This window comes from Weissella paramesenteroides, assembly GCF_036327715.1.
GTDB lineage: Bacteria > Bacillota > Bacilli > Lactobacillales > Lactobacillaceae > Weissella > Weissella paramesenteroides.
In genome coordinates, this window is the sequence record NZ_CP130559.1 from 1,612,707 (window position 1) to 1,668,929 (window position 56,223).

The window sequence follows — 56,223 nt, forward strand, 5'->3', positions numbered from 1 at the left end:
CGCTATGCTTCCCAGGCGCTTCGTGTACTAGCCGTTGCTGGACGTCAACTTGACGATGCCGATGATTTTAAAACTGCCGAGCAAAACATGACTTTTATTGGCTTATCTGCCATGTTTGATCCGCCAAGGAATCAAGTTATCGAAGCGATTGCTGACTGTCATCGTGCTCACATTAAGGTCATTATGATTACTGGGGATAATGGCATCACTGCTGAATCAATTGCTCGTAAAATTGGGATTGTGTCGCATAATGACCAGATGCGCGTTGTAACAGGTAGTGAGTTAACCACCCTATCCGATGAAGCATTGAAAGATGCCTTAAAAGGGGATGTCCTATTTGCTCGCATGGCTTCGGAACAAAAATATCGTATCATTGCTTGTTTACAAGATATGGGACATGTTGTTGCTGTAACTGGTGATGGTGTCAATGATGCACCTGCACTAAAACGTGCTGATATTGGTATCGCGATGGGAAGATCTGGAACAGATGTTGCTAAAGAAGCTGCTGACGTCATCCTAACAGATGATAATTTTGCTTCAATCGTTGCTGCAATTAAAGCTGGGCGTGGTGTGTATAGTAATATTCGCAAGTTTTTACTGTATATCTTAAGCTCAAATGTACCAGAGGCATTTCCATCGATTCTATTTCTATTAAGTGGTGGTAAAATTCCACTTGCATTAACCGTGATGCAAATTTTGTTAATTGATTTAGGAACCGATATGATCCCCGCGTTAGGCTTGGGTCGTGAACCAACAGAACCAACAGCTATGTCGCAACCACCAAGAAAAAAGACTGAACATCTAATCACCAAAAATACGATTCTAAAAGCTTTTGCTTGGTACGGTGCTTTAAGTTCAATTCTGTCCGCCAGTGCATTCTTTTTCAGTAATTACTTAAATGGGCATAGTTTAAATGCTTTAGCCGCTACTGGTTTCGATTATCACCAAGCAACGACCTTAACATTAGGAACCATTATCTTCTGTCAGATGGCGGTCGTACTAAATTGTCGTTATGACTTGAACTCGCTATTTTATCCGCACCATAACTTCTGGTCAAATGGACTAGTCTATGCGGGTATAATCTTTGAAGCATTACTATTTATTGCTGTATGCTATGTACCACTGCTACAATCTGTTTTCGGAACCACACCACTAATCCTACGTGATTGGCTCTATTTGATTCTATTACCGGTACCATTAATCTTATTAAACGAGTTACGAAAGTATTTCCTACGTAAAAAGCAAATTGCTTAAAACAAAAGATCGTAGCCAATTTAAAAATCATCAATCTACCACTTTTAACTAGTAGATTGATGATTTTTTAACGTGTTCCGTGCATTATCCTATAACCAATCTTGATGCAAATTAAAATAACTACCTCGAATGGTACCCGCAAGCTTTGAACGTTGGTGAGCAAATTTAAACTTGCCTTGCAGTTCATCAGGAACTTCCATACCCTCGCACAATTTAATACCTACAGCTCGCTTTGGTTTCTCAACATTCTTCTCGTACAAAACGTTAATAATCATACCATTATCAAAAATAAAATCCGGCCAATAAAGTTTGTCATCTTCATAGATAGCCACTTCAATAACTTTGGCTTGAAACACGATTTCTCGTTCATCCAGTAAAATTTTATTGAGCCAAGCAATTTCTTTTTGCATTTCAGAAGCTGGATAAGTTGTATAGATAAACTTGTATTTATTCCAAAAATAACGCGCCTCATTTGCGCGTAAACCGGCTAATTCTTTGGCGAGAGGCAGACCCTCTAACCCAACTGTCTCGACATTTTTGAAGTCAACTTCATAACTCATGACATGTCCTCTTTTCACTTTAATCATCCATGTATCATGCATTACATTATATGCTGTATCCAAATAACTGTATATAAAAAAGTGCACAAAAAAACCTCACACGTTACAGGTGCGACATAAATGCCTTTCAACCTAGACTTGGCCATTGCCATCATCTTAGCAGTTTATACCTTATAACATGAGAGATCTCATTGTGTTTATTAATTAACCAATGAAATTAGTCAACCAATTCCAAGATAACCATTGGAGCAGCGTCTCCACGACGTTGAGTAGTCTTCAAAATGCGAGTGTAACCACCGGCACGACCCTCAAAGCGAGGTGCAACATCGTTAAATAAGTGTTGCAAAGCTGTTTCAACTTGAACTTTGTTATCATCAGTTGTCTTTACGTCTGCAATGACGTTACGCAAGAAAGCAGCTGCCTTACGGCGTGATGATAAATCACCATGCTTACCCAACGTAATCATCTTGTCAGCAGTACGACGAACTTCCTTAGCACGAGCTTCAGTCGTTGTGATACGACCATTGATCAATAGATCAGTAGTCAAATCACGTAACAAAGCCTTACGTTGTGCACTGGCACGTCCCAACTTACGGTATCCCATGAGTGTGTCCTCCTTTTCTTGGTATTCTATCGTTTAATCTAATCTTCCTTGCGGAACCCTAAACCGAGCAGTTTAAGCTTGTCCTGGATTTCGTCAAGTGATTTCCGACCGAGGTTACGAACAGACATCATTTGCGTCTCCGTACGCTCAGTTAACTCTTGTACAGAGTTAATCCCGGCCCTTTTGAGACAATTATAAGAACGAACAGACAAATCCAATTCTTCAATTGGTGTATCTGCATGTTTCGTTGTTGGTTCTTCTTCCTTGTCTGCCATCACTTGTGCAGTAATTGCACGTTCAGACATATCAATAAAAGCGTTCAAATGATCAGACATAATACGAGCAGCCAATGAAACAGCTTCAGTAGCTGTTAATGAGCCGTCAGTCCAAACATCCAAAGTCAACTTATCAAAGTCATCACGTTGACCAACACGAGTGTTTTCAACTTGATAGTTTACGCGTTCGATTGGGGTAAAGATTGAATCAATTGCTAGAACGCCAATAGGCATTTCATCATGCAATTCCTTATTCTGGTCCCCTGAAACATAACCACGACCACGAACTGCAGTCAAAGTCATGTGCAAGGTAGCCCCAGCCGCAACAGTAGCAATGTGAAGATCTCCATTTAAGATCTCGACATCACTATCACCAGCTATGTCACCGGCCGTCACATCAGCGGGACCGGTTACGTTAACTTCGAGTTTTTTTTCATCATCACTGTCGATGCGCATTGAAACCTTTTTAAGGTTTAAAATGATTTGCGTAACGTCTTCAACGACACCTTCGACCGTTGAAAACTCATGCAAAACGCCATCAATCTGTACTGAATTGATTGCCGCACCAGGCAATGAAGACAACAATACACGGCGTAGTGAGTTACCCAAAGTAGTTCCGTAACCACGTTCAAGCGGCTCAACCACAAACTTACCGTAATTGCTATCCTCTTCAACCAGCATAATCTTAGGATTTTCGAATTCAAGCATACTGTTTGTTACCCCTTTCAAAGCATGTTGTGCACTATTTGCAACCGGCAATTAGACACGACGACGCTTTGGTGGACGTGAACCGTTGTGAGGTACTGGAGTAACATCCTTAATTGATGAAACATCCAAACCTGCAGCGGCTAACGAACGGATAGCAGCCTCACGACCTGAACCAGGTCCCTTAACAGTTACCTCAACAGTCTTCATGCCATTTTCCATTGCACTCTTAGCAGCAGCTTCAGCAGCCATTTGAGCAGCAAATGGTGTTGACTTACGGCTACCCTTGAAACCAAGTGCTCCAGCTGATGACCAAGCAACAGCGTTACCTTGAACGTCGGTGATCATTACGATCGTGTTGTTAAATGTTGCGTGGATATGTGCTACACCAGACTCAATATTCTTACGAACACGACGCTTACGATTATTACGACCTGCCATAATCAAGTTATCTCCTTTCCAATTAGTTTAAAATTACTTCTTCTTACCAGCAATTGAAACAGCTGGGCCCTTACGCGTACGAGCATTGTTTTTCGTGTGTTGTCCACGAACTGGCAATCCCTTACGGTGACGGATACCACGGTATGAGTTAATTTCTTGCAAAGCCTTAATGCTCATTGAAACTTCACGACGCAAGTCACCTTCTACCTTAATACCATCAACGACGGCACGGATAGCGTCTTCTTGGTCTGGAGTTAAGTCACGAACACGGACATCTTCAGAAACCTTTGCTTCTGCCAAAACTTTTTGTGCAGTAGAATTACCGATTCCATATACATATGTTAATGCGATCACGATACGCTTATCGCGAGGCAAATCAACACCAGCAATACGAGCCATTACGATTACCTCCTTTTTCTATATAATAAATAAATTTTTAAACGTCAGTAAGAATTACTTACCTTGACGTTGCTTGTGCTTTGGGTTTGCAGAGCAAATCACCATTACACGACCATTACGCTTGACAACCTTGCAGCTGTCGCACATACGCTTAACTGATGGACGAACCTTCATGATATTTACCTCCTTGAATTTTTTGTACGATTTGCTTACTTGAACCGGTATGTAATACGGCCCTTCGTCAAATCATATGGCGACATCTCAACTGTTACACGATCACCAGGTAAAATACGAATGAAATTCTTCCGAATCTTACCAGAAACGTGTGCTAAGATGTCTGCGCCGTTTTCCAGTTCAACGGTAAACATGGCATTAGGCAAAGTTTCCTTTACCACACCAGAAATTTCAATAACATCACTGGCCACGTTGCTGCCTCCTTAGTTGTGACATTGGAGAACGTAACAAGTTATTATAACACAATAGATTTACCTTGAACAGTAAAATATGCGCTATAATTAGTCGTTCTTCAAACTATCAAGTAACTTCTTTACATCTGCGAACACGACATCCAGCTCACGTGCACCATCAATCTTGTGTAGAATACTTTTTTCAGCATAATACTCAGCGATTGGCTCAGTAAGCTTTCCATTAACGTCTAAGCGATTCTTGATCACTTCAGGCGTGTCATCTGCACGTCCACGGGCCATCATACGATCAACTAGCACTTCAGTATCAGCAGTAAAGTAAAGAACAGCGTCTAGTGAACGACCTTCCTTACTTAACATATCTTCCAATGCATGTGCTTGCTCCAAGTTACGAGGGAATCCATCTAAGATAAATCCTGGTTTCGTATCTTCTTCAGCTAAGCGTTCTGCAACAATACCATTGGTAACTTCGTCAGGGACTAGGTCACCAGCATCCATGAAAGACTTTGCCTTCAAACCAAGCTCAGTTTCGTTGGCCATTGCCGCACGGAACATATCACCCGTACTGATGTGTGGCAAGTTGTACTTCTCTACGATTTTTGCAGCCTGGGTACCTTTACCAACACCTGGCAAACCCAACAACATGATGTTCAAACTCATTTTGCTACGACTCCTTCTCGAATAAATCCAACATACTGCCGCTTCATCATCAATCCTTCAAGTTGGCGAATCAGGTCAATTGCCACACCAATGACAATCAAGATTGACGTTCCTGACATAGCAAGGTTACTATCCAACCCAAAGACATGTGTCGCTAGGATTGGTGCTAAAGCGACGAATCCTAGGAACAGAGCGCCGACTACTGACAAACGCATCAGCAGACCTGACATCCACTTTTCAGTGGATGGACCAGGCCAGACGCCCACAATATAACTACCTTGCTTCTGTAAGTTTTCCTGAACCTTTTCAGGGTTAACCTGAACAAAGGCGTAGAAAAACGTAAACAAGACAATTAATAGTGTGTATACAATACCACCTTGCATCGTTTGAATTGAAAGGTATTGCATAACTGTATTATACCAACCTGCGTCCGCAAACTTGCTGGCAAAAGCCTGCAAAATTGTTTGTGGTGTCACCAATAGTGATGACGCAAAGATAACTGGAATCACACCTGCAATATTAATACGTAATGGTAGGTAAGACGAACTTCCTGATCCTACTGAACGACGTGTATATTGCATTGGAACCTTTCGAATTGCTTGGTTAAACCAAGTAACGAAAGCAATGACTACCAAAAAGATAATCATGATACCTACGAAGAATGCCCACCCACGCGCTGGGTCGCCACCTTGTAGAATGTGTTCCTTGAATAATCGGTAAATACCTGCTGGCAAACGCGCAATTATACCAGCAAAAATCAACATTGAAACACCTTGTCCAAGACCACGTTCAGTAATCATTTCACCTAACCAGACTGATAACATTGTACCAGCCGTTAAGATAAATCCGATTAATAAGTAAGTCTCGGTATTTGGTGTTTTCACCAAGTTAACTTGGCTCAGTTGATTAAATCCAGCCGTTATACCAATTGATTGGACAAACGCTAGGACAATGGTCAACCACCGGGTCACTTGGTTCAACTTACGTCGTCCAACTTCCCCTTGTTTCGACCATTCAACAAATCGTGGCACAATATCCATTTGTAGGAGCTGTACCACGATTTGTGCAGTAACGTATGGTGAAACTCCCATTGCAAATAATGAGTAATTTGTCAGTCCACCACCGCTAAACATATTCAAAATGCTGCCGAGCCCAGAATTTGCTACCTCTGTCAGTGCTGCCGTGTTAATTCCCGGCACAGTAATGTAGGCACCTAATCGGTAAACAATTAGAATCCATAAAGTGAAAAATAATTTCTTGCGAATATCTTTTTCTTTTAATGAATTGAGCACGGTTTTCAGCATTAGATCACCTCAGCTTTACCACCAGCAGCTTCGATCGCTGCGGTTGCTGCTGCTGAGAACTTGTTAGCCTTAACAGTCAATGACTTTTCTAATTGACCATTAGCCAAGATCTTAACGCCGTTCAACTCGTTCTTAACAATACCAGCTTCAACCAACAAGGCTGGTGAAACTTCAGTACCGTTATCGAAGCGGTTCAACACATCAAGGTTGACGACAGCATACTCCTTACGGTTAATGTTCGTGAAACCACGCTTTGGCATACGACGGAACAATGGCATTTGTCCACCTTCGAATCCTAGACGTGTCTTACCACGAGCCTTTTGACCTTTTTGACCACGTCCTGCAGTCTTACCATTACCTGATGACTCACCACGTCCAACACGGTTGCGGACGTTACGTGAACCTTCAGCTACTTGGAGTTCATTTAGCTTCATTAGGGTTTTACCTCCTTCAATGCAATCTAATTATTAAGCTCTTACTTAACTACTTCAACAGTAACCAAGTGAGCAATCTTGAACACTGCACCACGCGTTGCTGCGTTGTCAGGCAATACAACTGATGATTGCACCTTGTTCAATCCAAGGGCCTTCACAATTGCACGTTGCTTTGGCAAACGGTGGGCAGCACTCTTTACAAGAGTAATTTTAACTTGTTCAGCCATGTTCTGCCTCCTTAATCTGCCAAGTGCTCTAATGAGACCTGACGCAATTCAGCAACTTCTTCAGCGTTCTTCAATGAGTTGATTGCATCGAAAGTTGCGCGTACAACGTTAATTGGCGTAGCTGATCCCAATGACTTTGCAGTCACGTCGGCAACTCCTGCCAATTCCAAAACGGCACGAGCAGCACCACCAGCTGCTACTCCAGATCCTTCAACGGCGGGCTTCAATAAGATGCGACCACCTGCGTAGACACCCAATGTAGAGTGAGGAAGGGTTGTACCAACAGTAGGTACACTAATAATGTTACGCTTTGCATCTTCAGCAGCCTTACGGATTGCCTCAGGAACTTCTTGCGCCTTACCAGTACCAAAACCAACATGTCCGTCACGGTCACCAACTACTACCAAAGCAGCGAAACGCAAACGGCGTCCACCTTTAACAACCTTGGTAACACGGTTGATGGCTACAACGTTTTCTTCAAGCTCACCGAGCTTATTTGCATCGATAAATGCCATGTTTTCTTTCCTCCTTCCCTTAGAACTTCAAACCAGCTTCGCGAGCTGCTTCAGCCAAAGCTTGTACACGACCATGGTACAAGTAACCACCACGGTCAAATACTACAACTTCAACATTAGCTGCTTTCGCGCGCTCTGCGATCAAAGCACCAACTTTAGCTGCCTGTTCTGTCTTTGGAGCAGTCTCAATTGACTTATCCAATGTTGAGGCACTAGCAAGCGTCACACCCGCTACGTCATCAATTAATTGCGCGTAGATGTTCTTGTTAGAACGGTAAACGTTCAAGCGTGGGCGCTCAGCAGTACCAGAAATCTTGCCACGAACGCGAGTGTGTCGGTGTTGACGCACTTTGTTCTTGTCTGACTTCGTAATCATGTTCGTAACCTCTTTTTTTATTATTCGAAAGATATACTCATAAGTAAATCGTAACGTTGCTTACGATTTTAAGCACAAAGCTTAAGCTTACTTACCAGTCTTACCTTCCTTACGTGCAACGTATTCACCTTCGTAACGAATACCCTTACCTTTGTATGGTTCAGGTGCGCGTACGGCGCGGATTTCAGCAGCGAAATCACCAACAAATTGCTTGCTGATTCCTTCAACTGTAATCGTTGTTGAGTCAGGAACTTCAACAGTTAATCCTTCACGAGCTTCAAATTCTACTGGGTGTGAGTAACCAACATTCAAAACAAGCTTGTCGCCTTGCTTTGAAGCACGGTATCCAACACCGACTAGCTTCAAGGTCTTCTTGAAACCATTTGAAACACCCTCGACCATGTTATTAACAATGGCACGAGTAGTTCCGTGAAGTGCCTTCATGCGTCCATCATCTGATGGGCGAGTGAATGAAACCTCAGTTCCATCAACAGTCAAATTGATTTCGTGAGCAACCGAACGTGATAACTCACCTTTAGGTCCCTTAACAGTAACAACATCACCTTCGCGTGCTACTTCGACACCAGCAGGCAATGTTATGGCCTTATTACCAATACGACTCATTGGTTGACACCTCCTTGTTTAAATTTTATTTTTACCAGACGTAAGCCAATACCTCGCCACCAATTTTCTTGGCGCGAGCTTCTTTATCGGTGATAACACCTTCAGAAGTTGAGATGATTGCAATTCCCAAGCCGTTCAATACCTTAGGTACATCATCTGACTTAACGTATGTACGCAAACCAGGCTTTGAAATACGCTTCAAACCTGTGATTACGCGAGTCTTGTCAGCAGAGTACTTAAGGAAAACACGGATGACACCTTGCTTGTCATCTTCAATGTATTCAACGTCACGAACAAAGCCTTCACTCTTTAAGATCTCGGCGATGTCCTTCTTGATCTTTGATGCAGGTACTTCAACTGAGTCGTGGCGAACCATGTTCGCATTACGAATGCGAGTCAAGAAATCTGCAATTGGGTCAGTCATTGACATTGATATTTGCCTCCTATTATTAATTACTGTAAATCAGTATTGATTACTTTGAGAAAGGCATACCCATTTGAGTAAGCAATTCACGAGCTTCTTCGTCAGTGTTTGCAGTCGTTACAAGAACGATATCCAAACCACGAACGCGATTAACCTTATCATAATCGATTTCTGGGAAAATAAGTTGTTCACGTACTCCCAATGTGTAGTTTCCACGGCCATCAAAAGCCTTTGGTGAAACTCCACGGAAGTCACGAACACGTGGCAATGACACGTTGATCAACTTATCTAAGAAGTCGTACATACGCTCACCACGCAAAGTAACCTTTGTACCGATTGCCATACCCTCACGCAAACGGAAGCCAGCGATTGACTTCTTTGCACGAGTGATAACTGGCTTTTGACCAGCAATCAATTCCAATTCAGCAACAGCTTCATCCAAGTTCTTTGAGTTTGAAACAGCGTCACCAACACCCATGTTAAGCACGATCTTTTCGATCTTAGGTGCTTGCATGATTGATGAGTACTCAAACTTCTCAACCAATGAAGGTGTAACTTCATTGACGTACTTTTCTTTTAAGCGATTTGCCATGATAATGATTTCCTCCTTTCACCTAGAAAATTATGCCAAAGTCTTTCCAGACTTCTTAGCGAAACGTACCTTCTTACCATCTTCAACTTTGTAACCAACTTTTGTTGGTTCGTTAGTAGAAGGGTCAAGCAATTGTACGTTTGAAACGTGGATTGGAGCTTCAAGCTCAACAATTCCACCTTGTGGGTATTGGTTATTAGGCTTTTGGTGCTTCTTAACCATATTGACACCTTCAACAACGACACGGTCTTGTGATGAAATAGTCTTTACAACTACGCCTTCCTTACCCTTGTCCTTGCCGGCGATAACCTTAACCTTGTCACCAGTCTTCACAAACATGCGAGGCTTCCTCCTTGATTTAATGATGGTAATTACAATACTTCAGGTGCCAATGACACAATACGCATGTAATCATTGTCACGCAATTCACGCGCAACAGGTCCGAAGATACGAGTACCTACAGGACTCTTGTCATCCTTAACGATGACAGCAGCGTTTTCATCGAAACTGATGTATGAACCATCAGCACGGTGAGTACTAGCAGCAGTACGAACGATAACGGCTTTAACAACGTCACCCTTCTTAACATTTCCACCAGGAATAGCTTGCTTAACAGTTGCAACGATCATGTCACCGATTCCAGCGAACTTACGGCCAGATCCACCCAATACCTTGATAGTCAAGATTTCGCGTGCACCTGAGTTATCAGCAACCTTTAAACGACTTTCTTGTTGAATCACGATTTTGTCCTCCTTCCGTTATTGGTAAGATTCGAGATTAAACGATTAGATAATAACGGCCTTCTCGACGATTTCTACCAAACGGAAGCGCTTTGTAGCTGATGTTGGACGTGTCTCCATGATACGTACCAAATCACCTGTCTTAGCTTCGTTGTTCTCATCGTGAGCCTTAAACTTCTTCGTGTACTTAACACGCTTACCATAAACTGGGTGGTTCTTGTAAGTGTTAATGGCAACAGTAATTGTCTTATCCATCTTATCTGAAACCACGCGGCCTTGGTAAACCTTACGTGTGTTACGAGCTTCAGTCATAACGAACGGTCTCCTCTCTTAGTCTACTTGTTCAATTCTTGTTGACGAATGACCGTCTTGATACGGGCAATTTGCTTGCGTACTTCTGACAATCGAGCCGTGTTCTCAAGTTGACCTGTAGCTAATTGGAAACGCAAGTTGAATAACTCTTCCTTGTAGCTCTTTTCCTTGGCAACCAGCTCAGCTTGGCTGAGACCCTTGATTTCGTTTTGTTGATCCTTGATCTTCATTATTCACCCTCCACTTGACGAGCCAAGATCTTAGTCTTGACTGGCAACTTGTTAGATGCAAGACGCAAGGCTTCGCGGGCAACCTCTTCAGGAACACCGGCAACTTCAAATAATACCTTGCCGCGCTTTACAGGTGCTACCCAGCCTTCTGGGGTACCTTTTCCGTTACCCATACGAACACCAACACCCTTTGAAGTGTATGACAAGTGTGGAAAAATCTTAATCCATACTTTACCACCACGCTTCATGTAACGCGTCATAGCAATACGAGCAGCCTCGATTTGACGGTTTGTAATCCAGTGTGATTCAGTAGCTTGTAAACCGAAATCTCCGAAAGCTACTGTTTTACCACCTTTAGCCTCACCACGCATCTTACCGCGGTGTGGTCGACGGTACTTTACACGCTTTGGAACTAGCATGTTACTCGCCTCCTTGCTTCTTTACTGACTTTTTCTCTGGCAAGATATCACCACGGTAAATCCAAGTCTTAACTCCGATTTGACCGTAAGTAGTAGTTGCCTCATCCCATGAGTAGTCAATGTCTGCACGCAATGTGTGCAAAGGCACTGTACCCTCAGTATATTGCTCAACACGAGCCATATCTGCACCGTTCAAACGTCCAGAAACTTGCGTCTTGATACCTTTAGCACCAGCACGCATTGCACGTTGGATAGCACTACGCATTGCACGACGGAAAGCCACACGGCGAACCAAATCTGCTGCAATTTGTGAGCCTACCAAGTGGGCGTCCAAATCAGGCTTCTTGATCTCAATGATGTTGATGTGAACACGTTCACCCTTGGCAACAAGCTTTGCAAGCTCGTTACGCAATGCATCAACTTCAGATCCACCTTTACCAATAACCATACCTGGCTTAGCAGTGTGGATTGAGATATTTACACGGTTAGCAGTACGTTCAATTTCAACACGTGAAACTGATGCTTCAGCCAACTTAGCTTCGATGTACTCACGCAACTTTAAATCTTCGTGCAAAGTTGTTGCGAAGTCCTTCTTGTTTGCGTACCATTTTGCATCCCAGTCGCGGATGATGCCGACACGCATACCAGTTGGGTTAATTTTGTGACCCATGACTCAATCCTCCTTACTTTTCTTTTACCACAATAGTAATGTGGCTTGTACGCTTGTTGATTGGTGAAGCTGATCCTTTAGCACGTGGACGGAAACGCTTTAGCGTTGGTCCTTCGTTTGCAAAGGCTTCAGCAACTACCAAATCTTCGCGATCTAATGAGAAGTTGTTCTCAGCATTTGCTACTGCTGAGTTCAACACTTTATATACATCTTCTGAGCTGTGGTTTGGCAAGAATTGCAAAATTGCAAATGCCTCTGCCACAGACTTACCACGAACTTGGTCAAGCACTAGGCGGACCTTACGTGGAGCGACACGAACGATCTTGGCCGTGGCGCGTGCTGACGTGATTTGTTCAGCCATTGTATTGTCCTCCTAATTACTTACGCTTAGTTGCTTTGTCGTCTGCTGCGTGTCCGCGGAACGTACGCGTAGGAACGAACTCTCCAAGCTTGTGACCAACCATGTCTTCTTGTACCAAAACTGGCATGTGCTTACGACCATCGTAAACTGCAAAAGTCAATCCAATGAAGCTTGGGAAAATCGTTGAGCGACGTGACCATGTTTTGATGACGGTATGCTTGTCTGAAGCATTAGCTTCTTCGACCTTCTTCAACAAAGAAGCATCAGCAAATGGCCCCTTCTTTAGGCTACGACCCATTTTGAGGTCCTCCTCTCGTTTTTTAAAAACTTATAATAGCTGGATGCTATGTTTTACTTGTTCTTACGACCACGAACGATAAACTTCGTTGAACGAGCCTTAGCGTTACGTGTCTTCTTACCAGCTGTCTTCTTACCCCATGGTGACAATGGTGATGGACGTCCGATAGGAGCCTTTCCTTCACCACCTCCGTGAGGGTGATCGTTAGGGTTCATTACAGATCCACGAACGTGTGGACGTTGACCCTTCCAACGACGGCGACCAGCCTTACCCCAGTTGATCAATGAGTGTTGTTCGTTTCCAACAACTCCAACTGTGGCACGGTTAACTGCCAAGATCATACGAACTTCACCAGATTGTAGGCGAACTAGAACGTACTTTCCTTCTTTACCTAGCACTTGAGCTGAGGCTCCGGCTGAACGGACAAGTTGTCCACCATGACCAGGCTTTAGCTCAATGTTGTGAATTTGAGTTCCATCAGGAATCTTTGCCAATGGTAGGGCGTTACCTACCTTAATATCAGCATCTACTCCAGATTGAACTGTCATACCAACTTCCAAGCCCTTAGGTGCCAAGATATATGCCTTAGTACCATCAGTGTATTGTAGCAAAGCGATGTTTGCAGTACGGTTAGGATCGTATTCGATCGCAACAACCTTAGCTGGTACATCATCCTTGGTACGCTTGAAGTCGATAATACGGTATTGGCGCTTGTGTCCACCACCACGATGGCGTACAGTCATGTGACCGTATGAATTACGAGCACCAGTGTTTGACTTTGATTCCAACAAGCTCTTTTCAGGCGTCGTCTTAGTGATTTCAGAAAAATCTGAAGACGTCATGTTACGACGACCGTTAGAGGTTGGCTTGTACTTCTTGATAGCCACGCTAATTTCCTCCTAATTAGTTTTCGTTGAACAATTGAATGTCCTTTGAAGCTTCTGACAACGTAACCGTTGCCTTCTTACGCTTCTTAGTGTAACCAGCAAAGCGTCCTTGACGCTTTAACTTACCACGTACGTTAGCTGTGTTGATCTTTTCAACCTTAACGTCAAAAATTTCTTCAACAGCACGCTTAATTTGTGGCTTAGTGGCGCGAACATCAACTTCAAACGTGTAACGCTTTTCATCCAAAACGCTCATCGTTTGTTCAGTGATGACCGGGCGCAAAATGATATCGCGTGCGTCCATTATGCCAAAACCTCCTCAACTTGTGCCAAAGCTGATTGAACTACAACCAACTTATCGTTGTTGATTACGTCAAGCACGTTAACACCCTTAGCAGTCATAACAGTCACGTTTTCTAAGTTACGTGCTGCTAGTGCTGCATTAGCATTATCATCGTCCAAGACAACCAACGTCTTTTCATTTACGTTTAAGTTGTTCAAAACTGCCTTGAATTCCTTAGTCTTTGGTGCGTCGAATGACAATGCATCAACAACAACCAATGAAGAATCCAAAACCTTTTGTGACAACACTGACTTCAATGCCAAACGGTAAGCCTTCTTAGGCATCTTGTAGGCATATGAACGTGGTGTAGGTCCGAAGACAATTCCACCGCCACGCCATTGTGGTGAACGGATTGAACCTTGACGGGCACGACCCGTACCCTTTTGACGCCAAGGCTTCTTTCCACCACCAGAAACCGCTGAACGGTTCTTTACAGCATGTGTTCCTTGACGCATTGAAGCGCGTTGCATCAATACGGCATCCGTAATGACATTGTTGTTTGGCTCTACACCGAATACTGAATCGTTCAATTCAATATCTCCGGCATTTGAACCGTCTTGCTTAAACAAAGCAACCTTAGTCATGTTAATTTCCTCCCTTCGTCCTTATTACTTAGCTTTTTTTGAGTACTTAACAGTAACAAGTGACTTGTTGGCACCAGGAACATTACCCTTAACCAAGATCACGTTATTTTCTACATCAACGCGAACAACTTGCAAGTTTTGTACAGTACGCTTATGGTTACCCATGCGTCCAGGCAACTTCTTACCCTTGAAGACGCGGTTAATAATGGCACCCAATGAACCAGGACGACGGTGGTAACGAGAACCGTGAGCCATAGGTCCACGAGCTTGGCCATCCTTCTTGATGTTACCTTGGTAACCATGACCCTTCGTAATTCCAGTTACGTCAACAGCTTCACCAGCGGCGAAGATATCAACCTTAACTTCATCCCCAACATTGAATTCTCCCTCAGCATCGCGGATTTCACGAATGTAGCGCTTAGGGGTCGTGTTTGCTTTGGCAACGTGACCTTGCTCAGGTTTGTTGCTCAAAACTTGGCGCTTATCTTGGTAACCCAATTGAAGTGCGCTATAACCATCATTTTCCAAAGTCTTAACTTGAAGAACAACGTTTGGCGTAGCTTCAATAACTGTTACAGGGATAAGTTCACCAGTCTCAGTGAATACCTGAGTCATGCCGACTTTGCGGCCTAAGATACCCTTAGTAGTCATGACTATCTCCTTTTCAAATAGTAAATCTAATTTTTAGTTAGTTAAATGCATAACCAGGCAAGTTAATCATCTATATTTTAAGCTATAAGAATTACAACTTAATTTCGATATCAACACCACTTGGCAATTCCAACTTTGACAATGCATCGACTGTCTTAGCAGTTGGCTTCATGATGTCAATCAAACGCTTGTGAGTACGCAATTCGAATTGCTCACGTGCATCCTTGTGCTTGTGAGGTGAGCTCAAAACTGTGTAAATCGTACGTTCTGTTGGCAATGGAATAGGACCTGAAATTTCAGCACCTGTACGCTTTGCCGTTTCAACGATCTTTTCAGCTGATGAATCCAAGATCTTGTGCTCGTAAGCCTTTAAGCGGATACGAATCTTCTTATTTGCCATGATATAAATTCTCCCTTCGTCCATATTGGAATATGAAACTAACTCCGTGGAAACTACCGACACGCCCCACAAGGCTCCATGGCAATGGGCCTCGTGGCAATGCTGCCGGGTGTGTCGCAACCTCCCACATCATTGCTCGTCAATGGCACACTAATACGAGGACACATTTATGTTGTCCTTCATTTAGCGTACTTGATTATGATACAGCAGCCTTGCTTGATAATCAAGCATTTTATTTGTTTTTATCAAATAAATTTTCAAGCGCATTTTTTCGCATCACAACGTCATTTATCATACACAATTTAAAAACAAAATGCCAATATAAACCCTTGAGTTTGTTAATTATTTTTTACAGATTAAAATTCGTCTGTCGCTTCTCTTTTTTTCATATATAATAGAGATTAGTTTAAAAGACGTTATGTCAATTGATGTTATACAATATAGTAGATTTAAGGAATTCCAAATTAATGAAACAATCACTTACGCAAATCCACGCGATGTGGGAAAAATTTCCAACAGTGCAGCAGGAACTTCAAGATGTGCTATTCATTATCCAAAATTCATTACAGGCAAATGATAAAGAAGTTGAGCAAGCATTATTAGATATGTTCCGTGCTGGTGGCAAAATGTTACGTCCAGCATTCGCAATTATTATCGGGCAATTTTATCCGGGCAATACTTCAAATCTAAAACACATTGCTGCTGCGGTTGAAATGTTACATACCGCCACACTCATTCACGATGATATTATCGATGATTCACCAGAGCGACGTCATGCACCAAGTATTCAATCAAAATTCGGTAAGGACATTGCCGCATATGCTGGTGACTACCTTTTTGCTGCTACCTTCAAAACATTGGCTTACCACACTGATGATATGACACTAGTTCGTCAAGCAACAAAATTATTAGAAGATATTTTAACTGGCGAACTCACCCAACGTACCAATCATTATGATCGTCACATGACGTTAGCCGATTATAAGGAACAAATCGCCGGCAAGACAGCTGCTTTGTTTGTCCTCTCTGCCCAGTTAGGTGCCGCAAATGGTGATGCGCCTGAAGAGTTTGTCGATTTAGTTACTGAATTTGCTTTCAACGTGGGAATGGCTTTTCAGATACTAGATGATATCTTAGATTATCAATCAACAAAAACAGATTTAGGTAAACCAACGTTACAAGATGTTCGTGAGGGGGTTTATTCTGCCCCATTAATCATTGCCATGCAGGACAAAGCAGAAATCCAAAATCTTTTGGCAAAGAAAGATCGTATTAGCAATGATGAATCTATACAGCTGCGTGACTTAGTTATTGCCTCAGGCGCTGTTGATGAAGCAACTAGCTTAGCTAGTGAGTATACTGAAAAGGCATTAGACTACCTGTCACAGTTACCAGATGGTGAAGCAAAGGATACTTTGATTACCATCAGTGAAGCATTATTAGAACGTGCAAATTAAAGCGACTATTACTATAGTAGAAATTCATTATTTATAAAAACCGACGTTCAGTCAATTGGCTGAGCGTCGGTTTTTATATTTATTCATCTTCATATTCAAACTCAAGCGCCGGATCGGCATTCAATGCCCAGTCACCACGCATGCCATGACGATATGCGATATCAACGGCTGCCCCAATCATTGCTGCATTATCACCAGCTAATTTAATAGGTACCGGAATAAAAGCTATATCTGGTCGTGCTGCCATCATCTTTGTCAATTCATCACGTAATCCCTTGTTGGCAGCTACCCCACCGGCAACAATAAATGACTTTACTGGATAATTATCTAATGCCTGCGCTGTTTTACTTACCAAAACTTCAATAACGGCTTGTTGGAAGGAAGCAGCTAAATCATTATGATCAACCGTTTCACCACGTTGATCAGCATTATGCATTAGGTTAATAACCGCACTCTTTAATCCTGAGAAAGAAAAATCATAAGCACCATCATCAATCAGAGCCCGTGGTAACTTATAATTCGGCTGACCACGGTGAGCCATATCGTCTAAGGTTTTACCAGCAGGATACTTAAGCCCCATTGTCCGGCCAACTTTGTCATAACTTTCGCCAGCCGCATCATCACGTGTATCACCAATGACCACATAATCATACTCTTCGCGCATCAAGACCAATTCTGTATGACCACCAGATACCATTAACGCTAGTGCTGGGTACTGAATAGGTGAAACAAAATTAGCAGCGCTGATATGACCAGCCAGATGTAATACTGGGACTAGCGGTAATTGATGTGCCCAAGCAATCGTCTTTGCAGCAGTAACGCCAATTAATAAAGCACCAACTAAACCAGGACCCTGAGTAACACCAATCGCTGTCAAATCGCTGTAAGTCAAGTGTGCATCTTCAAGTGCAGCATCAGCTAGGATCGTGACTTGTTCGATATGATGGCGACTAGCGACTTCTGGCACGATACCACCAAATCTTTGGTGGCTCTTGATTTGAGTCGCTGTCTCCAAACTCACAATTTCATCACCATTTTTTACTATTGCTACACTGGTTTCATCAGCACTTGACTCAAATGCCATGATATAACGTGTTTCTGTCATGCTTTACTCCTTTACCTGTATTGGTAACTCTAACATCATTAAATCCGCATCCTCAACAGGGCGACTATAATACGCCTTACGCTTATGATAGGTTTTAAATCCTAAGCGTTGATACAAATGCTGAGCTGCCTGATTACTTGCCCGAACCTCTAACAATACTTTTGTACCATCACTAAATTCATCAAACCAAGCACGTAATAAAATTTCTCCAAGATGTTTACCTTGTTGCGTTTTTAAAATAGCAACATTACTAACATCTAAAGTATCATCCAAATAGGTTCCCCCGGCAAAACCAATTAACTGACTATGGTCAACGATTCCCACATAATGTGAGTATTCATTTTCTAAGTCTTGCTGAAAAGTTTTTAATTGCCATGGTGAGCCATTTGCGTAAGCATCATCAGCAATGCGATATAATTGTGCTGCAGTCATATCATGTTTATATAAGAAGTTCATTATCAATTTGATTTCCTAATATTTGTGCCATATCAAATGCATCCTCACCATTTTCACCATAGTAATGAACTTTTCGGCGGATAATTTGAAAGCCCAATCGTGCATATAGTTGCTGCGCGCGTTTATTAGACACACGTACTTCTAATGAAATGCGATGAAAATTAATTTGCTGTGCAATCGTCATCATATACATGACCAAGAAGGTGCCAACACCACGACTTTGCCAATGAGGTGCAACCATAATATTGGTAATATGAACTTCATGAATGCCTGGTCGAAAAGCTGCCCCAATTAATGCGACCATCGACCCCGTTTCAGGCTGACGAACAATCACGTACAATCGGTCACGCGTGCGTCGCAACTCTTCAGCAAAAGCTTCCATTGGCCACAAAACTTCTCCATCATATGCCGCCTTTTCAAGCGCAATAATATCTTCTAAATCTGAACGTTTGGCAGGCATCAAATCAAATTCAAAATCCTTGATGACAATTGTTTGGTGAAATTCACGCATTTCATCTGATACTGGTTTTTCCCACCAATGAGCCAATTGATTAAACTTTTTCCACATAGGCGTGACCACCTTGATCTTCTGGATGCGCCTTGGCCCAATCAGCCTCTGCTTGTGATAAACGATGATAATTGGGAACAAATTGATGAATATCATTCATATCAGTCAATGTCGTACTATCCGATGCAAGGTTCATCATATTAGCTGCATGCGGTAAATTATCTTGCGCAAAGGTTGCTGTTGGCAATAGCTCACGAAGTTGTTCTTCAAAACGTTGCCACTCACCAACAAAAATAATTGGTTGACTAAGTGTATCTAACGCAAGATGCAATTTATCAATATTCATATGCTGATCAGATTGACGGACAACCAGGTGCCCCGATTCCCACTGATATTGTGCAGCATAAATATTTTGATTGCGGGCATCCATAATTGGCACAATAATTGCATCAGTATCTGTCACATTCATGGCTAACAATGCCAAACTTGAAACACCCGTCAACGAAATGCCCAGCGTAAAAGCAAGTGTCTTTGCTGTCGTTACAGCAATTCGTAAACCAGTATATGAACCTGGACCCTGACTAACGATGACGCTATCCAAATCTTGTGGTGTCCAATTTGCTTGCTTAATCAACTCATCAATGAATGGTAATAGTTGTGTCGAGTGATTACGACGAACATTGGTTTCACGTTGATCAATCAAGTGATTATTTTCAAATAGTGCAACGCTCAAAGGTTGATTGCTTGTATCAAAAGCAATGGTTTTCATATCACTAGCTCCTTTATTTGTGAAATACTAATACTTATTTTACCGCAATTTTAACAGAACAAAAATGTTTTAAATACGATTATCGAACTAATTATGTACTTTACTCTGGCGCTGCGAAACATATAACCAGATTCCCAATATAATTGTCAGACAAATTAAGCCAAAATCAAGCATCTGTCTAATCCAGATTAAACTGATGCATTGAATCACAATAATTACTGGTAACAAATAGATCGCATAGTTAGGAACTTGCCATGCTGATGAATCAAACACATACGCTAGTAATCTGTCATGATATAAAGGATCAGATGAGTGTTCTTGCTTGTACGCTTTATATCTTCGATATATTGATCGTCCAATAAATGACAAATCAATTATAATCATCAATGGCAAAAAGCAAATAAAAATCAAGAAAAATCCAATATTGAGGCTTTTCTCTGCCTGACTAAGCGCAAGCAAATACACAAAACTGACACAAAGTGTATAGATATATATTAATCTTGTCCGTTGTGTTGTTAAATACTCTAGCATACCCCTCCCTTTCTTAAATAAAAAAGACCAATGCTGCCTTCGTCCTTGATTAACCAGTCAAGGTACTTAACACATTGATCTAATTTTCTACTACTTACCGATCACCATAGCCATTAGGATGCTTTTGATGCCAGTTCCAAGCTGTACTAATAATTTCTTTCACATCGTCATACTTTGGTGTCCAACCAAGGATTTCACGCGCTTTGTCTGATGAGGCAACCAATGAATCAGGATCACCTGCACGACGAGGACCTATTTCAGCAGGAATAGGTTGGCCGGTTGCTTCACGAGCAGCTTCAACCATTTGCTTAACTGAGAAGCCATTAGCAGATCCCAAATTAAACTGGTTTGATTCATTACCCTTAGCTAGGTAATCCAAAGCTAATACGTGGGCATCTGCCAAATCCATTACGTGGACATAATCGCGGACGTTAAATCCATCTGGTGTATTATAATCATCCCCAAACATCATGATCTTCTCACGTTGACCCAAAGCAGTCTGCAAGATAATTGGTACCAAGTGTGTTTCAGTTGGATGATCTTCACCGATTGAACCATCCGCCTTTGCACCCGCCACATTAAAGTAACGCAATGCGACCCACTTTAGTCCATATGCTTGGTCAGCCCACTTCATGATGTGTTCCATTTGTAGCTTTGATTCACCGTATGGGTTAATTGGGTTTTGTGGTGTCGTTTCCTTGATAGGATTTTCTTTAGCCACACCATACGTTGCTGCCGTTGATGAAAAGACAATTTGCTTCACGTCAAAGTCTAACATCACTTCTAGCAAATTAATCATACCGTAGACATTGTTATCAAAGTACTTCAATGGCTTTTCAACAGATTCAGGTACGATTGAAGATGCCGCAAAGTGGACAACTTGCTCAATATTTTCCTTTTCAAACACTTCAGACAATGCTGCCTTATCACGAATATCAACTTCGTAGAATGGTACCCCCTCAGGTACTGAAGCACGGTGTCCCGTTAACAAATTATCAACAACCACAACATCACGATGATCAGCTAGTAATGTCGCAACCATATGAGAACCAATGTAGCCAGCTCCCCCTAATACTAATACAGACATATCAACTCTCCTTATTGTCTTAGTTACCTTTAGTTTAGCTTAATTACTTGCTGTCGTCCACTCAATTGTGGCTTCAGCAGAAAGCACATCCCCGAACCAAATGCGATGCTTTGTGACATTATCAACAAGTTGGACTTCTGATTTAATTTTATTGCCATACAAAACTTCGTGCTCATATTTAATGTTCATAGCTGTTGGTTCATGACTTGTCAAAAATTCAATAGGTAGCACGTCACTCATCCATTCAGCATATTTAGAATTATTCACGTGATGATTAGAATCAATATCCAAATAACGGACAAAATAATCCTGTGCAAAATCGGCCTCACGGGTTTCATCAAATGGCGTGACTTCAGGAGCACGTGGTATTTTACGAACATGCTCTGGTTGATAAGCTTCAGCCATATCTTTTGGAATTCGAGCTAACTTCCGCTTATTCATATCAATCATTGAGAATAGGCCATCCATAACAACAAGATCATTACCAGCTGCATCGATTAATCGATACTCACGCTTAGCAAAAAATGGATTAAATTGCTTGGCCTTTGTGGATAAAGTAATGGTTTCACCGTCTTTTGGTCGGCGATTAATCGTTACAAGTTGTTGTAATACAACCCATCCCAGCCCTTTTGCATGGGTATATTCCGGGCCAATATTTAAGTCAATTGCTTGTTGTGTTGAACTTAAAATCGCCAAATTATAAATCATTGGTAGACTCAATTTACCGGTGACATCTGCTTCATAGTAGACCACATCATGTGGCATACGAAATTCTACAGCCATTATTTATTTTCTCCTTGATATTTTAAATAAAGTGTTTGGCGATCAAGTGACCGTTGTTTAGCGATTTGCTTAATAGCCGCCGTTGGTTTTAAACCATTCTCTACTAATTCTTTTACTGCATCAACGGCAGATAACTCTGCTAACGGATCTGCATCTGATGTTTCAATGACTTGGTCATTTCCTGAAACAATCACTACAAATTCACCTCGCACCTCATTGCTAGTTGCCCAAGCAACAAGTTCAGCAATGGTACCACGCAAAAATTCTTCATAACGTTTTGTCAATTCACGAGCCAATACTACCTGACGTTCAGCACCAAATACCTTTTCAACCGATTGCAAAGTCTTTGCCAGTCGGTGTGGTGCCTCATAAAAAATCATCGTTTCTTGATGAGTTTTAAGCAGGTCAAGTTCATGTAGTTGTTCTTTAGGTTTACGTGGTAAAAAGCCATAGAACATAAACGGTTGCGGTGCCAAACCAGACGCAATCAAAGCTGTAATACCGGCACTAGCCCCAGGGATTGGCACAACTGGCACATCAGCTAAAATAGCTGCTTTAACCAACTCATGACCAGGGTCTGAAATTGATGGCATACCTGCATCAGAAACCTGGGCAATACTATCGCCTGCTTGAAGTCGCGCAACTAATTCCGGAATACGGGTTTCCTTATTATGTTCGTGAAAAGAAATCTGCTTTGTTGTAATCTCAAACTGATTCAATAATTGTTGTGTGTGCCTAGTGTCTTCGGCAGCAATCACATCAACATCTTGCATGACTTGAATTGAACGGTTTGTCATATCACCAAGATTTCCAATTGGGGTTGGCACTAAATATAGGGTGCCAGTAGTGTGTGTGCCAAAACTTTTCTGTTGTTTCATGATAAACCTGCTAACTTAAATTGAATTTCTAGTATAGTTGCTTCCAATGTTGTTTGAAAATTAATATTTTTTTCTAGTCGCTGTGGTGCCAATAACACAATATTAATTACAGCTAACAGTGTTTTTGTTTCAAAATGTTGCACTTCATGCGACCAGTCATTTGCAAAATGACTGTTTTGCACACCAGTTTTTAATAATAAAATATCGCGCCAAGCCTGCGCTAACATCATTAATAATGTCTTTCCATGCGCAATATCTAGTGCTAAGGGAACATATAGCGTTTGAGCTAACGTAAAGGCTTGATCAGAATTCTTTAAGATAGCCGATACTAACGAACTGGTTGCCTGTGTTGCTTGCCTAAACCAATCATCGGTCAGCCATTCTTCAGCAACAACTTTGCTGTCGGTTAATGACTGTACCAATGACACTTCATCAGCATGATATCCTAGCGATAATAATTCTTCCTCAAATTGTTCATTTCCCACTGCCGCAAAAGCAATGACTTGTGTTCGAGAAATAATCGTTGGCAAAATTTGGGCACGATTTTCAGCAATTAAAATTGCTGTTTGCCCTGGTGCTGGTTCTTCAATAAATTTCAACAATCCATTGGCAGCACTAGTCGTCATCGTATCAGCACCAGCGACAATGAAGATTTTTTGGTGTCCTTCAACGGCAGTTTTTGTAAATTCTTCTTTCAAAAAACGCACTTGATCGACTTTAATGCTTTTACCATCTGGATGCACTTCAATGACATCAGGATGTTCATGTTGCACGATTCGTTGGCATTGATCACAAGTACCATCAGGCTGTCCATCAGCTGTGACATGTTGACACATCAAACGCATAGCTAACCAATCTGCAACTAGTTCTTGACCACGACCAGCTGGTCCGGTAAACAAAAAAGCGTGAGCAAGTTGTTGACTTGCTAACGCCTTTTGTAGTTGCGCAATCAATTGAGGCTGTAGCGCCATGACGCGCGCAATTAGTTCTTTGGCGTTCATGAGCACCTCTTAGAAACGATGGAATTGTTCAACATCTTGAACGAATACAGTCGCACCACCAACTTGCACTTCCATTGGCGTGGCAGCTGTTGATTCCATTGATACATCAAGACTAACCGCTGGTGTCATAAATTGCTTACGCGTATGTGATGTATCATGAATCAAATCCAATACCTCTTGTACACGATCATCTTCAATACCGATCATAAAAGTTGTGTTTCCAGAACGAAGGAAGCCACCAGATGTTGCTAACCGAGTTGCTCGAACATTCGCCTTAACAAACTTACCACCTAATTTATTAGCATCCTTATCTTGTACAATTGCGATAATCATTTTCATAATGTGGAAACCTCCTAGTCGTGTATACCAAGTATTGGCATCAATGCTGTCCATGTATCTGTTATAACATCAGCCAAGTCCTGCTCGGCATTAATAATTAGAAAACGTTCTGGATATTGCGTCGCAAGCTGGTGATAGGCATCAGTAACTCGTTGATGAAATGATAGCTTTTCAACATCCAAACGATTAATTTCATCTTGTCGATTTTCCTGAATTCGCTGTAACCCAACCTCAGGACGAATATCTAAGTAAATCGTTGCTGTTGGCATAATGCCCTTTGTTGCAAACTGATTAATCTCTGTTACTGCCTCAATACCTAAGCGACGACCCCCACCTTGATAAGCGATGGAGCTATCTACATATCGATCACTCACAACAACCTTATCAGCTGCTAATGCTGGCAACACAGTATCGACTAAATGTTGACGCCGTGATGCCGCATATAGCAAGGCTTCAGTCCAAGCATCCATACTGGGTAAATTAGGATCTAAAACCAAGTCACGAATTGCTTCAGCAACTTGGCTATCTTTGCCTCCTGGTTCTCTTGTTAATACCAACTTGTCACCTAGTAACGGGGCTAGTCGTTCAACGATTGCTCGTAAGACAGATGTCTTTCCCGCGCCATCAGGACCCTCGAATGTGATAAATGTCCCTGACATGTATTCACCGCTTTCTAATCATTCTATATTTTTTATTATACCAAAAAGAAGCCGATACAAAATAGTTTCGACCTCTTATTTAATAAATTACCAATAAAATGATAATTTTATATAACTTTTGCTATCATTCATATTACTCTGGATGAACAAATGCAGTTGACCAATGTCCCCGCATTCCCCGTTGTCGGGCAGCCCGTAATAGAAAGAAGTATTTTTGCTTTGCTCTGGCTGTCTCGGCCTTGATCATCCGTGGCGCAATATCACTTTCAAACATAGCTGTCTCAGATTTACGCGCTTTTTCGTAATCATATTTTGCATGTTCGATTGCTTTTGATAATTGCTTATCATATGCTTGTTTATCAAACTTTGGACGTTTACTATGTAATTTAAATCTCACAGTTGCGTCCTCCCCTCGACTGCCTTAATTAACGTAATCTGATCAGCATAATCAATATCACTACCAACTGATAATCCAGTTGCTAATCTTGAAACCTTTAACCCCGCTGGCTTTAACAAACGTGATAGGTACATTGCTGTCGCCTCTCCCTCAGCATTTGCATTGGTGGCAACAATAACTTCTTGAATCGTTTCATCTTTTTGCAGACGATTGACCAATGACTCAATATTAATATCATCAGGACCCTTACCCTCTAGTGGTGAGAGAACACCATGTAAAACATGATACAAACCACGATACTCACCTGTATTCTCAATGGCCATCAAGTCCTTCACTTCAGCAACAACCAGCACTTGGCTCTGATCACGATTCTTATCCGAACAAATCACACAAGGATCCGTTTCCGTTAAATTACCACATATTGAACAAAACTGTAGATCACGCTTGGCCGAAATTAATGATTGTGCAAAACTAGTAACCTCTTCTTCAGGCATATCGATTGTATAAAACGCTAACCGCGTTGCAGTCTTTATGCCAATACCTGGTAATTTTGTATAACTATCAATTAATTTTGCAATTGGCTCTGGATACTGCATGCATCTGCCTTCTTTCTACAACTTTTTTAGAACATACCCTTTGGCGCAAACTGTCCTAAGCGCTTTTGTTGATCCTGCTCAATTTGCTTTAAAGCATCATTGACGGCAACAATAACCATATCTGATAGACCATCCACATCTTCGGGATCAACAATTTCTTCATTAATTTGTAAATCTTTCAATTCACGATCACCATTGAAGGTTGCCAATACAACATCAGATGGTGCGTGACCAATATAATCTGTCTTTGCAATTGCAGCCTGTTCATCTGCCATTTGCTGTTGCATCTTCTTTGCTTGCTTCATCATTTGTTGCATATTTTGTCCACCGAACATTTATCATTTCCTCATTTCATATTTTTAATCATCAATTTCTTCAACAAGTGCCGCATCAAAAATTGTTTTTGCTTCTGTTACTAAATTATCTTCCGCCGGTTCGTCAGTTTCTTCAACATCAGGATTTACCGGTGGAGTCTGCTGTTTGTGTTTTGGCAATTGCGCCACAAATTTTGCACGTAATTGTGGCCAACTCTCTGTTGTAATAAAGATTAATTGACGTTCATTTTGTGCTTGTGTTAACTCACGAATTTGTGTCACCATCGTCTGTAACAAATCCGCCTTGTGCATGGCATTAACACGAATCACATCAAAATCGAATGCGACAACTAATCCATTGCTTGATGCTGCAATTGGCCGTGAGACATTCAACATCGCCTGCTCAGGCACTGGCAACATATTGATCATGTCACCCCATATCGATGTAATGCGGTCTAAATCACCACGAGTTGCTTCCGATAGCACCCCAAATACAGCTGCTTGGTCATCACTAACGTGTGGCGCAACACGCGATCTTTGACCAGTCATCGCAGTTGGTTCTGGTGATGGCTTTGGTTGATCTTCGACAGTAGTTTTTGACTGCTCTGGTGCTGGTGTCGACTTGACAATAACCGGTTGTACAGATGGCTGAACCGGTTGGGACACTGGTGTTACGTGTGCAACTTCCGCTGAAGACACAGACGGCGAACCACCTTGACTTGTGGGTTGACTAAGTTTAACGGTCAACACTTCAAGGTAAATAGCTGGACGATTCGTGAAACGTAATTGTTGTTGCGTTTCATTCAATGTGTCAATCATGTTATACCAGACATTTGCTGATTGATCCTTTGCTAATTGCGTAAATGTCTCATCAGGGACCAGCGTCACCAACTCTGGTGCTTCGGTATACAATAATAAGTCACGTGCGTAACTGATTAAGTCTTCAACAAAGCGATTGGCATCTTTTCCTTCGTCCAAAACTTCAGATAATTTTGCCAATCCCTGCTTCGTATCCTGACTAACAACTGCTTCAACATAGTTGCCCAGCAATGTTTGCGTCACAGAACCTGTCACTAACAATGCATTATCCAACGTCACATGTCCATCACCAAATGATAGTGCCTGATCTAGAATGCTTAATGCATCACGCATTCCCCCATCAGCCGCATTGGCAATAACCTTCAACGCCGCCTCATCATACGTGTTACCACGTTGATCCAATATATAGACCATGCGTTCATATGCTGATTGCGCATTGATGCGCTTAAAATCAAAACGTTGCGTACGTGAAATGATCGTTGCTGGGATTTTTTGTGGCTCAGTGGTTGCCAAAATAAAGATAACATTTGCTGGTGGTTCTTCTAAGGTTTTGAGTAACGCATTGAAGGCCCCCGTCGATAACATATGAACCTCGTCAATAATATACACTTTATATTTTGCACGAGTTGGCGCATAAGTCACATCTTCACGAATTTCACGAATTTCATCGACCCCATTATTCGATGCCGCATCCAGCTCGATAATGTCACCGAGTGTGCCATCATCAGCTGCTTGACAAATCTCACAAGTACCATCTGGCTCACCATCTACTGGATGGAGACAGTTAATGGCTTTCGCAAAAATTTTGGCAGCGGAAGTCTTTCCAGTTCCCCTGGGTCCATTAAACAAATACGCATGCGTTATTTGCCCAGTTATAATGGCATTCTTTAAAGTCTTGGTCACGATTTCTTGACCAATCATATCGCTAAATTTTTGTGGACGCCACGTCCGATATAACGCCTGATATGCCATGACTTGTGACCCCTTTCTCATCAGTTACTTTTCACTGATTTATTTGTAACTATCACTACCAATAATATCAGAAAAAACGTGTTGATAACAGCTTACTTCAATGTTTTAAATCTAGTTGTCACGTTGTTGTGCTACTTCATTATACAAAATAAGTAGCAGAGACAGTGATATGAAAAAGAAGTTGAAACAAAAAATTTGTTCCAACTTTTTTACTAAAAATATATTCATTATCAGCATAAAATTTTTATAGCATAAACGCGTTCCAAAAGTCTGAAGTCTCAATGTAACGTAATTTACGCAATCCCTGTCCTTCGCTTGCTTTGCTACGGCCAAAAATTGCGCAAACCACGTTACACACCGGCTTCAAAGCGACTTTTGTCTCGCTCTCATGAAAAAGAGGCTAGAACGAAATGTTCTAACCTCTGCTTAATTACTAAAAGAAGTGAAGCACAATGCACGGTCTCCTTAGTGCTGCTGCCTTCCGACCCTGACACGATTCGAAGTGCACACTTGCCCCACGAACTATATTATAGCAAGAATTTTTATTTTTGACCAGTGTTTTCCGCAGCTAATCGTTGCCGACGTTTTTCTGCTTTTTTCCGTTGTCTAACTGCTTTAAAAAATTGTTTTAACAACGCACTTGCCTCATCTGCTCGAACCCCTGCATGTACGTTTACTTGATGGTTTAATCGTTCATCTGTCAATAATTCATACATGGACGTCACACCACCAGCCTTGGGATCATCTGCACCAAAATAAACATCGGTCAATCTGGTTTGCTGAATCAATCCGGCACACATAATGCACGGTTCTAACGTGACAAATAATTGTGCATCTGGCAAACGCCAAGAATGCAATTGTCTGTTTGCTTCTATGATAGCCTGATATTCAGCATGCTGACTGCCATCTTGCATATGTTCTCGTAAATTAAATGCTCGACTAACGACCTGACCATCCTGTACAACGACTGCACCAATGGGAACCTCGCCAATCATAGCTGCTTTACGCGCTTCAGCTAAAGCAAGACCCATAAAGTAATTAACTTGGTTAGTTGTTAATGGTACTGCCATAACGACTCTCCAAAATATAATACCCCTTATCTTTAGCAATCGTTTGTACATTGCCAAATAAGTCAGCCATTAATTTTTTAGCAGAAGGTGCACCCTGTTTTTTCTGCAAAACAACGGTCAATGTACCACCATTAACTAAGTGGTCAGCCGCTCCGGTAATCATATCCGTAACAATTTGCTTACCAGCTCGCACAGGTGGATTAGTTAGAATAGCCGCGAATTTCCCTGATACATGCTCATATCGATCAGATTGTATTACTGAGATTTGTTGCGCCACATGATTTTGTTCAGCATTACGTGCGACTAATTCCACGGCACGCGCATTAATTTCAGAGGCTACGAATGCTCGTTCTGGCATAACTTTCGCCAAACTAATGGCTACTGGTCCGTACCCCGCACCCAAATCTAAAATTTTGCCTGCGGGGATGTCTTGATTAAATGCCATCAACATTGTCCGTGTGCCATAATCAACCGTGCCTTTTGAAAAAACACCTGCATCAGTTGTAAACGTTAGTTGGTTATCAAATAGCGTAAACGTCCAAGTATGTTCATCATGAGCTGTGGTCGGATTTGCGGTGTAATAGTGTTCAGCCATAATATTCCTTTCTTCAATCATTTGTTCTATTTAAAATACTGATTCAAAAACTGTCGCACTTTTGCTTCGTACTTAGCAGGATTTGTACGGTATGATTCCACATGAGCGGCACCTGGTACCAAATACTTTTCTTTTGGTCCATTACTTGCCTCATAAACTGGTTTCATAAATCTAGTTGGCACAAACTTATCATTATCACCATGAATAAACAACATTGGTCGCTTATTCTTTGCCAATAACCTTTCTGCATCAGCTTCGTGGTAACTATAGCCAGCCAACACTTTTGAATAACCTGAAACAACTGGAATGATTAGATTTGCTAACCAGTCCGGCAGTCCATACATATTACCTGCTTCATAATGCAATTCATCAGTGACCGATGTATACCCAGAGTCTTCAATGTATGCTTCAACCTGTTTTGGCGGATTCATCCCCGATAACATCATTGTCGTCGCACCACCCATTGATGCACCCATTACTGTGATGCGACTTTGCTTGCCATTCTTAGCAAGCAATTCTTTTATCCAACCTTGATAATCTTTTGCATCTAAGTAACCAAAGCCGATATACTTACCACCAGACTTCCCAGCCGCACGATTATCAGGCATCAAAACGTTATACCCCATGCGATGGAACATTTCACCATATGGCGCCATTGCCTTATGATCAACGCCAAACCCATGAATCACGATGACTGTTTTATTCGTTGGCTGCGTTGCCGGTAAATATGAGCCAACTAATTTGGTACCATCTTTTGCTCGTAAGTGCCACGTTTCTGTATCAGCCGCTAACCACTTTTGTTGTTGTGGATATAGTGGATTCTTCTTGCTAACTAAACCACTCCCAACAAAATCTTTTTTTGCCCTTACTTCAGCAACATGAAAAAAATACCCACCAGCTCCAAGAACAGCTGCCCCCATAACTACGACCAAAGTGGCTGCTACTGACCATATTTTTCTTTTGCGAGACCATCTTTTATGTTGTTTTGTCATCTTTAAATCCTTACCTTCTACCTACGAAACTTACTCAAAGTATTATATCATAAGGATTCGACTACTTTATTTTTCTACTTGTTCAGAATGGAGTTTGATTACTTGTGTTGCAACATGCTTTAGAAAAGTTTCATCATGTTCAACAAGCAACATGGTCGGTTGTACTAATTTGATCACCTGTTCCAACTGTTCATAATTAAACACGTCAAGATAATTCAGTGGTTCATCCCAAATAAATAACTCTGCTGGTGTTGCTAATGATTTGGCTAATTCAACACGTTTCCGTTGGCCCATACTCATATCTTCAATCCGGTTTTCAAACACTCGCCGTTCCAGTCCTAATTTGTGTAAGTTATTAAGTAAGTCTTCATAACTTAAATGATGTTCTTCAGCAAACTCAGACAAAGTGCCATGATTATCCTCATAATTTTGCCGAACATAGCTAATTTGCATATTGTTCGCTAAATCAACCCGACCTGTCGCCTGTCCATCAAATTGGCCAAATAAATATTGAATAATTGAAGATTTACCAGAACCATTGGGGCCTTGCAGTGCAATACGTTGGCCCTGTTCTAACTGAAATGAAAGTGGCAGAAATAGTGCTTGATTATCATAACTTAATTGCAAGTCTTCAACGGTTAATAATCGTTTACGGTAACTAGGCTTATAGCTCATGGTCAGTGGATCGACCGTTTCGATTTCTTTTAGTAATTGCTGCTTTTCTTCAATACGCTGTGTCATATGATTAACCAACGTCTTGGACCGTTTCATCGTCCGTGCAGCCCGCGCACCAATAAAACCAGTATCAAAAATTGCGCCACTACCCTTAACATTTGGCTTACCATATTTGTCTTTTTCTCGTCCGCGTGACCATTCTGCTTTTTCAGCGGCTGTTTGCTTTAACCGACTAATTTCTGATTGTAATTTTTTGTTTTGTTCTTGTTCATAGTTATCACGTGTCGCTTTTTGTTCTTCATACACTGAAAAGTTTCCTTGATATAACACAAGTTGCTGTTTTTCAATGGCAACGACATGGTCAACAACTTCATCAACAAATGAACGATCATGGCTAACTAATATAAAACCCTGTTTTTTAGCTTTTAAATACTTAGCTACTTGTCGTCTAGCTTGTTGATCTAAATGATTGGTTGGCTCATCAATTAATGGAAAATGTTGATCATCACTGAAAAGTAGAGCTAATAAAGCTTTGGTTTGTTCACCACCTGAAAGGCTATCAAATGGTCGCCATAAAATGTTTGGATCTGCTTGTAGCAAGTTTAATTCTTTTTCTATTCGCCAACTCTTAATATCATTTTTTTCAGTTAGTACAAAGTAAGTTAGTTGTGTTCGGTCATTGATTGGCTGTGGAAAATAATTAAAAGCTACTTGATGAATAATCGTCCCTTGATATGGATATTCACCCATAATTAACTGCAGTAAGGTCGTTTTACCACGCCCATTACGACCAATTAACCCTAGTTTCCAACTTGTATCGATGATTAGATTCGTTTGGTTAAATAATAACTGCGTTTGATTACCAAAACCAAACGTTAGTTTTTTTAATTCAATCGTGCTCATATTGTGACCTCCTGTAAATAAATCAGGCAGTAAAATCAACATAAAGCGCACAAAAAAACCGCCATATGAAGTCATCATACCACCTGAAAATGCTGACACTACGCCATAAAAATATGGCAATAGTGATTGTTGCAATTTCAATATGGTATTAATTCTTCAATGGACGGTCCTCACTTTTTTTATTTATTTACAGGCTATAAATTATCATAAATAACGACAGAAGTCTACATAAAGCTATCGTAATTAGGTATTCTCCTTTTAGATGCCCTTACGATATAGCAAAAATGAATAACCAACTGGGAGAACTATGATACATGAAATAACCACAATAATTAACCAAAACTGTTGTAGAAAAGCATTCAAAATTAAGATCAGTCCTGCGATGACAAATACCCATGCTGCCAAGCGATGTGTCCTATTCCAGTTTTCCTGACTATTTAATGTCCACGGCACCCTAATACCAATCGTATAATTCTGCTTAATCTTGTACATATAATTTCCTAGGACAATAAATAGCAAGCCGATCAAGATACTGGTCATTAGGCCAATACTGATTGGCCAATTAAGGGCTTTCCCATAAATACTAAACATCACAAATAAAGTGATCACTGGTACAATCCATAATGTTAGTTTGTAAATGCGCTGATTAATATTTCTTTTTTTAGGATCAAAATATACCCCTAAGCCACAGATATATTGAACGACCAGCATGAGTAACGGTATACCAAATACCGTGAAAGGACGGCTACTCCACCCATTTGGTCGATCATTCACACCAAAATGTGTGGGTATTTTCTCCGGTAGTTGTTGCCAAATAACAAGACCAATAACTATAGGTACCAAAATCAATACTGTTGTCACAATTAATGTTTTCTGTAACTCTTTTTTAGTCATTGTTCCGCTCCTTTAAATTTATCAACCATCCCATAATTTCTTCAATTAACGTCAGGTTTAAATCATAATAAATAAAGTTTTTTTCTTTCTCTTCCCAAATTAAATCGGCTTCTTTTAAAAGTCTTAGATGATAAGAAATGGTTGCCTTTGTCATATGAAAGTGTCGCGCAATATCCCCCGCCGACATACGACCATTTTTCAATAATTGCAAAATTTCGCGTCTAACTGGATCAGCCAAAGCTTTAAAACTTTTCTCAAAACTCATAACACCCTCCTATTTAGATAAACATCTAATTAGATGCCTATCTAAATAGTAACAAATGTCGGTCAATTAATAAATTAATTAGTCTTAACTGGGCACTCATGTACGGGTTTTGCTATTTATGCTAAAATAATTAGAACAATATGAGATTAACGGAGATATAAAATGACATATTCATTAAATTGGGATCTAGATCCTATCTATCCAGGTGGGATCGAATCCCCTGAATTCGCAGATAAACTATTATTACTTGCACAACAAATCACTGATCTAAAGAACAATGTTGCTGAATACGAAAAGCAGACGGATCATGATTTTACAGTTTTTGCCAAGTTGGTCAACGATAACCAAGTCATTTTTTCAGGTCTACGAACAGCTGCATTGTTTGTTAATGCCCTATCAGCTGCTGATTATACAAATCCAGCTTATCGTCCTTATCAAACAAAAGTGTCTGAATTAGGCGTGGCCTACCAAGCATCATTGAATGCCTTCGCAAAATTATTAACCACATTCTCAGATGCAGAATTTAAGCAAGCTTTGGCAGAAGAAACGGTTGCCCCAGTGGCTTTTTACCTCAATGAACTTCGTACGCAAGCTGATCGTTTATTAGATGATCAAACTGAAGAACTGCTAAACACCTTAGCCCTAGATGGACTGAAAGCTTGGTCAGAACATTACGATACAATCAGTGCCGGGTTGACGATGACTTACACGGATGAAAATGGTAAACAACAATCATTATCAGCCGGTCAAGCCTTAAACCGAATTGATGATTATCCAAACAATGATACTCGTGCCGAAATTATGCACCAATACGAAAAAATGTGGGGTAGTGCCGAGAATTTAGCAGCTGATACCTTAAATCATTTAGCTGGTGCTCGTTTGACTGAACAACAGGCCCATGGTTACAATGATTTCCTTGAAGAACCACTTGAATTAAATCGTATGTCTCGCGCTACACTAGATACGATGTGGCAAGTTGTCGATGATAACAAGGATATGTTCAAGCCATACTTTGAACGTAAAGCACAGCTCCTTGGCCTTGAAAAAATTGGTTGGCAGGATCAGTCCGCACCAATCACAAAATTAGGAGACTATGAACCAACAACCAACACTTATGATGAGGCAGCTGCCTTTATCATTAAAAACTTTGGCAAGTACTCACCTAAGATGGCTGCCTTTGCGCAACACGCATTTGAGAATCAATGGATCGAAGCTGAAAATCGGCAGGGTAAAACGCCAGGTGCTTGGATGGAAAGTGTGCCAGATATTCATGAGTCGCGTATTATTACAACCTTTACAGGTTCTGTCAATGACTCTGCAACCATTGCGCATGAAGTTGGTCATGGTTTCCACACTTCAGTCCTAACGGATCTACCTGTGTGGCGAGATTCTTATGCGATGAATGTTGCCGAAACAGCATCAACTTTTGCTGAAATGTTGATTGCTGATGCCAATGTACAGACGGCTAAATCAGATGCGGAAAAAGTTGTCTTGCTAGATGCAAAAATGACCAATCCAATTGCGATGTTCTTGAACATCCATGCCCGTTTCTTATTTGAAAAGAGTTTCTATGAAGAACGTGAAAATGGCTTTGTTCCTGCTTCACGCTTAAATGAATTAATGGACAATGCGCAAAAAGAAGCCTTTGGTGGTATTTTGGATGAACGTCACCCACACTTCTGGGCTTCTAAGTTGCACTTCTATATTGATGATGTGCCATTCTATAACTTCCCATACACCTTTGGTTACTTATTTAGTCAGGGTATTTATGCTTGGGCACAAACACAAAATGATTTTGAAGCTGCCTACATTTCACTACTACGTGATACCGCAAATATGACCACCGAAGAACTAGCTAAAAAGCACCTCGGTGTTGATTTAACTGAACCAGACTTCTGGCAAGCTGGTGCTGATTTAGTTAAAAAGGATATCGATGAATTCTTGCGCTTATCAGAACAATTTGTTTAAAAACAGATTAAATCTAAGCATTGCTTAGGCTGAGCCATAAATTTTAGGCTCAGCCTTTTTTGTTACCCGCTTTCATGCTGTGCCCTAAGTATTTTAACTTTCGCTTAAGTTTCGTGTTATTACACTATATACATAAGACTATTTCACTTGGACAAGTATTGTTAATGCTTCATAACGCCCATTAATGCAATTTTTATTAAAAATTTTGGAAGGAAGTGTTTCATTTTTGCATAAAGAAAAGTCTGGTCCGAAAAAGAATAATCCGTTTCTAAGCTATACATCCTATGTCATTGCACTAGGTGGGTTCCTATTTGGTTACGATACTGGCGTGATTAATGGTGCCCTAACTTTTATTAGTCGTCCAGATCAACTTGGGGCTTTACCCACTGTTCAAGGGTTGATTTCTAGTGCCCTCGTGCTGGGTTGCATGTTTGGTGCATTAGCCAATACAACTCTCGCTGACAAACTTGGGCGCAAACGTCTATTACAATGGGTGGCTGCTATCTTTACGATTGCCACAGTGGCCTGTGCACTATCACTTAATGCTTGGATGTTGATCAGTTCACGCTTTATTCTTGGTTTATCTGTTGGCTGTGCATCCAGTTTGTCACCGTTATATCTCAACGAAGTTTCTCCAGATATATTGCAAACTCAAAATGTTAACAAAAATGCGATTGCCATTGTCCTTGGACAATTAACCGCATTTACGGTTAATGCCATTCTTGGTTCACTTTGGCCTGATTGGCACCCAATTTGGCGAATCATGATGCTAGCCGCTGCAATTCCAGCAATTTTACTGTGGATAACCTCAACAAAGATTCCCAACAGTCCATTTTGGTATCTCTTACAACGTCAACGCGAGCATGCTGGTCGTATTTTTAAGGAACTTGGTTTCTCAAAAACTGATATACATGAGAATGTTGTTGATGCCAAAGAGTCAATCAGTCAAGGAGAAAAAACCAACTGGCACATGATTTTCTCATCTAAGCCAGCAATTTATCTATTAGGTGCTGGTATTACTGTTGGTTTTATTCAACAAGCATCCGGAATTAACACGGTCATGTATTATGGTTCTGTGATTCTTGAAAAGGTTGGTTTAGGGTCTGGTGGTTCTTTGTATGGTAACGTTTTAATTGGTCTTGTCTCATCCTTAGCTATTTTAGGTGGTAAACGAGTCGTTGAACGGCTGTCATCTTATCGACTACTCACAATTGGCCTAACAACCAACGTCGTGAGCTTAGGATTATTAAGTTGGGTCATGAAAACCACCCCATTAGCACCCGCAGCAAATAATGTTCTTGTGCTAATCATTTTGGCTTTTTTCTTGGCAACACAACAAGGTCTAGTTAGTCCAACAACTTGGATGTTACTATCCGAAATGTTTCCACAACAATTACGAACAACCTTCAATGCAATTAGTACCGCAATGATTTGGTTAACAAACTTTGTTATTAGCCTAATCTTCCCAATCCTAATTGCTCATCAAGGAACAGCAGGCGTCTTTATTATATTCACATTTGCCAATCTTGGTTGCATCTTTCTGGCTGCCATATTCGCAAATTCACGCTTGGTCAAGCGTGCTGCGGCAAAGTTCTAAAACAATCTATAAAATCATAGCGTGTACGTTTAAGAGGTTGGAACAAAAAAGATGTTCCAACCTTTTTTGGCTAAAAAACATCTTTTACAGTACTACTATTTTCTTGGTAATCCGCAATCTTCATGAACATTTCATGCTTCGACTGACTAGTTGTTTTTTCAGCCAAATCTTGCAGTTGATGCTTAATAACATGCGCATCTGTGATTGCACCGCAAATATCTTGAATCTTCTTGGCACGTTTTACTCGCTTATGTTCTTTCTTAGGCACATAATCTGCAAAATAAGTCGCTGAATAACGTAGCGTTTTGGCACGTTTACGTACATGATGAACACGCTCATAGTTTTGAAAATCCAGATTATTATATTGCTTCATTAATTTTCGATCTCGGCGCTTAAACTCTTTGGCCATCATGTTATCTTGATCGATTTTCCCTTCAAATTTTAAGTCTTCTAAAGTGGTATTTACCTTATCAAGATATTTCTCGATGATTACCCGTGATTCTTCGGTAAGGGTCTGCACCATTTTTTCGGCTCGGCGGTGTTGCAATTGCTTAAAGAGTTCTGGATAATTTGGACCGGTCTCCGGGTATTGATAAGTATACTCACCAACTTTTGCAATCAAAACATCCAAATCTCGTAAATCACTAAAATGTTGTGCAAATTCACCTAAATCTGTATTTAATTGGTTATAGATTGATGTTGACAACGCTGGTTTCAAAAATTTAATTAAACCACGTAACGTTCGAATTGATACACGTAAATCATGGACACGTGCGACTTCATAAGGGTTATTTTGATAACGTAACCACTCAATTTTAATTTGTTGATACTGTTGTTGCAGAATTTCTTTAACTGACATACGAGCCACCTCCTCTGGCTATTAACCACCATTCTCACGATGTCAGGTAACAATCACTCTTTTGTTTAAAAATAGCACGTTTCGCTAATAAAGTAGACTAATAAGCATCCAGTTTTTATCGCATATTTTCGATGTCATGCTAGTCAAGCGCATAGAATTTATATTATAAAGCATCAATATTATTATATAAGAGTGCATGCAACATATTTCTTTCACTTACCTGTATAATAAAGACAAACTAATTAGGGGGAACTACAAATGAATCTATATCGTTCAAAAAATCATCGCATCATTGCTGGTGTCCTTGGCGGAATAGCTGAACGCTTTGGCTGGAATGTCACCTTACTTCGTTTCATCTGGATTCTCTTAACCATCACACCATTGCCTGGTTTGATTATTTACCTAATTCTATGGCTGATTTTGCCTGAAAAGGATGATTAGCCAAAAACATCTATACAAAAAAAGCGACCACATAGCGGTCGCTTTTTTGTATAAATTATTTTAATACCAATTTAGATGATGCACTAGCTAAAGCAACAGTTAGTCCTAGTGGTAACAGCGCTGAATAGTCTAAGTGACACACCTCAAATAACATAAATAATGCCATCAATGGTGCTTGTTGAGATGCTGCTAAAAAGCCCACGGCCCCAATAACTCCAGCCTGAGCAAGGGAAGCTCCTGGTGCAATCAATACATATCCAAAACCAATCAAGACACCTAACGCACCACCAATGGCAATCGATGGTGTCAACGTACCACCTGCCGCACCACCTTTAATCGTCATGATTGTGACGGCTGCCTTTAGCAATGCACCAATAAGTAAGAAGACTGCTAAATGATAGTCCGTATGCACAAAAGCAAATTCAGCTAGTCCGCGGCCATTTCCCATGATTTGTGGCATAAACATAGCAACTAGACCAGTTATCAAAGCTGCTGTTGGTAATTGCCACAAAATTTGTGAGTGCATTGCACTATATTTACCAGCCCATTGAAAACCACGTCGGAACCAAGCCCCCAACACACCCATGAGGACACCGATAACCAAAACAAATGGCAACATATCCAAGGAAAAACTCTTTTGTGCGATTAAGTAGTATGGTACAAAGCCCTTCGAAATTGAACCAACTAACATGGCAATTACTGACATCCCCAGGCTAACCGAGATGGTTTTCATATCAACCTTTTTTAATAAAATTTCTACTGCAAACAACATCCCCGTGATTGGCGCAATATAAATTCCGGCAAACCCGGCACCAGCAGCAGCAGCAATTAATAACCGTTGATCATCTGTTGATAACTTGGCCAGACCAAAACGCGTCATCAATATTTGCCACTGTTGCGCCAACAATGCACCAGCTTCTCGTGGGGCTAGCTCACGACCAACTGATCCACCTGTTCCAACATAAATTATTTGTGTCATGACATGAATCGCGCTCGACCAAAATGGCATTTTTTTGCCCTTCAACGCCCCATTAATACTAACTGTTGGTTGTGAATATCTTTTTAAAAAGTACCAAATCAGTGCCACAATAACACCACCACCAGTTACTGAAATTAAGCGATTAATGGCCGTTGCTTGTGTTGGTACGGGTATTTTGGCATTTTCTTCAAAATGTAAAAATAATCGCTCAACAACATCTAGTAATTCACCAAGCAACAATGAACTAAATCCGACCACTAACCCAAGTACAATGGTTGAAATGATTAAGGTGACTGTCTGTCGCTTCGTCTCTTTTACCATGATTAACATCCTCTATCTACTCTACTTCAAAAACTTGTTCATTAATTAAATCAAACGATTGATGATGCGTATTCAATAAGGGCTTTAATTTAGCTTCTGACCAAAAGGCTTTAGAATTCGTTGCACCGTTTTCTTCACCAATAACAAGAAACTTTTTATTACGATATTGTGTTCGAATAGCTTGTAGCACTTCCCAGTCATCTTCTGAAGTATCTGGTGCCCAGCTCATCAAAATAACAGCAACACTATCACCGTAATTTGCTAACGCCGATAACGCACTCATCTTTTTTACTTTGGTTACCGGCTGACGCAGAGTAACTCCAGGTTGATGACGCCATGATTTATTATCCGTTGCAATGATTGTTTGCTTTGGTTGACAGGCACGTAAGCCCGCAGAAAGATACCCATGACCAGCCATTAATTCCAATACTGGATACCCAGCAGTGTAGTAAGATAAATCCTGAACAAATGGTGTCGAGACAAAGCCATACATACTAAAATATTCAATGAGTGCATCTCTCAAATGCCGCACTAAAAAATCAATGTTTCCTAATGCTTCGGCCATTTGTCCCCATAATGCATTACCTTTACTTGGCTGATTTGGGAATTTATTTAAAACATTGTTTTGCACGTCTGCAATCATTGCATCTGTTATCGCTAATTGTGGTAATTGGTCTGGCAAATATCCTGAATTAATCGCTTGGATTGCTTGCTGAACTTGATGAATGAGTGCCGAAACTGATTGAATTTCTTTAAATAATGATTGATACGACAACAGCTCACTAAGATAATCAATCTCAGCGAGCTGTCTGCCGGTACCAAAACGAATAAGTTCTTCTTGGTTCATATGGGATCCTTTTAAAATAAACTTTCTTGGTGATTACTACGTTCATCATCCTCAGCAGTATAAGATACTGGATTTAAGTATGAATTGACATATTGGAAAATATCAAAACGTTGTTGATCTGTCAACGGTTTTCCATTAAAATCAATTTCCTTACCTGACAAGAATAATAGTGATAAGTCAGTCTTTTCAGACATTGCGCGCCCAACTAAAAAGTCCATTGATACATTAAAAAAGTCAGCTAATTTGCGCACCTCAATGTAAGATGGTGAACGGTCTCCTCGCTCCCAGTTTCCAATTTGAGCAGCTGTATTGGGCTTCTGACCTGGCTCAAGATGTTTATTCATTTCTTCAGCAAGATTTTCCAATGTGATATTACGACCTTTGCGTAATTCACGTAAGCGATCTGGAAACATACGCGCAAGACTCCATTCATTAAATATCGTTGATGGGCTCTCACCCTAGTATGTCCATTTTACCGAACTTTCATCGTTTTTTCCACAATTATTTGTGGAAAAGCTGTTATTTTATCCACATTATGCACAATTAGTTATGAACTGTCATAATAACAACATTCACAGTGACCTTTGCTAAGGGCGTTGCTTCTGCCATTGCCTGTGTTTCTGGTCGTGCGCCCCAATGTAATGGCGTCATATGCAATAAATCAACATATAAATCTGCCGGAATTACCCAATCATATGAAATTTCATGTTGTGTTGCTGTCGGATAGTTTTCCATAAAACGTTGCACAACTTTATCATTTTGATAGGTATGCTTGGGAGAATCCAGTGGATACAACATCTCACGTAACTGATGCAAATAACCAGATGCAGGCACAACCTTTACCAAAGTCCCACCAGGCTTTAGCACTCTTTTGAATTCTTCATAAGCGCTTGGTGAAAAAAATTCGACAATACTGTCAAAACTTTCATTTGCAAAAGGTAGGTTTGCTAAATCTGCAACTGCAAAAAAAGCCTCAGTATCTAATTGCGTTGCTAAATTTACACCAGCTTTAGAAATATCAAAACCAATTGCTGTGTCATTTTGATTACGTAAGGCTAATAAACGTTGCAGTGACGTTCCTTCGCCCGTCCCGACATCTAGAATACGTTGTGCTGTCGTTGGTAATTCTGCACTCACTGCTTGTACAATCCCATCAAAAAGTCCTGCTGTTAGCACTTTTCGCCGTGACGCTAACATACTATCATCGTATTCTGTATTGACTGCTTTATTTAAAAAATTGATTGATCCTTTTTTATTCAAATCCAGTTGATGCCCTTGTGGACATACTAAACTATGCCCACTTACATGATCATAGGGATCATTGTCTACTAAACATCGAAACATCGATAAATTTTGCGTAATAAAGGCAATCCCTTTGTCTATTTTCTTCATTTTAAATTACAATCTTTCCATTTGTTTTCAATTGATAGCATATCACATATCGAAACTGATAGTATATGAAGAAAAAGAAGTTGGAACAAAAAAATTGTTCCAACTTCTTTTTTCTAAAAACTTATTCATTACCAGCGTGAAAATTTATAGTATACACGTGTTTATCATTCTTATTCAAAGCCTTCAACTGTCGATGATGCTTGATACAAAGCAACAACATCATCCACTGTCAAGTTTACGTAACCACCACCTTGATCCAAATGACCAATGCGAACGGCTTCTTGCGCCATTTCAACAAACTTTTCGTCCGTATTAATGTCAACGCCACCAAGGGTCATTGGAATATCAAGTGACTTTATCCAATCATAAGTGGCTTGAATTGCCTTTTCAGCAATCTCATGGTCATTGTCACCTGTTAAGTGCCAAACTTCACGACCAAATCGCGCAAACTTCCCCTCAGTTTCAGCTGAAAGTGCTCGCTTCATCCACCGAGGCGTTAGAATTCCTAAGCCAACCCCATGGGTAATATCATAATAAGCTGACAACTCGTGTTCAATTGGATGAACTGTCCAGCCATTAGCATTTCCTGAACGAGCAATGCCATTCAGTGCCATTGTGGCCCCCCACATCAGGTTAGCCCGTGCATCATAATTATCCGGTTCCTTAAGCGCAATCGGTGCCCATTTGATAACTGACCGCATCATGCCTTCGATAATTCCTGCGGTCACATCATTTGCTGTTGAACGATCAAAATATTGCTCAGTCAAATGTGAGAAAATATCAAACGAACCAGCTGCAGTTTGCCATTTCGACACTGAATATGTCAATTGTGGGTCTAAAAATGAAACGGCAGGTGTCTTTGGTCCATAGGTTCCCAACTTAATGTTTAATTCTGGGTTTGAAATGACTGATCCTGCATTCATTTCAGATCCCGTTGCTGATAGGGTTAGGATATCTACTACGGGAAGTTGATCAATATTTGCCCGTGATTGTGAGCCACGATCCGCAACTAGATCCCATGCATCGCCGTCATAAAACTTAGCTGACGCAATTACCTTTGATGCATCAAGAACTGAACCACCACCAACTGATAGCACAACATCAATATCATGATCCTTTGCTAACTTTTGTCCTTCACGAATTGAGTCAATTTTCGGATTTGGGGCAATACCTGATAATTCAACAACATGTAATCCCGCCAAAGCCTTCATCACACGATCATAAAGACCTGACTTTTTAATTGAACCACCACCATAAGTTAGTAAGACATTTTGACCAAATTGTGAAACGGCATCATGTAACTCTTCATCAATATGATGCTTTCCAAAGCGAATATCTGTGCTATTTTGAAAACGAAAATCTTCCATTTGAACCTCCTGTCAATTACCGACGGTTGTTACTATTTATTTATTTTATTATTGACTACACTCTTATATTAACAAAAAAGTCTCGTAGACAACAACCGAATGTCGTCTACGAGACCTTTAATCAACTAAAGAACTTGGTGAGATAACCTCAGTGCGTTCTTTGTTTTTTTTATTTTGCTAAATGCATGGCATTTTCAATATCAGCAATTGATGTTGGTGTATCATCCTCATTGACGATTGGTTCAGCAACAACTTTATCTTCAATTTCTTGATATTGCTTCATTCCAGTACCAGCTGGAATCAACTTACCAATAATAACATTTTCTTTCAAACCAACAAGTGGATCATTCTTACCGCGAATAGCAGCGTCAGTCAAGACACGTGTTGTCTCTTGGAATGATGCGGCAGACAAGAATGAGTTGGTCTCCAATGATGCTTTGGTAATACCAAGCAAAACAGGACGACCAGTTGCAGGTAATCCACCCTTTAGCAAAGTATCTTCGTTAGCATCACGGAATTGTGCGATGTCCATCAAAGTACCTGGCAAAAGATCTGTTTCACCTGGATCCATGACACGAACTTTACGTAGCATTTGACGTGCCATAACCTCAATGTGCTTATCAGAAATCTCAACACCTTGCATACGGTAAACCTTTTGAACTTCATGCACAATATAATTTTCCGTTGCAAGTGTATCACGAACTTGAATAATTTCCTTAGGATCAGCTGAACCTTCATTCAACGTCTCACCACGGTGAATACGATCATTCTCACCGACACGCATACGTGCCGTCATTGGCAATGTGTAAGTACGTGTATCTGTCTCACCTTGAATAGTTACTTCCTTGGTACGATCAGCAGGGTTTTCCTCGATTGAAGTCACTTCACCAGTTACTTCAGTAATCATCGCACGACCCTTAGGGTTACGTGCTTCAAAGATTTCTTGCACACGAGGAAGTCCTTGTGTGATATCGTTTCCAGCAACACCACCAGTGTGGAAAGTACGCATCGTCAATTGTGTACCTGGCTCACCGATTGATTGTGCGGCAACAGTACCAACAGCTTCACCAACTTCAACAACGTCACCAGTAGCCATGTTACGACCATAGCAACGCACACAAACTCCGTGTTCAGTGTTGCAAGTAAATGCTGAACGAATAGTTACAGTCGTGATACCAGCTTCGATAATGCGCTTAGCAATATCTTCAGTAATCATCTCGTTATGGCTAACCAATGTCTCACCAGTCTCTGGATCAAAGACAGACTTTTGTGCATAACGACCTAGAATACGCTCATATAGTGGCTCGATAACTTCGTTACCATTCATAATTGCTGTAACATCTAAACCACGATCACTATGACAATCTAGCTCACGAATAATAACATCTTGCGCAACATCAACCAAACGACGTGTCATATATCCTGAATCGGCAGTCTTCAAGGCCGTATCAGTCATTCCTTTACGAGCACCGTGAGTAGAGAAGAACATCTCCAAAACAGATAGTCCCTCACGGAAGTTAGCGATAATAGGTAGCTCCATGATGCGACCATTAGGTGCGGCCATCAATCCACGCATACCAGCTAATTGCGTAAAGTTAGAAATATTTCCACGGGCTCCAGAATCTGACATCATGAAGATGTTGTTATCTGGTTCGAAGTGTTCAATCAGCTTTTCAGTGATATCATCCTTAGCCTTGTTCCAGATAGCAATAACACGCTCATATCGTTCTGAATCAGTAATCAATCCACGACGGAATTGCTTTGTTACCGTTGCAACCTGCTTGTGGGCATCTGCGATAATTTCTGGCTTTTCCTTCAAATCAGTAACGTCAGAAACTCCAACAGTCAAACCAGACTTCGTTGACTCATCGTAACCCAAGTCCTTCATGCGGTCCAACAACAATGAGGTTTCAGTAACTTTGTAAATCTTGTAGACTTCAGCAATGATATCTGACAAGTAGCCCTTCTTAAATGGTGGCAAGATTGGTGTCTCAGCATAACGTGCTTTGATATCCTCACCTGGCTCCAAGAAGAAACGATTATCAATTTCATGCAAGTTAGCTTCTGTAGGCTCATTCAAGAATGGGAAGTCTTCTGGCAAGATATCGTTAAAGAATAACTTTCCAACAGAAGTCAACATGATACGTGAACGTTGCTCAGCAGTGAATGGCTTGGCAGCTGGTAATGAACTTGTCTGAATACCAATACGTGTATGTAAGTGCACATACTTGTTTTGGTAAGCAGTACGAACCTCATTAACATCCTTAAAGATCATGCCTTCACCTTCACGACCAGCTTCTTCAGTCGTTAGGTAGTAGTTACCGATAACCATGTCTTGTGATGGCGCAACGATAGGCTTTCCATCCTTAGGTGCCAAGATGTGTCCGGCAGCTAACATGAGCAAACGCGCTTCAGCTTGTGCTTCATCTGATAGAGGCACGTGGATGGCCATTTGGTCACCGTCGAAATCGGCGTTGTAAGCTTCGGTTACCAGTGGGTGCAAACGCATCGCCTTACCAGAAACTAGCACTGGTTCGAACGCTTGGATACCCAAACGGTGCAACGTTGGTGCACGATTCAAAAGCACTGGGTGCTCTTTAATAACGTCTTCCAAAACGTCCATAACGTCATCATCACGACGATCGATCTTACGCTTTGCGGCACGAATATTACCAGCCAAGTCACGCTTGACCAATTCCTTCATGATAAATGGACGGAACAGCTCCATAGCCATTTGGCGAGGTAGTCCCATTTGATTCATCTTCAAGAAAGGACCAACATCGATAACTGAACGACCAGAGTAATCAACACGCTTACCAAGCAAGTTTTGACGGAAACGTCCTTGCTTACCCTTAAGCATGTGTGACAATGACTTCAATGGACGGTTACCTGGACCAGTAACTGGACGACCACGACGACCATTATCAACCAAGGCATCAGCTGCTTCTTGCAACATACGCTTTTCGTTTTGCACGATGATACCAGGGGCATTTAACTCTAACAAACGCTTCAAACGGTTATTACGGTTAATTACACGACGGTACAAATCGTTCAAATCTGAAGTGGCAAAACGACCACCTTCAAGTTGAACCATTGGACGCAAGTCAGGTGGAATAATTGGAATAACATCCATGACCATCCACTCTGGCTTATTACCAGATTTTACAAACGCCTCAATGATGTCCAAACGACGAACAGCACGAACACGCTTTTGTCCAGTTGCCTCACGTAATTCAGCCTTTAATTCAGTAACTTCTTCTTCCAAGTCAACATTAGCTAACAAGGTTTGAACAGCTTCTGCACCCATACCGGCTTCAAAAGCATTACCGTATTCAGCCTTTAATTCACGATACTCACGTTCTGATAGTAATTGCTTTTCGGTTAATGGTGTATCACCACCCTTAGTCACTACGTATGAAGCAAAGTAGATAACTTCTTCAAGTGAACGTGGTGACATATCCAAAACTAATCCCATACGTGATGGGATACCCTTGAAGTACCAAATATGTGATACTGGCGCAGCCAACTCAATATGACCCATGCGCTCACGACGAACCTTAGCTGACGTTACTTCAACACCACAGCGGTCACAAACGATTCCCTTATAACGGATTCGCTTATATTTACCACAGGCACATTCGTAATCTTTTGTAGGTCCAAAGATACGCTCATCAAAAAGACCATCTTTTTCGGGTTTAAGTGTTCGGTAGTTGATTGTCTCAGGCTTTTTTACTTCACCATAAGACCAGCTGCGAATCTTATCTGGACTTGCCAGACCGATTTGCATGCTTTCAAACTTATTGACATCGATCAATGGTTCGACCCCTTTCATAGGTTCTTTATACAATTCCGACCCAAAGCTCCGCTAAATTTGTGCTTAGTATTATTGTCATTAGAGACCTTAACACTAAGCACAAACCTAGCAAAAGCTAGGTCGGCTAACACTTTATTTAATTAATGAATTAATTAGCACCATCATTAGTGTTTGCAACACTATCTGAATTTGCTGTGTTACCAGCACCTTCAGCATTAAATTCTTGTGCTAATTTGTCAGTTTTCTTATCTGCTGAAGCGATATTAAGGACTGAATCATCTTCATCCATATCGCGCAATTCAATTTCGCGTTCATCAGCATCTAAGACCTTCATGTCCAATCCAAGTGCTTGCAATTCCTTAACTAACACGCGGAATGACTCAGGCACACCTGGCTTAGGAATTTGCTCACCCTTGACAATGGCTTCATAAGTCTTAACACGTCCGACAACGTCGTCAGACTTGTATGTCAAGATTTCTTGCAACGTATGTGCAGCACCATAAGCTTCAAGGGCCCAAACTTCCATTTCACCGAAACGTTGACCACCGAATTGTGCTTTACCACCAAGCGGTTGTTGCGTAACCAATGAGTAAGGTCCGATTGAACGGGCGTGAATCTTATCATCAACCATGTGAGCTAGTTTCATATAATGCATGATACCAACAGATACACGCTTATCGAATGCTTCACCAGTACGACCATCATAAAGAATTGACTTTCCATCGGCTGGCAAACCAGCTTCTTGAATGGCATCCCAAATATCCGTGTCACGAGCCCCATCAAAGACAGGTGATGCAACGTGAATACCTAATTCACGGGCAGCCATACCTAAGTGCAACTCAAGTACTTGACCAATATTCATACGTGAAGGCACACCCATTGGTGACAACATAATGTCAATTGGCGTACCATCTGGCATAAATGGCATATCTTCAGAAGGTACGATAACTGAAACCGTTCCCTTGTTACCGTGACGTCCGGCCATCTTATCACCAACTTGAATCTTACGACGTTGGGCGATGTAGACACGAACCATCATGTTAACACCTGGTGACAATTCATCCCCATTTTCACGAGTGAAGATACGAACATCTTGGACAACTCCACCACCTCCGTGAGGAACCTTCAATGAAGTATCACGTACTTCACGAGCCTTCTCACCAAAGATAGCATGTAGCAAACGTTCCTCAGCTGATAATTCAGTCACACCCTTAGGCGTTACCTTACCAACCAAAATATCACCGTCTTCAACTTCAGCACCGATGCGAATAATTCCGCGCTCATCCAAGTTCTTCAACTGATCTTCACCAGTGTTTGGAATTTCACGTGTAAATTCTTCAGGGCCAAGCTTTGTATCACGCGCTTCTGATTCGTATTCCTCAATGTGGATTGATGTATAAACATCATCACGAATCAAACGCTCATTAATAATGATAGCGTCCTCGAAGTTATATCCTTGCCAAGTCATGAAGGCAATCAATGGGTTTTGACCCAATGCCAATTCACCTTGTTCCATTGATGGACCATCGGCCAATACTTCATCAGCATCAACCTTGTCACCAACCTTAACAATTGGACGTTGGTTATAGTTCTTACCAGCATTTGAACGACGGAACTTCATCAAAGCATACTTATCTAATGAACCATCTTCACGACGAACGCGGATTTCGCGACCGTCAACGTACTCAACAACACCAGGGTATTGTGAAATAATCGCAACACCCGCATCGTGAGCAGCCTTATATTCAATACCAGTACCAATCAATGGTGCATGTGGATCAATCAAAGGAACCGCTTGACGTTGCATGTTGGCACCCATCAAGGCACGGTTTGAGTCGTCATTTTCCAAGAAAGGAATGGCAGCGGTAGCGACCGCTACGATTTGCTTAGGAGAAACGTCCATGTAATCAACTTGATCAATTGGCACTTCAACGTTTTCATCACTCTTACGAGCCAAAACAGTATCAGTAGCAAATGAACCATCTTCATTTAGGACAGAATTTCCTTGGGCAACCACGAAGTTATCTTCTTCATCGGCTGTTAAGTAGTCAATTCGGTCAGTAACCTTGTGAGTTGTCCAATCAACACGACGATATGGTGTCTCAATGAAACCATACTTATTAACACGTCCATACGTAGCTAATGAGTTGATCAATCCAATGTTAGGACCTTCGGGTGTTTCAATTGGGTCCATACGACCATAGTGTGTATAGTGAACGTCTCGAACTTCATATCCGGCACGGTCACGAGTCAAACCACCAGGTCCCAAGGCTGACAAACGACGCTTATTCGTTAATTCACCCAATGGATTTGTTTGGTCCATGAATTGTGACAATTGTGATGAACCGAAGAACTCCTTAACAGCAGCAACAACTGGACGAATATTAATCAATTGTTGTGGTGTAACAGTGTCTGGGTCTTGAATTGACATACGCTCACGAACCACACGTTCCATACGGCTCAAACCAATACGGAATGTGTTTTGTAGCAATTCACCAACACGACGAATACGACGATTACCCAAGTGGTCAATATCATCAGTCGTACCAACGCCTAATGGCAAATTCAAGAAGTAGTTCATACCAGCGATGATATCGGCTGGCTTAACTGTACGAATAGCTGGATCAAATTGACCGTTACCAATGATTGGTAGTGTCTTTTCTGGATCCTCTGGATTTTCAACCAAAATTGTTTGCAAAACCATTGGTTCCGTAACAACTGCATCGTCAGAAGGTGTGAACGTTGTCCGCTTGAAATCTTCGCGATCCAAGTAAGGTGACAATGCTGACATAACCTTCTTGTCAATCAATGTACCCTTTTCGGCAATAATTTCACCAGTATCTGGGTCAGCCAAAGTTTCACCCAAAGTCAAGCCCATCAAGCGTGACTTCAATGACAACTTCTTATTGATCTTGTAACGACCAACTGGTGCTAAATCATAACGCTTTGGGTCAAAGAAACGTGCAGTCAACAAGGCACGTGCTGAATCAGCTGTCTTAGGCTCTCCCGGACGTAAACGTTCGTAGATGTCTTTCAAGGCCTCTTCAACTCGTGAATCTTCGATGTCTTTGTGCACATCTTTGTCCAAAGTTAATGAGATAGAATCATATTGATCACCTAACATTTGTAGGATTTCTGAGTCTGAACCATAACCCAATGCACGTACCAACTCTGTGATTGGCAACTTACGCGTCCGGTCAATACGAACATAGCTAAGTCCCTTAGCATCTGTCTCAAATTCCAACCAAGCACCACGACTTGGGATGAATGTTGTACCGTAATTTGGGCGTCCGTTCTTGTCTAATTCTTCATTGTAGTACACACCAGGAGAACGTACTAATTGTGAAACAATAACACGCTCAGCACCATTAATAATAAAGGTTCCTGATGGTGTCATTAATGGGAAATCACCAAAGAAAACATCTTGTGACTTAATTTCGCCAGTTTCCTGATTTGTTAAGCGCAACGTAACGTGCAATGGTGCTGAATAATTAGCATCATGGTTACGTGCTTCTTCTACTGTGTACTTTGGCTCCATGAGCTTATAGTCCACAAATTCTAGAGACAACTTACCTTGGAAGTCCTCGATTGGTAAAATGTCCATAAACATTTCACGTAATCCTTCATCCAAGAACCAGTTGTATGAGTCCGTTTGAATTTCGATCAAGTTAGGCAAATCAAGGACTTCCTTGATTCGTGCGTAACTACGACGAACACGGTGTTTACCATACTTTACAAGCGTTCCTACCAAGTTTTCCACCTCGCTTTGAATTGGCCAACTGTGCACCCAGTTATATTACAGTTTGTTTACATTTTCTGCTTTTTACCGGTTTTTAAGTGCAAAAAAGACAACAGCATCCCCATACCTGAAAACGCTCTTGTCGTTATTATGCAGGCTTTCAGGGACAATATTTCCTGTCAGCCGTTGTCTTATACACAATTAAACTAATGATAAGTATACAAGAAAAAGTAAGCTTTATCAAGAAAAACAATTCTTGTCAACGCTTACTTTTTAAATTTTTTATTCAGTTACTGTTTCGACATTATTTTTTGGTTGCTTAACGGTGATATTAATTTCACCACCCTTGGCACCAATCGTGACTTGATCATTAACAGTGACTTTCCCAGTCAACAATTCTTCAGATAATGCATCTTCAATCTTTGACTGCAGTGCTCGTCTAATTGGACGTGCACCATATTCTGGATCAAAACCAGCTTTAGCAATCACATCAATTGCTGCTGAAGTAATTTTTACCTTAAATCCTTGCTCACCGATGCGCTGCAAAACTGACCTTGACATCAACTTAACGATTTGGTGAAGTTCTTCCTTATTTAGTGAGTGGAAGACAACGACTTCATCCAAACGATTAATAAACTCTGGACGGAAAGTTTCTTTCACCGTTTGCATAATTGTGTCACGCATCGCATTGTAATCAGACATCTTATCAACAGCACCGAACCCAACTGATTTCTCATCACGAAGGCGTGTTGCGCCAAGATTTGACGTCATGATAATAATCGTATTTCTAAAGTCAACTTTACGTCCCTTAGAATCTGTCAAAAAGCCATCATCAAAGACCTGTAACATCAAGTTATAGATATCCGGATGCGCTTTTTCAGCTTCATCAAGCAAAACCACTGAATATGGTTGACGACGAACTTTTTCAGTTAGTTGACCGCCTTCTTCATAACCAACATATCCAGGTGCTGATCCAACCAATCGACTAGCTGAATAAGCTTCACGATATTCTGACATATCGACACGAATCATGTTATCTTCTGAACCAAACATTGCTTCAGCTAAAGCCTTCGCTAATTCAGTTTTACCAGTTCCGGTTGGCCCTAGGAACAAGAATGTTCCAATTGGTCGTTTTGGATCTTTCAAACCTGAACGTGCCCGACGAATTGAACGCGCAATTGCCGAAACAGCTTCGTCCTGGCCGACAACTCGATTATGCAATACCTTTTCTAAGTTCATTAGGCGATCTTTTTCTGATTTTTCCATCTGCGTCACAGGAACACCTGTTTGCTCAGAAACCACCTCGGCAATATCATGCAGTGATAAGACAAGATCATATTGACTTTCACTATCACCATCATTCTTGGCTTGCGCATCCAACTGCTTGTCAATACGGCGTTTTTGGCTCATTTCTTTTTTGCGCAATTCAGCAGCTAATTCAAAGTCCAAACGCTCAATCGCAGCATCCTTTTCCTGACGCAATGCAGCCAATTTTTCCTGTTGCTTTGCTAGTGGCGTTTCATGGCCCGTTCGGTCGATTCGGACTTTAGCTGCTGCCTCATCCATAATATCGATTGCCTTATCTGGTAAGAAACGATCTGTGACATATCGTACTGAAAGTTTAACTGCTTCAACAATTGTCTCGTCTGGAATTGCCACTTGATGATGTTGCTCATAGCGATCTTTCAAACCTTTTAGAATAGCAATGGCATCTGCTTGCGTTGGCTCATTGACCGTAACCTGTGCAAAACGACGCTCAAGTGCAGCATCAGCTTCGATGTACTTTTGGTATTCATCTAGGGTCGTTGCCCCGATAGTTTGCAATTCACCACGTGCCAAAGCAGGTTTCAAAATATTTGAGGCATCAATGGCACCTTCTGCACCACCAGCACCAATCAATGTGTGTAACTCATCAATAAACAAGATCACTTGACCATCATGTTGGATTTCATCAATCACCTTTTTTAGACGATCCTCAAATTCACCACGATATTTCGTTCCTGCAACTAATGATCCCATGTCTAACATCATCAACCGTTTTTGAGTCATGTCTGATGGTACATCGCCAGCAACGATCTTTTGTGCCAAACCTTCAGCAATCGCCGTCTTCCCAACACCTGGTTCACCAATTAAAACTGGATTATTTTTTGTACGACGCGACAAGATTTGAATGACACGCTTAACCTCAGTTTCACGTCCCACAACTGGATCCATTTTTTTATCGCGTGCTAATTGGGTTAAATCACGGGCTAGCGCATCTAAAGTTGGTGTACCTTCAGTCGCTTGCCCTTGAGCACCACGCTTACGTCGCGGATCACGACGCTTTGGTGTCTCACTAACACCTAATTTACGCAAAATTGCACGGCGCATTTCTTGGGGATTCACACCTAAATTAATCAGAATACGTGATGAAAAGATTGTTTCATCTGACAACAAGGCTAGTAAGAAATGTTCAGTACCCGTTCGCTCTTGATGTAATTTGGTTGCACTCTCGTTTGCCAAGCGCAGAATTTCGGCTGCTTTTGGTGAATAAGGCAAATAAGATTCTTTTTCTGCGCGAGATAGCGTACCATAGCCAGTAAATTGTTCAATTTGACTTTTAATATCGTCATCGACCACATTAAATTGTTGCATCACCTTGCTGGCAATACCTTCTTTTTCAATCGCTAATGCAAGTAGTAAGTGCTCAGTACCCACAGCTTGATGTTTAAAGTATTTTGCTTGTTCTTGTGCAACGACTAGCACGTTCTTTGCACTCGGTGTATATTGATTATCCATATTAATCACGCTCACTTTCAAACCGTAAACGGTTCAATAATTGCTGTAATAACCTAGCCCGAATACGACCTTGAATAGTTGCATCGCCAACTGCTAACGCTTCTTTTGATAACATTGTTAATAGAAGCTCGCCTTCACGCCGTGTCAAAATCTGTTCTCGGTACAGGCTAGATATTACTGCTGTTGCTGTTCTAAAGCTAACAATTTCAGGGAGACTCTGCCTCATTTCTTCAATGAGATCAGGTTCTGTTCGTAGTGCCATTTTCACAATACGAATATAGCCACCACCACCACGCTTTGATTCTACCAAATAACCATTCTCTGCACCAAATCGCGTTTTGATTACATAGTTGATTTGTGATGGGACAACATTGAAGCGGCGGGCAATTTCAGCCCGACGAATTTCAATTTCATTCGCCTGCTGTAAAATTTGTTTCAAGTATGCCTCAATATTATCGGACATATTTGAATCAGCCATGTCCTTCACCCCCTTGACCAATATTGACATAATTATAAGGCGCATTGCAAGACAATGCCACTAAACAATCACATCTTTTTAAAAAACATCAATTGACACAAAAACCACCAAGATTTCTCTTGATGGTTTTTAATTGATGCACCTAGAAGGATTCGAACCTTCAACCTTCTGATTCGTAGTCAGACACTCTATCCAGTTGCGCTATAGGTGCATGTTCATTTAAAGCTTCCCATTTGGAAGAAAGCGAACAACGGGATTCGAACCCGCGACCTCTACCATGGCAAGGTAGCGTTCTACCAGCTGAACTATATTCGCATGGGATGCCGACTACTGGATTCGAACCAGCGACCTCTTCATTACTAGTGAAGCGCTCTGCCAGCTGAGCTAAGTCGGCTTCTGTATCGATAATCGATATACGGATGACAGGAATCGAACCTGCACGCCCTAGGGGCACTGGAACCTAAATCCAGCGCGTCTGCCAGTTCCGCCACATCCGCAACAGACGTCAAACGAGTTTAACACTCGAGACAACTTTTATAGTATACCTAATCAATCAATAAGTGTCAATACTTATTTAGATTTTTATACCCAATGATAACCGTGTTATGGCTAACAACAACTTACCACTCGATATATATTACTAGGTTTTACCACTTTCTGCAACTGTTTTTTTATTTTTCCAACAAAAAAGGCTCGGACAAAAGAAAATGTCCCAGCCTCTGCTTGCTAAAATGGTATTAATTATAAGGAATCTTCTGGCACGATCTTATCTGCACCAAAGTATGGACGCAAAACTTCTGGAATCGTCACTGTGCCATCTTGGTTTTGGTAATTTTCCAAAATTGCAGCAACAGTACGACCAACTGCCAAACCTGAACCATTCAAGGTGTGCACAAATTGTAATTTACCGTTTTCATCACGATATTGAATTCGTGCGCGACGAGCTTGGAAGGCTTCAGTATTTGATACTGAAGAAATCTCACGGTAAATATTTTGTTGTGGCATCCAAACTTCCACATCATAAGTTTTGGCTGCTGAGAATCCCATATCACCTGTTGATAGCGTAATGACATGATAAGGTAGATTTAGCTTTTTAAGCAAGCTTTCAGCATTAACTGTCATATCCTCTAACGCCTGATATGAATCTTCTGGCTTAGTAAACTTAACCATCTCAACCTTGTTAAATTGGTGCATACGAATCAAGCCACGCGTATCTCGTCCTGCCGAACCAGCTTCTTGACGGAATGCAGGTGATAGTGCAGTCACACTATAAGGCAATTTTTCAGCATCAATCACTTCTTCGCGGAAATAATTTGTTAGTGGTACTTCAGCCGTTGGAATCAATGTCATTTCATCATTTGTACCAACCCGATAAGCATCATCCATGAACTTTGGGTATTGACCAGTCCCATACATCGCCTCATCCTTAACAAGGTAAGGTGTGATCATTTCCTTGTAACCTTCTTTTTGATGTTCATCAAGCATAAAATTATAAACAGCTCGTTCCAAACGAGCCCCTTGACCAACGTAATAGACAAAGCGGGCACCAGATACCTTGGCACCACGTTCAAAATCTAGAATACCTAACTCTTCACCGATTTCAAAATGAGCCTTAGGCGTAAAGTCAAAGGTAGGAATTTCACCCCATTGACGCTCTTCACGATTTGAATCCTCATCTGGTCCAACAGGAATAGTCTCGTTAGGTAAGTTTGGAAAATGCAGTGCCCGGTCTTGGATTTGCTTATCTAATGCCGTTACTTGCTCGTCTAGCTCCTTAATTGTTGCTGAAACCTTTTGCATTTCAGCTATCACTTCACTAGCATCCTCTTTTTGACGCTTCTTAAGACCAATTTGGTCTGACACC

66 protein-coding genes, 4 tRNA genes and 1 other RNA gene (2 of these 71 running past the window's edge) are annotated in these 56,223 nt (G+C 41.1%); 5 read left to right on the forward strand and 66 right to left on the reverse strand.

Features of this window, described 5'->3' with window-relative positions; translation table 11 throughout:
* On the forward strand, positions 1–1,254 hold the final stretch of the coding sequence (locus tag QRX23_RS08050; RefSeq protein WP_330155267.1) for a cation-translocating P-type ATPase. The gene continues 1,506 nt to the left of window position 1, outside the view; only the last 1,254 of its 2,760 coding nucleotides appear in the window; the start codon falls outside the window, past its left edge; it ends in the stop codon at positions 1,252–1,254.
* Positions 1,255–1,343: 89 nt separating this feature from the next.
* On the opposite strand, the gene QRX23_RS08055 is transcribed toward QRX23_RS08050, so the two are convergent.
* From QRX23_RS08055 to rpsJ, 29 genes are all read right to left on the reverse strand, one after another.
* Complete coding sequence (locus tag QRX23_RS08055) at positions 1,344–1,814, reverse strand: phage tail protein (protein WP_330155268.1); 471 nt, start codon at positions 1,812–1,814, stop codon at positions 1,344–1,346.
* Between the two features lie 217 nt (positions 1,815–2,031).
* Complete coding sequence (gene rplQ / locus QRX23_RS08060) at positions 2,032–2,418, reverse strand: 50S ribosomal protein L17 (protein ID WP_330155269.1); 387 nt, start codon at positions 2,416–2,418, stop codon at positions 2,032–2,034.
* Between the two features lie 38 nt (positions 2,419–2,456).
* A complete protein-coding gene (locus QRX23_RS08065) occupies positions 2,457–3,401 on the reverse strand; it encodes a DNA-directed RNA polymerase subunit alpha (RefSeq protein WP_330155270.1) in 945 nt (314 codons plus the stop codon).
* A 51-nt stretch (positions 3,402–3,452) separates the two neighbouring features.
* A complete protein-coding gene (gene rpsK, locus QRX23_RS08070) occupies positions 3,453–3,839 on the reverse strand; it encodes a 30S ribosomal protein S11 (protein ID WP_002827963.1) in 387 nt (128 codons plus the stop codon).
* A gap of 33 nt (positions 3,840–3,872) precedes the next feature.
* Positions 3,873–4,238, reverse strand: coding sequence for a 30S ribosomal protein S13 (rpsM, locus tag QRX23_RS08075; protein ID WP_002827965.1), 366 nt, complete (start codon positions 4,236–4,238; stop codon positions 3,873–3,875).
* Between the two features lie 54 nt (positions 4,239–4,292).
* Positions 4,293–4,412 (reverse strand): 50S ribosomal protein L36, encoded by a 120-nt coding sequence (rpmJ, locus tag QRX23_RS08080; RefSeq protein WP_040760535.1) that lies wholly within the window; start codon positions 4,410–4,412, stop codon positions 4,293–4,295.
* Positions 4,413–4,447: 35 nt separating this feature from the next.
* Positions 4,448–4,663, reverse strand: a complete 216-nt coding sequence (gene infA, locus QRX23_RS08085) for a translation initiation factor IF-1 (RefSeq protein WP_002827967.1) — start codon at positions 4,661–4,663, stop codon at positions 4,448–4,450.
* 90 nt (positions 4,664–4,753) lie between these two features.
* Complete coding sequence (locus tag QRX23_RS08090) at positions 4,754–5,323, reverse strand: adenylate kinase (RefSeq protein ID WP_330155271.1); 570 nt, start codon at positions 5,321–5,323, stop codon at positions 4,754–4,756.
* On the reverse strand, positions 5,320–6,627 hold the full coding sequence (gene secY / locus QRX23_RS08095; RefSeq protein WP_330155272.1) for a preprotein translocase subunit SecY: 1,308 nt from the start codon (positions 6,625–6,627) through the stop codon (positions 5,320–5,322). Before secY ends, QRX23_RS08090 begins: the two co-directional genes overlap by 4 nt.
* Positions 6,627–7,061, reverse strand: coding sequence for a 50S ribosomal protein L15 (gene rplO / locus QRX23_RS08100; RefSeq protein WP_002827971.1), 435 nt, complete (start codon positions 7,059–7,061; stop codon positions 6,627–6,629). The genes secY and rplO overlap by 1 nt, the downstream gene beginning before the upstream one ends.
* 41 nt (positions 7,062–7,102) lie before the next feature.
* The gene (gene rpmD, locus QRX23_RS08105) at positions 7,103–7,288 is read right to left on the reverse strand and encodes a 50S ribosomal protein L30 (RefSeq protein WP_002827972.1); all 186 of its coding nucleotides are present in this window, start codon (positions 7,286–7,288) and stop codon (positions 7,103–7,105) included.
* Between the two features lie 11 nt (positions 7,289–7,299).
* Entirely contained in the window at positions 7,300–7,803 is a 504-nt protein-coding gene (gene rpsE / locus QRX23_RS08110; RefSeq protein WP_002827973.1) for a 30S ribosomal protein S5, read from the reverse strand.
* Positions 7,804–7,822: 19 nt separating this feature from the next.
* Entirely contained in the window at positions 7,823–8,179 is a 357-nt protein-coding gene (gene rplR, locus QRX23_RS08115; protein ID WP_002827974.1) for a 50S ribosomal protein L18, read from the reverse strand.
* A gap of 87 nt (positions 8,180–8,266) precedes the next feature.
* Positions 8,267–8,803: a 50S ribosomal protein L6 gene (rplF, locus tag QRX23_RS08120; protein ID WP_002827975.1), complete on the reverse strand. Its 537-nt coding sequence runs from the start codon at positions 8,801–8,803 to the stop codon at positions 8,267–8,269.
* Between the two features lie 31 nt (positions 8,804–8,834).
* Positions 8,835–9,233: a 30S ribosomal protein S8 gene (rpsH, locus tag QRX23_RS08125; protein WP_002827976.1), complete on the reverse strand. Its 399-nt coding sequence runs from the start codon at positions 9,231–9,233 to the stop codon at positions 8,835–8,837.
* A gap of 43 nt (positions 9,234–9,276) precedes the next feature.
* Entirely contained in the window at positions 9,277–9,819 is a 543-nt protein-coding gene (rplE, locus tag QRX23_RS08130; protein WP_002827977.1) for a 50S ribosomal protein L5, read from the reverse strand.
* Positions 9,820–9,849: 30 nt separating this feature from the next.
* Positions 9,850–10,158, reverse strand: a complete 309-nt coding sequence (gene rplX / locus QRX23_RS08135; RefSeq protein WP_002827978.1) for a 50S ribosomal protein L24 — start codon at positions 10,156–10,158, stop codon at positions 9,850–9,852.
* 32 nt (positions 10,159–10,190) lie between these two features.
* Positions 10,191–10,559, reverse strand: coding sequence for a 50S ribosomal protein L14 (gene rplN / locus QRX23_RS08140; RefSeq protein ID WP_002827979.1), 369 nt, complete (start codon positions 10,557–10,559; stop codon positions 10,191–10,193).
* Between the two features lie 45 nt (positions 10,560–10,604).
* Positions 10,605–10,871 carry a 30S ribosomal protein S17 gene (gene rpsQ / locus QRX23_RS08145; RefSeq protein WP_002827980.1) on the reverse strand — a complete coding sequence of 89 codons (267 nt, stop codon included), beginning with the start codon at positions 10,869–10,871 and terminating at the stop codon, positions 10,605–10,607.
* A 23-nt stretch (positions 10,872–10,894) separates the two neighbouring features.
* A complete protein-coding gene (rpmC, locus tag QRX23_RS08150) occupies positions 10,895–11,101 on the reverse strand; it encodes a 50S ribosomal protein L29 (RefSeq protein WP_002827981.1) in 207 nt (68 codons plus the stop codon).
* Positions 11,101–11,520 carry a 50S ribosomal protein L16 gene (gene rplP / locus QRX23_RS08155; RefSeq protein WP_002827982.1) on the reverse strand — a complete coding sequence of 140 codons (420 nt, stop codon included), beginning with the start codon at positions 11,518–11,520 and terminating at the stop codon, positions 11,101–11,103. Before rplP ends, rpmC begins: the two co-directional genes overlap by 1 nt.
* Before the next feature lies 1 nt (position 11,521).
* The gene (gene rpsC / locus QRX23_RS08160) at positions 11,522–12,190 is read right to left on the reverse strand and encodes a 30S ribosomal protein S3 (protein WP_002827983.1); all 669 of its coding nucleotides are present in this window, start codon (positions 12,188–12,190) and stop codon (positions 11,522–11,524) included.
* A gap of 13 nt (positions 12,191–12,203) precedes the next feature.
* On the reverse strand, positions 12,204–12,551 hold the full coding sequence (gene rplV / locus QRX23_RS08165) for a 50S ribosomal protein L22 (RefSeq protein WP_002827984.1): 348 nt from the start codon (positions 12,549–12,551) through the stop codon (positions 12,204–12,206).
* A gap of 16 nt (positions 12,552–12,567) precedes the next feature.
* The gene (gene rpsS / locus QRX23_RS08170; protein WP_002827985.1) at positions 12,568–12,849 is read right to left on the reverse strand and encodes a 30S ribosomal protein S19; all 282 of its coding nucleotides are present in this window, start codon (positions 12,847–12,849) and stop codon (positions 12,568–12,570) included.
* Between the two features lie 53 nt (positions 12,850–12,902).
* Positions 12,903–13,736, reverse strand: coding sequence for a 50S ribosomal protein L2 (gene rplB / locus QRX23_RS08175; RefSeq protein ID WP_002827986.1), 834 nt, complete (start codon positions 13,734–13,736; stop codon positions 12,903–12,905).
* Between the two features lie 16 nt (positions 13,737–13,752).
* Entirely contained in the window at positions 13,753–14,040 is a 288-nt protein-coding gene (gene rplW / locus QRX23_RS08180; protein ID WP_002827988.1) for a 50S ribosomal protein L23, read from the reverse strand.
* A complete protein-coding gene (rplD, locus tag QRX23_RS08185; RefSeq protein WP_075270321.1) occupies positions 14,040–14,663 on the reverse strand; it encodes a 50S ribosomal protein L4 in 624 nt (207 codons plus the stop codon). Before rplD ends, rplW begins: the two co-directional genes overlap by 1 nt.
* Positions 14,664–14,687: 24 nt before the next feature.
* On the reverse strand, positions 14,688–15,314 hold the full coding sequence (gene rplC / locus QRX23_RS08190) for a 50S ribosomal protein L3 (RefSeq protein ID WP_002827990.1): 627 nt from the start codon (positions 15,312–15,314) through the stop codon (positions 14,688–14,690).
* Positions 15,315–15,405: 91 nt separating this feature from the next.
* Entirely contained in the window at positions 15,406–15,714 is a 309-nt protein-coding gene (gene rpsJ / locus QRX23_RS08195; RefSeq protein WP_040760539.1) for a 30S ribosomal protein S10, read from the reverse strand.
* Positions 15,715–16,181: 467 nt separating this feature from the next.
* Here rpsJ and QRX23_RS08200 point away from each other — a divergent pair, with 467 nt between their 5' ends.
* Complete coding sequence (locus QRX23_RS08200) at positions 16,182–17,171, forward strand: polyprenyl synthetase family protein (RefSeq protein WP_238334568.1); 990 nt, start codon at positions 16,182–16,184, stop codon at positions 17,169–17,171.
* Positions 17,172–17,250: 79 nt separating this feature from the next.
* On the opposite strand, the gene tsaD is transcribed toward QRX23_RS08200, so the two are convergent.
* The 22 genes from tsaD to QRX23_RS08310 form a co-directional block, all read right to left on the reverse strand.
* Positions 17,251–18,276, reverse strand: a complete 1,026-nt coding sequence (gene tsaD, locus QRX23_RS08205) for a tRNA (adenosine(37)-N6)-threonylcarbamoyltransferase complex transferase subunit TsaD (RefSeq protein ID WP_330155273.1) — start codon at positions 18,274–18,276, stop codon at positions 17,251–17,253.
* Positions 18,277–18,279: 3 nt separating this feature from the next.
* Positions 18,280–18,732, reverse strand: coding sequence for a ribosomal protein S18-alanine N-acetyltransferase (gene rimI, locus QRX23_RS08210; protein WP_330155274.1), 453 nt, complete (start codon positions 18,730–18,732; stop codon positions 18,280–18,282).
* Positions 18,716–19,300, reverse strand: a complete 585-nt coding sequence (gene rimI, locus QRX23_RS08215) for a ribosomal protein S18-alanine N-acetyltransferase (RefSeq protein ID WP_330155275.1) — start codon at positions 19,298–19,300, stop codon at positions 18,716–18,718. Before rimI (QRX23_RS08215) ends, rimI (QRX23_RS08210) begins: the two co-directional genes overlap by 17 nt.
* Positions 19,284–20,009 (reverse strand): tRNA (adenosine(37)-N6)-threonylcarbamoyltransferase complex dimerization subunit type 1 TsaB, encoded by a 726-nt coding sequence (gene tsaB / locus QRX23_RS08220; RefSeq protein ID WP_330155276.1) that lies wholly within the window; start codon positions 20,007–20,009, stop codon positions 19,284–19,286. The genes rimI (QRX23_RS08215) and tsaB overlap by 17 nt, the downstream gene beginning before the upstream one ends.
* Positions 20,010–20,096: 87 nt before the next feature.
* Complete coding sequence (locus QRX23_RS08225; protein WP_330155277.1) at positions 20,097–20,540, reverse strand: hypothetical protein; 444 nt, start codon at positions 20,538–20,540, stop codon at positions 20,097–20,099.
* Positions 20,541–20,634: 94 nt separating this feature from the next.
* Positions 20,635–21,627 (reverse strand): UDP-glucose 4-epimerase GalE, encoded by a 993-nt coding sequence (galE, locus tag QRX23_RS08230; RefSeq protein ID WP_002827998.1) that lies wholly within the window; start codon positions 21,625–21,627, stop codon positions 20,635–20,637.
* Between the two features lie 39 nt (positions 21,628–21,666).
* Positions 21,667–22,410 carry an acyl-[acyl-carrier-protein] thioesterase gene (locus QRX23_RS08235; protein WP_330155278.1) on the reverse strand — a complete coding sequence of 248 codons (744 nt, stop codon included), beginning with the start codon at positions 22,408–22,410 and terminating at the stop codon, positions 21,667–21,669.
* On the reverse strand, positions 22,410–23,288 hold the full coding sequence (gene rsmI, locus QRX23_RS08240; RefSeq protein ID WP_140836445.1) for a 16S rRNA (cytidine(1402)-2'-O)-methyltransferase: 879 nt from the start codon (positions 23,286–23,288) through the stop codon (positions 22,410–22,412). Before rsmI ends, QRX23_RS08235 begins: the two co-directional genes overlap by 1 nt.
* Positions 23,285–24,289, reverse strand: coding sequence for a DNA polymerase III subunit delta' (holB, locus tag QRX23_RS08245; RefSeq protein WP_330155279.1), 1,005 nt, complete (start codon positions 24,287–24,289; stop codon positions 23,285–23,287). Before holB ends, rsmI begins: the two co-directional genes overlap by 4 nt.
* A gap of 9 nt (positions 24,290–24,298) precedes the next feature.
* Positions 24,299–24,628, reverse strand: coding sequence for a cyclic-di-AMP receptor (locus QRX23_RS08250; RefSeq protein WP_002828002.1), 330 nt, complete (start codon positions 24,626–24,628; stop codon positions 24,299–24,301).
* 14 nt (positions 24,629–24,642) lie between these two features.
* Positions 24,643–25,287: a dTMP kinase gene (tmk, locus tag QRX23_RS08255; RefSeq protein WP_140836449.1), complete on the reverse strand. Its 645-nt coding sequence runs from the start codon at positions 25,285–25,287 to the stop codon at positions 24,643–24,645.
* A 133-nt stretch (positions 25,288–25,420) separates the two neighbouring features.
* Positions 25,421–25,684 (reverse strand): YaaL family protein, encoded by a 264-nt coding sequence (locus tag QRX23_RS08260; RefSeq protein WP_330155280.1) that lies wholly within the window; start codon positions 25,682–25,684, stop codon positions 25,421–25,423.
* The gene (recR, locus tag QRX23_RS08265; RefSeq protein ID WP_002828005.1) at positions 25,681–26,280 is read right to left on the reverse strand and encodes a recombination mediator RecR; all 600 of its coding nucleotides are present in this window, start codon (positions 26,278–26,280) and stop codon (positions 25,681–25,683) included. Before recR ends, QRX23_RS08260 begins: the two co-directional genes overlap by 4 nt.
* A 26-nt stretch (positions 26,281–26,306) precedes the next feature.
* Positions 26,307–26,615 (reverse strand): YbaB/EbfC family nucleoid-associated protein, encoded by a 309-nt coding sequence (locus QRX23_RS08270; RefSeq protein WP_150191481.1) that lies wholly within the window; start codon positions 26,613–26,615, stop codon positions 26,307–26,309.
* A gap of 24 nt (positions 26,616–26,639) precedes the next feature.
* Positions 26,640–28,385 (reverse strand): DNA polymerase III subunit gamma/tau, encoded by a 1,746-nt coding sequence (dnaX, locus tag QRX23_RS08275; protein ID WP_330155281.1) that lies wholly within the window; start codon positions 28,383–28,385, stop codon positions 26,640–26,642.
* Positions 28,386–28,821: 436 nt separating this feature from the next.
* Positions 28,822–28,907, reverse strand: an RNA gene (gene ffs, locus QRX23_RS08280) — signal recognition particle sRNA small type.
* Positions 28,908–28,927: 20 nt separating this feature from the next.
* The gene (locus QRX23_RS08285) at positions 28,928–29,455 is read right to left on the reverse strand and encodes a nucleoside deaminase (RefSeq protein ID WP_330155282.1); all 528 of its coding nucleotides are present in this window, start codon (positions 29,453–29,455) and stop codon (positions 28,928–28,930) included.
* Positions 29,433–30,050 carry a class I SAM-dependent methyltransferase gene (locus QRX23_RS08290; protein WP_330155283.1) on the reverse strand — a complete coding sequence of 206 codons (618 nt, stop codon included), beginning with the start codon at positions 30,048–30,050 and terminating at the stop codon, positions 29,433–29,435. Before QRX23_RS08290 ends, QRX23_RS08285 begins: the two co-directional genes overlap by 23 nt.
* A gap of 26 nt (positions 30,051–30,076) precedes the next feature.
* Positions 30,077–31,042 (reverse strand): alpha/beta hydrolase, encoded by a 966-nt coding sequence (locus QRX23_RS08295; protein ID WP_150176682.1) that lies wholly within the window; start codon positions 31,040–31,042, stop codon positions 30,077–30,079.
* Positions 31,043–31,108: 66 nt separating this feature from the next.
* Complete coding sequence (gene abc-f, locus QRX23_RS08300) at positions 31,109–32,620, reverse strand: ribosomal protection-like ABC-F family protein (RefSeq protein ID WP_330156134.1); 1,512 nt, start codon at positions 32,618–32,620, stop codon at positions 31,109–31,111.
* A 258-nt stretch (positions 32,621–32,878) separates the two neighbouring features.
* Positions 32,879–33,514 (reverse strand): SdpI family protein, encoded by a 636-nt coding sequence (locus QRX23_RS08305; RefSeq protein ID WP_251940861.1) that lies wholly within the window; start codon positions 33,512–33,514, stop codon positions 32,879–32,881.
* Positions 33,507–33,779: an autorepressor SdpR family transcription factor gene (locus QRX23_RS08310; RefSeq protein WP_140836459.1), complete on the reverse strand. Its 273-nt coding sequence runs from the start codon at positions 33,777–33,779 to the stop codon at positions 33,507–33,509. The genes QRX23_RS08305 and QRX23_RS08310 overlap by 8 nt, the downstream gene beginning before the upstream one ends.
* Before the next feature lie 162 nt (positions 33,780–33,941).
* Here QRX23_RS08310 and QRX23_RS08315 point away from each other — a divergent pair, with 162 nt between their 5' ends.
* Positions 33,942–35,747 (forward strand): M3 family oligoendopeptidase, encoded by a 1,806-nt coding sequence (locus QRX23_RS08315; protein ID WP_251940862.1) that lies wholly within the window; start codon positions 33,942–33,944, stop codon positions 35,745–35,747.
* Between the two features lie 184 nt (positions 35,748–35,931).
* Entirely contained in the window at positions 35,932–37,344 is a 1,413-nt protein-coding gene (locus QRX23_RS08320) for a sugar porter family MFS transporter (RefSeq protein ID WP_251940863.1), read from the forward strand.
* 70 nt (positions 37,345–37,414) lie between these two features.
* On the opposite strand, the gene QRX23_RS08325 is transcribed toward QRX23_RS08320, so the two are convergent.
* Positions 37,415–38,203, reverse strand: coding sequence for a CHAD domain-containing protein (locus QRX23_RS08325; RefSeq protein ID WP_330155284.1), 789 nt, complete (start codon positions 38,201–38,203; stop codon positions 37,415–37,417).
* A gap of 258 nt (positions 38,204–38,461) precedes the next feature.
* Here QRX23_RS08325 and QRX23_RS08330 point away from each other — a divergent pair, with 258 nt between their 5' ends.
* Positions 38,462–38,644, forward strand: a complete 183-nt coding sequence (locus QRX23_RS08330) for a PspC domain-containing protein (protein ID WP_251940865.1) — start codon at positions 38,462–38,464, stop codon at positions 38,642–38,644.
* Positions 38,645–38,699: 55 nt separating this feature from the next.
* On the opposite strand, the gene QRX23_RS08335 is transcribed toward QRX23_RS08330, so the two are convergent.
* The 14 genes from QRX23_RS08335 to serS form a co-directional block, all read right to left on the reverse strand.
* A complete protein-coding gene (locus tag QRX23_RS08335) occupies positions 38,700–39,944 on the reverse strand; it encodes a chloride channel protein (RefSeq protein WP_251940866.1) in 1,245 nt (414 codons plus the stop codon).
* Positions 39,945–39,960: 16 nt separating this feature from the next.
* Entirely contained in the window at positions 39,961–40,791 is an 831-nt protein-coding gene (locus QRX23_RS08340) for an SAM-dependent methyltransferase (RefSeq protein ID WP_330155285.1), read from the reverse strand.
* A gap of 11 nt (positions 40,792–40,802) precedes the next feature.
* Positions 40,803–41,204 (reverse strand): helix-turn-helix domain-containing protein, encoded by a 402-nt coding sequence (locus tag QRX23_RS08345; protein ID WP_002828018.1) that lies wholly within the window; start codon positions 41,202–41,204, stop codon positions 40,803–40,805.
* Positions 41,205–41,334: 130 nt separating this feature from the next.
* Entirely contained in the window at positions 41,335–42,183 is an 849-nt protein-coding gene (locus QRX23_RS08350; protein ID WP_251940868.1) for a methyltransferase domain-containing protein, read from the reverse strand.
* 170 nt (positions 42,184–42,353) lie between these two features.
* Positions 42,354–43,550 (reverse strand): iron-containing alcohol dehydrogenase, encoded by a 1,197-nt coding sequence (locus QRX23_RS08355; protein WP_251940870.1) that lies wholly within the window; start codon positions 43,548–43,550, stop codon positions 42,354–42,356.
* 169 nt (positions 43,551–43,719) lie between these two features.
* A complete protein-coding gene (rpoC, locus tag QRX23_RS08360) occupies positions 43,720–47,364 on the reverse strand; it encodes a DNA-directed RNA polymerase subunit beta' (protein ID WP_330156135.1) in 3,645 nt (1,214 codons plus the stop codon).
* Between the two features lie 148 nt (positions 47,365–47,512).
* A complete protein-coding gene (gene rpoB, locus QRX23_RS08365; protein WP_330156136.1) occupies positions 47,513–51,115 on the reverse strand; it encodes a DNA-directed RNA polymerase subunit beta in 3,603 nt (1,200 codons plus the stop codon).
* A gap of 270 nt (positions 51,116–51,385) precedes the next feature.
* Positions 51,386–53,881 carry an ATP-dependent Clp protease ATP-binding subunit gene (locus QRX23_RS08370; RefSeq protein ID WP_330155286.1) on the reverse strand — a complete coding sequence of 832 codons (2,496 nt, stop codon included), beginning with the start codon at positions 53,879–53,881 and terminating at the stop codon, positions 51,386–51,388.
* A 1-nt stretch (position 53,882) separates the two neighbouring features.
* Positions 53,883–54,359, reverse strand: coding sequence for a CtsR family transcriptional regulator (locus tag QRX23_RS08375; RefSeq protein WP_040760554.1), 477 nt, complete (start codon positions 54,357–54,359; stop codon positions 53,883–53,885).
* A 137-nt stretch (positions 54,360–54,496) separates the two neighbouring features.
* A tRNA-Arg gene (locus QRX23_RS08380) sits at positions 54,497–54,570 on the reverse strand.
* A gap of 31 nt (positions 54,571–54,601) precedes the next feature.
* Positions 54,602–54,674: transfer RNA gene (locus QRX23_RS08385), tRNA-Gly, on the reverse strand.
* A 6-nt stretch (positions 54,675–54,680) separates the two neighbouring features.
* Positions 54,681–54,753, reverse strand: a tRNA-Thr gene (locus QRX23_RS08390).
* A gap of 20 nt (positions 54,754–54,773) precedes the next feature.
* A tRNA-Leu gene (locus QRX23_RS08395) sits at positions 54,774–54,856 on the reverse strand.
* A 244-nt stretch (positions 54,857–55,100) separates the two neighbouring features.
* Positions 55,101–56,223, reverse strand: partial view of a serine--tRNA ligase gene (gene serS / locus QRX23_RS08400; RefSeq protein WP_140836471.1) — the 3' portion only. 161 nt of this gene lie beyond the right edge of the window; only the last 1,123 of its 1,284 coding nucleotides appear in the window; its start codon lies off the right edge, out of view — the gene reads right to left on this strand; its stop codon occupies positions 55,101–55,103.

Excerpts from the sequence above, each read along its gene's own strand:
- QRX23_RS08055 (WP_330155268.1), bottom strand. The coding sequence starts at position 1,814 with ATGAGTTATGAAGTTGACTTCAAAAATGTCGAGACAGTTGGGTTAGAG.
- rplQ (WP_330155269.1), bottom strand. The coding sequence starts at position 2,418 with ATGGGATACCGTAAGTTGGGACGTGCCAGTGCACAACGTAAGGCTTTG.
- QRX23_RS08065 (WP_330155270.1), bottom strand. The coding sequence starts at position 3,401 with ATGCTTGAATTCGAAAATCCTAAGATTATGCTGGTTGAAGAGGATAGC.
- rpsK (WP_002827963.1), bottom strand. The coding sequence starts at position 3,839 with ATGGCAGGTCGTAATAATCGTAAGCGTCGTGTTCGTAAGAATATTGAG.
- rpsM (WP_002827965.1), bottom strand. The coding sequence starts at position 4,238 with ATGGCTCGTATTGCTGGTGTTGATTTGCCTCGCGATAAGCGTATCGTG.
- rpmJ (WP_040760535.1), bottom strand. The coding sequence starts at position 4,412 with ATGAAGGTTCGTCCATCAGTTAAGCGTATGTGCGACAGCTGCAAGGTT.
- QRX23_RS08090 (WP_330155271.1), bottom strand. The coding sequence starts at position 5,323 with ATGAGTTTGAACATCATGTTGTTGGGTTTGCCAGGTGTTGGTAAAGGT.
- secY (WP_330155272.1), bottom strand. The coding sequence starts at position 6,627 with ATGCTGAAAACCGTGCTCAATTCATTAAAAGAAAAAGATATTCGCAAG.
- rplO (WP_002827971.1), bottom strand. The coding sequence starts at position 7,061 with ATGAAGCTAAATGAACTCCAAGTAGCTGAAGGTTCACGTAACGTCCGC.
- rpmD (WP_002827972.1), bottom strand. The coding sequence starts at position 7,288 with ATGGCTGAACAAGTTAAAATTACTCTTGTAAAGAGTGCTGCCCACCGT.
- rpsE (WP_002827973.1), bottom strand. The coding sequence starts at position 7,803 with ATGGCATTTATCGATGCAAATAAGCTCGGTGAGCTTGAAGAAAACGTT.
- rplR (WP_002827974.1), bottom strand. The coding sequence starts at position 8,179 with ATGATTACGAAGTCAGACAAGAACAAAGTGCGTCAACACCGACACACT.
- rplF (WP_002827975.1), bottom strand. The coding sequence starts at position 8,803 with ATGAGTCGTATTGGTAATAAGGCCATAACATTGCCTGCTGGTGTCGAA.
- rpsH (WP_002827976.1), bottom strand. The coding sequence starts at position 9,233 with ATGTCAATGACTGACCCAATTGCAGATTTCTTGACTCGCATTCGTAAT.
- rplE (WP_002827977.1), bottom strand. The coding sequence starts at position 9,819 with ATGGCAAATCGCTTAAAAGAAAAGTACGTCAATGAAGTTACACCTTCA.
- rplX (WP_002827978.1), bottom strand. The coding sequence starts at position 10,158 with ATGTTTGTGAAGACTGGTGACAAGGTTAAGGTTATCGCCGGCAAGGAC.
- rpsQ (WP_002827980.1), bottom strand. The coding sequence starts at position 10,871 with ATGACTGAAGCTCGTAACACACGTAAGGTTTACCAAGGCCGCGTGGTT.
- rpmC (WP_002827981.1), bottom strand. The coding sequence starts at position 11,101 with ATGAAGATCAAGGATCAACAAAACGAAATCAAGGGTCTCAGCCAAGCT.
- rplP (WP_002827982.1), bottom strand. The coding sequence starts at position 11,520 with ATGCTAGTTCCAAAGCGTGTAAAGTACCGTCGACCACACCGCGGTAAG.
- rpsC (WP_002827983.1), bottom strand. The coding sequence starts at position 12,190 with ATGGGTCACAAAATTAACCCAACTGGTATGCGTGTCGGCATCATCCGC.
- rplV (WP_002827984.1), bottom strand. The coding sequence starts at position 12,551 with ATGGCTGAACAAATCACGTCAGCACGCGCCACGGCCAAGATCGTTCGT.
- rpsS (WP_002827985.1), bottom strand. The coding sequence starts at position 12,849 with ATGGGTCGTAGCCTAAAGAAGGGGCCATTTGCTGATGCTTCTTTGTTG.
- rplW (WP_002827988.1), bottom strand. The coding sequence starts at position 14,040 with ATGGACGCACGCGATATCATTTTGCGCCCGGTCATCACTGAACAAACG.
- rplD (WP_075270321.1), bottom strand. The coding sequence starts at position 14,663 with ATGACTAAGGTTGCTTTGTTTAAGCAAGACGGTTCAAATGCCGGAGAT.
- rplC (WP_002827990.1), bottom strand. The coding sequence starts at position 15,314 with ATGACTACTAAGGGTATCTTAGGCCGCAAAGTCGGCATGACTCAGGTA.
- rpsJ (WP_040760539.1), bottom strand. The coding sequence starts at position 15,714 with ATGGCAAATAAGAAGATTCGTATCCGCTTAAAGGCTTACGAGCACAAG.
- QRX23_RS08200 (WP_238334568.1), top strand. The coding sequence starts at position 16,182 with ATGAAACAATCACTTACGCAAATCCACGCGATGTGGGAAAAATTTCCA.
- tsaD (WP_330155273.1), bottom strand. The coding sequence starts at position 18,276 with ATGACAGAAACACGTTATATCATGGCATTTGAGTCAAGTGCTGATGAA.
- rimI (WP_330155274.1), bottom strand. The coding sequence starts at position 18,732 with ATGAACTTCTTATATAAACATGATATGACTGCAGCACAATTATATCGC.
- rimI (WP_330155275.1), bottom strand. The coding sequence starts at position 19,300 with ATGTGGAAAAAGTTTAATCAATTGGCTCATTGGTGGGAAAAACCAGTA.
- tsaB (WP_330155276.1), bottom strand. The coding sequence starts at position 20,009 with ATGAAAACCATTGCTTTTGATACAAGCAATCAACCTTTGAGCGTTGCA.
- QRX23_RS08225 (WP_330155277.1), bottom strand. The coding sequence starts at position 20,540 with ATGCTAGAGTATTTAACAACACAACGGACAAGATTAATATATATCTAT.
- galE (WP_002827998.1), bottom strand. The coding sequence starts at position 21,627 with ATGTCTGTATTAGTATTAGGGGGAGCTGGCTACATTGGTTCTCATATG.
- QRX23_RS08235 (WP_330155278.1), bottom strand. The coding sequence starts at position 22,410 with ATGGCTGTAGAATTTCGTATGCCACATGATGTGGTCTACTATGAAGCA.
- rsmI (WP_140836445.1), bottom strand. The coding sequence starts at position 23,288 with ATGAAACAACAGAAAAGTTTTGGCACACACACTACTGGCACCCTATAT.
- holB (WP_330155279.1), bottom strand. The coding sequence starts at position 24,289 with ATGAACGCCAAAGAACTAATTGCGCGCGTCATGGCGCTACAGCCTCAA.
- QRX23_RS08250 (WP_002828002.1), bottom strand. The coding sequence starts at position 24,628 with ATGAAAATGATTATCGCAATTGTACAAGATAAGGATGCTAATAAATTA.
- tmk (WP_140836449.1), bottom strand. The coding sequence starts at position 25,287 with ATGTCAGGGACATTTATCACATTCGAGGGTCCTGATGGCGCGGGAAAG.
- recR (WP_002828005.1), bottom strand. The coding sequence starts at position 26,280 with ATGCAGTATCCAGAGCCAATTGCAAAATTAATTGATAGTTATACAAAA.
- QRX23_RS08270 (WP_150191481.1), bottom strand. The coding sequence starts at position 26,615 with ATGTTCGGTGGACAAAATATGCAACAAATGATGAAGCAAGCAAAGAAG.
- dnaX (WP_330155281.1), bottom strand. The coding sequence starts at position 28,385 with ATGGCATATCAGGCGTTATATCGGACGTGGCGTCCACAAAAATTTAGC.
- QRX23_RS08285 (WP_330155282.1), bottom strand. The coding sequence starts at position 29,455 with ATGGCAGTACCATTAACAACTAACCAAGTTAATTACTTTATGGGTCTT.
- QRX23_RS08290 (WP_330155283.1), bottom strand. The coding sequence starts at position 30,050 with ATGGCTGAACACTATTACACCGCAAATCCGACCACAGCTCATGATGAA.
- QRX23_RS08295 (WP_150176682.1), bottom strand. The coding sequence starts at position 31,042 with ATGACAAAACAACATAAAAGATGGTCTCGCAAAAGAAAAATATGGTCA.
- abc-f (WP_330156134.1), bottom strand. The coding sequence starts at position 32,620 with ATGAGCACGATTGAATTAAAAAAACTAACGTTTGGTTTTGGTAATCAA.
- QRX23_RS08305 (WP_251940861.1), bottom strand. The coding sequence starts at position 33,514 with ATGACTAAAAAAGAGTTACAGAAAACATTAATTGTGACAACAGTATTG.
- QRX23_RS08310 (WP_140836459.1), bottom strand. The coding sequence starts at position 33,779 with ATGAGTTTTGAGAAAAGTTTTAAAGCTTTGGCTGATCCAGTTAGACGC.
- QRX23_RS08315 (WP_251940862.1), top strand. The coding sequence starts at position 33,942 with ATGACATATTCATTAAATTGGGATCTAGATCCTATCTATCCAGGTGGG.
- QRX23_RS08320 (WP_251940863.1), top strand. The coding sequence starts at position 35,932 with ATGCAATTTTTATTAAAAATTTTGGAAGGAAGTGTTTCATTTTTGCAT.
- QRX23_RS08325 (WP_330155284.1), bottom strand. The coding sequence starts at position 38,203 with ATGTCAGTTAAAGAAATTCTGCAACAACAGTATCAACAAATTAAAATT.
- QRX23_RS08330 (WP_251940865.1), top strand. The coding sequence starts at position 38,462 with ATGAATCTATATCGTTCAAAAAATCATCGCATCATTGCTGGTGTCCTT.
- QRX23_RS08335 (WP_251940866.1), bottom strand. The coding sequence starts at position 39,944 with ATGGTAAAAGAGACGAAGCGACAGACAGTCACCTTAATCATTTCAACC.
- QRX23_RS08340 (WP_330155285.1), bottom strand. The coding sequence starts at position 40,791 with ATGAACCAAGAAGAACTTATTCGTTTTGGTACCGGCAGACAGCTCGCT.
- QRX23_RS08345 (WP_002828018.1), bottom strand. The coding sequence starts at position 41,204 with ATGTTTCCAGATCGCTTACGTGAATTACGCAAAGGTCGTAATATCACA.
- QRX23_RS08350 (WP_251940868.1), bottom strand. The coding sequence starts at position 42,183 with ATGAAGAAAATAGACAAAGGGATTGCCTTTATTACGCAAAATTTATCG.
- QRX23_RS08355 (WP_251940870.1), bottom strand. The coding sequence starts at position 43,550 with ATGGAAGATTTTCGTTTTCAAAATAGCACAGATATTCGCTTTGGAAAG.
- QRX23_RS08370 (WP_330155286.1), bottom strand. The coding sequence starts at position 53,881 with ATGGATAATCAATATACACCGAGTGCAAAGAACGTGCTAGTCGTTGCA.
- QRX23_RS08375 (WP_040760554.1), bottom strand. The coding sequence starts at position 54,359 with ATGGCTGATTCAAATATGTCCGATAATATTGAGGCATACTTGAAACAA.